52 protein-coding genes and 1 tRNA gene (1 of these 53 running past the window's edge) are annotated in these 57,671 nt (G+C 72.7%); 2 read left to right on the top strand and 51 right to left on the bottom strand.

Annotated features, from left to right (window positions below; all coding sequences use genetic code 11):
• The 51 genes from RB146_02620 to iolM form a co-directional block, all read right to left on the bottom strand.
• Positions 1-945: the 5' portion of a CoA transferase gene (locus RB146_02620; protein ID MDQ7827874.1), read on the bottom strand. 285 nt of this gene lie to the left of the window's left edge; only the first 945 of its 1,230 coding nucleotides appear in the window; it begins with the start codon at positions 943-945; the stop codon falls past the left edge of the window.
• Positions 942-1,385, bottom strand: coding sequence for a heme-binding protein (locus RB146_02615; GenBank protein ID MDQ7827873.1), 444 nt, complete (start codon positions 1,383-1,385; stop codon positions 942-944). Before RB146_02615 ends, RB146_02620 begins: the two co-directional genes overlap by 4 nt.
• Positions 1,382-3,040: a hypothetical protein gene (locus RB146_02610; GenBank protein MDQ7827872.1), complete on the bottom strand. Its 1,659-nt coding sequence runs from the start codon at positions 3,038-3,040 to the stop codon at positions 1,382-1,384. Before RB146_02610 ends, RB146_02615 begins: the two co-directional genes overlap by 4 nt.
• A gap of 1 nt (position 3,041) precedes the next feature.
• A complete protein-coding gene (locus RB146_02605; protein ID MDQ7827871.1) occupies positions 3,042-3,578 on the bottom strand; it encodes a hypothetical protein in 537 nt (178 codons plus the stop codon).
• Complete coding sequence (locus tag RB146_02600; GenBank protein ID MDQ7827870.1) at positions 3,575-5,536, bottom strand: nucleoside-diphosphate sugar epimerase/dehydratase; 1,962 nt, start codon at positions 5,534-5,536, stop codon at positions 3,575-3,577. The genes RB146_02605 and RB146_02600 overlap by 4 nt, the downstream gene beginning before the upstream one ends.
• Positions 5,523-6,713, bottom strand: coding sequence for a DegT/DnrJ/EryC1/StrS family aminotransferase (locus tag RB146_02595; protein ID MDQ7827869.1), 1,191 nt, complete (start codon positions 6,711-6,713; stop codon positions 5,523-5,525). Before RB146_02595 ends, RB146_02600 begins: the two co-directional genes overlap by 14 nt.
• Before the next feature lie 16 nt (positions 6,714-6,729).
• Positions 6,730-7,908, bottom strand: coding sequence for a glycosyltransferase (locus tag RB146_02590; protein ID MDQ7827868.1), 1,179 nt, complete (start codon positions 7,906-7,908; stop codon positions 6,730-6,732).
• Entirely contained in the window at positions 7,905-8,618 is a 714-nt protein-coding gene (locus RB146_02585; GenBank protein MDQ7827867.1) for a sugar transferase, read from the bottom strand. Before RB146_02585 ends, RB146_02590 begins: the two co-directional genes overlap by 4 nt.
• A gap of 43 nt (positions 8,619-8,661) precedes the next feature.
• Positions 8,662-9,882, bottom strand: coding sequence for a hypothetical protein (locus RB146_02580; GenBank protein MDQ7827866.1), 1,221 nt, complete (start codon positions 9,880-9,882; stop codon positions 8,662-8,664).
• A complete protein-coding gene (locus tag RB146_02575; GenBank protein ID MDQ7827865.1) occupies positions 9,879-10,490 on the bottom strand; it encodes a GNAT family N-acetyltransferase in 612 nt (203 codons plus the stop codon). Before RB146_02575 ends, RB146_02580 begins: the two co-directional genes overlap by 4 nt.
• On the bottom strand, positions 10,471-11,691 hold the full coding sequence (locus tag RB146_02570) for a glycosyltransferase family 4 protein (GenBank protein MDQ7827864.1): 1,221 nt from the start codon (positions 11,689-11,691) through the stop codon (positions 10,471-10,473). Before RB146_02570 ends, RB146_02575 begins: the two co-directional genes overlap by 20 nt.
• On the bottom strand, positions 11,688-12,482 hold the full coding sequence (locus tag RB146_02565; GenBank protein ID MDQ7827863.1) for a formyltransferase family protein: 795 nt from the start codon (positions 12,480-12,482) through the stop codon (positions 11,688-11,690). Before RB146_02565 ends, RB146_02570 begins: the two co-directional genes overlap by 4 nt.
• Entirely contained in the window at positions 12,470-13,303 is an 834-nt protein-coding gene (locus tag RB146_02560) for a polysaccharide deacetylase family protein (protein ID MDQ7827862.1), read from the bottom strand. Before RB146_02560 ends, RB146_02565 begins: the two co-directional genes overlap by 13 nt.
• Positions 13,300-14,337, bottom strand: coding sequence for a polysaccharide deacetylase family protein (locus RB146_02555; GenBank protein ID MDQ7827861.1), 1,038 nt, complete (start codon positions 14,335-14,337; stop codon positions 13,300-13,302). The genes RB146_02560 and RB146_02555 overlap by 4 nt, the downstream gene beginning before the upstream one ends.
• 10 nt (positions 14,338-14,347) lie before the next feature.
• Positions 14,348-15,466: a glycosyltransferase family 4 protein gene (locus RB146_02550; protein MDQ7827860.1), complete on the bottom strand. Its 1,119-nt coding sequence runs from the start codon at positions 15,464-15,466 to the stop codon at positions 14,348-14,350.
• Positions 15,441-16,598 carry a glycosyltransferase gene (locus tag RB146_02545; GenBank protein ID MDQ7827859.1) on the bottom strand — a complete coding sequence of 386 codons (1,158 nt, stop codon included), beginning with the start codon at positions 16,596-16,598 and terminating at the stop codon, positions 15,441-15,443. Before RB146_02545 ends, RB146_02550 begins: the two co-directional genes overlap by 26 nt.
• Entirely contained in the window at positions 16,591-17,430 is an 840-nt protein-coding gene (locus RB146_02540) for a polysaccharide deacetylase family protein (protein ID MDQ7827858.1), read from the bottom strand. The genes RB146_02545 and RB146_02540 overlap by 8 nt, the downstream gene beginning before the upstream one ends.
• Positions 17,427-18,908, bottom strand: coding sequence for a lipopolysaccharide biosynthesis protein (locus RB146_02535; protein ID MDQ7827857.1), 1,482 nt, complete (start codon positions 18,906-18,908; stop codon positions 17,427-17,429). Before RB146_02535 ends, RB146_02540 begins: the two co-directional genes overlap by 4 nt.
• A 32-nt stretch (positions 18,909-18,940) precedes the next feature.
• The gene (locus RB146_02530; protein ID MDQ7827856.1) at positions 18,941-20,281 is read right to left on the bottom strand and encodes a hypothetical protein; all 1,341 of its coding nucleotides are present in this window, start codon (positions 20,279-20,281) and stop codon (positions 18,941-18,943) included.
• A 28-nt stretch (positions 20,282-20,309) separates the two neighbouring features.
• On the bottom strand, positions 20,310-21,374 hold the full coding sequence (locus RB146_02525; GenBank protein ID MDQ7827855.1) for a GNAT family N-acetyltransferase: 1,065 nt from the start codon (positions 21,372-21,374) through the stop codon (positions 20,310-20,312).
• Entirely contained in the window at positions 21,371-22,369 is a 999-nt protein-coding gene (locus RB146_02520; protein MDQ7827854.1) for a deacetylase, read from the bottom strand. The genes RB146_02525 and RB146_02520 overlap by 4 nt, the downstream gene beginning before the upstream one ends.
• Positions 22,369-23,496, bottom strand: coding sequence for a glycosyltransferase (locus RB146_02515; protein MDQ7827853.1), 1,128 nt, complete (start codon positions 23,494-23,496; stop codon positions 22,369-22,371). The genes RB146_02520 and RB146_02515 overlap by 1 nt, the downstream gene beginning before the upstream one ends.
• Positions 23,487-24,734 (bottom strand): glycosyltransferase family 4 protein, encoded by a 1,248-nt coding sequence (locus tag RB146_02510; protein ID MDQ7827852.1) that lies wholly within the window; start codon positions 24,732-24,734, stop codon positions 23,487-23,489. The genes RB146_02515 and RB146_02510 overlap by 10 nt, the downstream gene beginning before the upstream one ends.
• Positions 24,685-26,019, bottom strand: a complete 1,335-nt coding sequence (locus RB146_02505) for a nucleotide sugar dehydrogenase (GenBank protein ID MDQ7827851.1) — start codon at positions 26,017-26,019, stop codon at positions 24,685-24,687. Before RB146_02505 ends, RB146_02510 begins: the two co-directional genes overlap by 50 nt.
• Positions 26,020-26,131: 112 nt before the next feature.
• Positions 26,132-26,638 (bottom strand): transcription termination/antitermination NusG family protein, encoded by a 507-nt coding sequence (locus tag RB146_02500; GenBank protein MDQ7827850.1) that lies wholly within the window; start codon positions 26,636-26,638, stop codon positions 26,132-26,134.
• Between the two features lie 28 nt (positions 26,639-26,666).
• Complete coding sequence (locus RB146_02495) at positions 26,667-27,329, bottom strand: CpsD/CapB family tyrosine-protein kinase (GenBank protein ID MDQ7827849.1); 663 nt, start codon at positions 27,327-27,329, stop codon at positions 26,667-26,669.
• A 10-nt stretch (positions 27,330-27,339) separates the two neighbouring features.
• Complete coding sequence (locus RB146_02490) at positions 27,340-28,962, bottom strand: hypothetical protein (GenBank protein MDQ7827848.1); 1,623 nt, start codon at positions 28,960-28,962, stop codon at positions 27,340-27,342.
• A 46-nt stretch (positions 28,963-29,008) separates the two neighbouring features.
• A complete protein-coding gene (locus tag RB146_02485; protein ID MDQ7827847.1) occupies positions 29,009-29,941 on the bottom strand; it encodes a polysaccharide biosynthesis/export family protein in 933 nt (310 codons plus the stop codon).
• Between the two features lie 51 nt (positions 29,942-29,992).
• Positions 29,993-30,226, bottom strand: coding sequence for a hypothetical protein (locus RB146_02480; protein MDQ7827846.1), 234 nt, complete (start codon positions 30,224-30,226; stop codon positions 29,993-29,995).
• A gap of 280 nt (positions 30,227-30,506) precedes the next feature.
• The gene (locus RB146_02475; protein ID MDQ7827845.1) at positions 30,507-31,151 is read right to left on the bottom strand and encodes a response regulator transcription factor; all 645 of its coding nucleotides are present in this window, start codon (positions 31,149-31,151) and stop codon (positions 30,507-30,509) included.
• A 322-nt stretch (positions 31,152-31,473) separates the two neighbouring features.
• Positions 31,474-31,552: transfer RNA gene (locus RB146_02470), tRNA-Asp, on the bottom strand.
• Between the two features lie 218 nt (positions 31,553-31,770).
• Positions 31,771-32,676 (bottom strand): 2-hydroxy-3-oxopropionate reductase, encoded by a 906-nt coding sequence (locus RB146_02465; protein MDQ7827844.1) that lies wholly within the window; start codon positions 32,674-32,676, stop codon positions 31,771-31,773.
• Between the two features lie 127 nt (positions 32,677-32,803).
• Positions 32,804-33,607 (bottom strand): hydroxypyruvate isomerase family protein, encoded by an 804-nt coding sequence (locus RB146_02460; protein MDQ7827843.1) that lies wholly within the window; start codon positions 33,605-33,607, stop codon positions 32,804-32,806.
• The gene (locus RB146_02455; GenBank protein MDQ7827842.1) at positions 33,607-34,596 is read right to left on the bottom strand and encodes a hypothetical protein; all 990 of its coding nucleotides are present in this window, start codon (positions 34,594-34,596) and stop codon (positions 33,607-33,609) included. Before RB146_02455 ends, RB146_02460 begins: the two co-directional genes overlap by 1 nt.
• Positions 34,593-36,056 (bottom strand): FGGY family carbohydrate kinase, encoded by a 1,464-nt coding sequence (locus RB146_02450; GenBank protein MDQ7827841.1) that lies wholly within the window; start codon positions 36,054-36,056, stop codon positions 34,593-34,595. The genes RB146_02455 and RB146_02450 overlap by 4 nt, the downstream gene beginning before the upstream one ends.
• A gap of 6 nt (positions 36,057-36,062) precedes the next feature.
• Positions 36,063-37,166, bottom strand: coding sequence for an ABC transporter ATP-binding protein (locus RB146_02445; protein MDQ7827840.1), 1,104 nt, complete (start codon positions 37,164-37,166; stop codon positions 36,063-36,065).
• Positions 37,163-39,403, bottom strand: coding sequence for an iron ABC transporter permease (locus RB146_02440; GenBank protein ID MDQ7827839.1), 2,241 nt, complete (start codon positions 39,401-39,403; stop codon positions 37,163-37,165). The genes RB146_02445 and RB146_02440 overlap by 4 nt, the downstream gene beginning before the upstream one ends.
• A 3-nt stretch (positions 39,404-39,406) precedes the next feature.
• The gene (locus RB146_02435) at positions 39,407-40,435 is read right to left on the bottom strand and encodes an ABC transporter substrate-binding protein (GenBank protein ID MDQ7827838.1); all 1,029 of its coding nucleotides are present in this window, start codon (positions 40,433-40,435) and stop codon (positions 39,407-39,409) included.
• A 54-nt stretch (positions 40,436-40,489) separates the two neighbouring features.
• On the bottom strand, positions 40,490-41,323 hold the full coding sequence (locus RB146_02430) for a sugar phosphate isomerase/epimerase family protein (protein MDQ7827837.1): 834 nt from the start codon (positions 41,321-41,323) through the stop codon (positions 40,490-40,492).
• Between the two features lie 13 nt (positions 41,324-41,336).
• The gene (iolN, locus tag RB146_02425; GenBank protein ID MDQ7827836.1) at positions 41,337-42,302 is read right to left on the bottom strand and encodes a 3-dehydro-scyllo-inosose hydrolase; all 966 of its coding nucleotides are present in this window, start codon (positions 42,300-42,302) and stop codon (positions 41,337-41,339) included.
• A gap of 128 nt (positions 42,303-42,430) precedes the next feature.
• Positions 42,431-43,624 (bottom strand): ABC transporter ATP-binding protein, encoded by a 1,194-nt coding sequence (locus RB146_02420; protein ID MDQ7827835.1) that lies wholly within the window; start codon positions 43,622-43,624, stop codon positions 42,431-42,433.
• Positions 43,625-43,626: 2 nt separating this feature from the next.
• Positions 43,627-45,264, bottom strand: a complete 1,638-nt coding sequence (locus tag RB146_02415) for an iron ABC transporter permease (protein MDQ7827834.1) — start codon at positions 45,262-45,264, stop codon at positions 43,627-43,629.
• Between the two features lie 10 nt (positions 45,265-45,274).
• Positions 45,275-46,303, bottom strand: a complete 1,029-nt coding sequence (locus RB146_02410; protein MDQ7827833.1) for an ABC transporter substrate-binding protein — start codon at positions 46,301-46,303, stop codon at positions 45,275-45,277.
• A gap of 37 nt (positions 46,304-46,340) precedes the next feature.
• On the bottom strand, positions 46,341-47,165 hold the full coding sequence (locus RB146_02405) for an HAD family hydrolase (GenBank protein MDQ7827832.1): 825 nt from the start codon (positions 47,163-47,165) through the stop codon (positions 46,341-46,343).
• 10 nt (positions 47,166-47,175) lie between these two features.
• Positions 47,176-48,222, bottom strand: coding sequence for a Gfo/Idh/MocA family oxidoreductase (locus tag RB146_02400; protein ID MDQ7827831.1), 1,047 nt, complete (start codon positions 48,220-48,222; stop codon positions 47,176-47,178).
• Positions 48,223-48,250: 28 nt separating this feature from the next.
• The gene (locus RB146_02395; protein ID MDQ7827830.1) at positions 48,251-49,129 is read right to left on the bottom strand and encodes a sugar phosphate isomerase/epimerase; all 879 of its coding nucleotides are present in this window, start codon (positions 49,127-49,129) and stop codon (positions 48,251-48,253) included.
• The gene (locus tag RB146_02390; GenBank protein ID MDQ7827829.1) at positions 49,120-49,932 is read right to left on the bottom strand and encodes a sugar phosphate isomerase/epimerase family protein; all 813 of its coding nucleotides are present in this window, start codon (positions 49,930-49,932) and stop codon (positions 49,120-49,122) included. The genes RB146_02395 and RB146_02390 overlap by 10 nt, the downstream gene beginning before the upstream one ends.
• Entirely contained in the window at positions 49,925-50,704 is a 780-nt protein-coding gene (locus tag RB146_02385; GenBank protein ID MDQ7827828.1) for an ATP-binding cassette domain-containing protein, read from the bottom strand. The genes RB146_02390 and RB146_02385 overlap by 8 nt, the downstream gene beginning before the upstream one ends.
• The gene (locus tag RB146_02380) at positions 50,692-51,687 is read right to left on the bottom strand and encodes an ABC transporter permease (protein ID MDQ7827827.1); all 996 of its coding nucleotides are present in this window, start codon (positions 51,685-51,687) and stop codon (positions 50,692-50,694) included. Before RB146_02380 ends, RB146_02385 begins: the two co-directional genes overlap by 13 nt.
• 83 nt (positions 51,688-51,770) lie before the next feature.
• Positions 51,771-52,715, bottom strand: coding sequence for a substrate-binding domain-containing protein (locus RB146_02375; protein ID MDQ7827826.1), 945 nt, complete (start codon positions 52,713-52,715; stop codon positions 51,771-51,773).
• Positions 52,716-52,821: 106 nt separating this feature from the next.
• Complete coding sequence (iolM, locus tag RB146_02370) at positions 52,822-53,991, bottom strand: scyllo-inosose 3-dehydrogenase (GenBank protein MDQ7827825.1); 1,170 nt, start codon at positions 53,989-53,991, stop codon at positions 52,822-52,824.
• Positions 53,992-54,189: 198 nt separating this feature from the next.
• On the opposite strand from iolM, the gene RB146_02365 reads away from it, so the two are divergent.
• Both RB146_02365 and RB146_02360 read left to right on the top strand, forming a co-directional pair.
• Positions 54,190-55,374, top strand: coding sequence for an acyl-CoA dehydrogenase family protein (locus RB146_02365; GenBank protein MDQ7827824.1), 1,185 nt, complete (start codon positions 54,190-54,192; stop codon positions 55,372-55,374).
• Positions 55,375-55,733: 359 nt separating this feature from the next.
• A complete protein-coding gene (locus tag RB146_02360; protein ID MDQ7827823.1) occupies positions 55,734-57,668 on the top strand; it encodes a phosphodiester glycosidase family protein in 1,935 nt (644 codons plus the stop codon).
• Positions 57,669-57,671: the final 3 nt, after the last annotated feature.

Here is a 57,671-nt window from a genome sequence, read left to right as displayed (position 1 = left end):
GACGACCTCGGCGGCCGGGCGCCGGCGCGTCCAGGTCTCCAGCGCGGCGTCGAGGGCCTGGCGGTGGAGCGTGCGCTGGGTGCGGTCGCGGAAGCGCGGATCGAGCGCCCATTCGGTGCACCCGGTGGCCCGCACCAGCGCCTCCCACTCCGCCTCGGTGCGGACGGTGATGACGCACCACTCGTCCTCGCCGGCGCAGCGGTAGCACCCGCCCGGGGCGTACTCCCGGCGGGTGTTGCCTACCGGTCGGGCCTCGCGGCCCAGCAGCAGCCATTCCAGGTACGCCGGGCCGAGCAGGGCGGCCGTGGCCTCGGCCTGGGAGACGTCGACGTAGAGGCCCTCGCCGGTGCGGGCGCGGTGGTGCAGGCCCGCCATGACCGCCACCGCAGCGTGGACGCCGGCGATGTAGTCGGCGTGGGCGGTCTGGGAGCCGACCACCTCGTCGGCGCCCGGCGCGTTCCACAGGTAGGTGAAGCCGGTGAGCGCCAGGATGGACGGGCCGAAGGTGACGAAGTCGCGGTGCGGGCCCGTGGCTCCGAGCCCCTGCATGCGCACGACGACGAGCCGCGGGTAGCGGCGGTGCAGCGTCGGCCAGTCGAGCCCCCACTGGGGCAGGACGCGGGCGCTGAAGTTCTCCAGGAGCGCGTCGCTGCGGGCCAACAGCCGCCCCAGCAGCTCGCGCCCCCGCGGCTGCTGCAGGTTCAGGGTGAGGGAGCGCTTGTTGCGGTTGAAGTCGCCGAAGGCCCGGGTCAGGTAGTTCGTCGCCGCCTCGCGCCGCCGAAAGCCGTCCATGCGGTGCCGGGACTCCACCTTGATGACCTCGGCGCCGAAGTAGCTCAGCAGCAGGGTGGCGAAGGGCCCGGCGATCATGTGGCCGAGCTCCACGACGCGCACCCCGGCGAGCGGCCCCGCCGCCGGTGGGCGCTCCGGTCGGTCGGTGCTCATCGCCCGTCCCCCCCGGCCGCCGCTCGCCCGTCCCCCCCGGCCACCGCGGCGGCGGCCGCCTGCGCGCAGAGGTCGTCCTGCTCACTGGTGCCCCCGCTCGTCCCCACCGCCCCGACGAGGGTCCCGTCGACGAGGAGCGGCACACCCCCGCCGCTGGCCAGGATGCGCCCCTGCGCCACGGCGGGGGCCTGCATCCAGAAGTCACTGGTGGTCAGGCGCGGCGCGATGGCGCTGGTGGGGCGGCGGAAGGCGGCCGCGGTGAAGGCCTTCTTCAGGGCCAGCTCGGGGGCCAGGAAGATGGCCCCGTCCATGCGGACGACGACGACGGGATGGCCCGCCGCGTCGACCACGGCGATCCCCAGGGCCACCCCGAGCCGCACCGCTTCCGCCCGCGCGGCCTCCACGGCAGCCAAGGCCTGAGCCAGGCTCAGACCGGTCATCGGGTCACCCCTCTTCCCACCGCCGACCGGCTGCCCGCAGCGGGGGCGGAGACGCTGGCTGCAGAGGCGTCCCCGTCGCGACGGATGGTCGAGTAGAACGGCAGCAGTTTCCCCCCCGGCGTCTGGACGGGCTCCCGCCGCAGAACGCGGACCGTCTCCCCCTGGCCGGGGAACCAGACCTCGGAGAGCCCGACGCCGGCGCGCCACAACTCGTCGATGAAGGTGCGTCGCACCGCCTCTTCGTCCAGCGCCCCGACTTCCGGGCTGACCACCAGGAAGAGGCGGGTGAGGTGGTCTTCATCCTCCGTCTCGAGGAGCTGGTAGTCCAGACTGCTCCCCCCGAATGTCCGCGGGAGGACCTCCTCGACGATGCGCACGGCTTCCGTCCCCAGCACCGTCGCCCCCTCGCCGGTGAGCTTGGTGAAGGAGCGCACCTGGGCCAGGTGCCGGTCGAGCCCGAGGCTGTCCAGCGGACACCCGCAGCGGCGCGACGTTACCGTGCCGAAGTCGTCGCTCTCGACGTTCAGCATGACCTTGGGCGCAAACTGCAGCAGCGAGGTGAACATGTACGCATCGCGTTCCCCGATCCCCGGCATGGGCCGGCGGTTGAGGATGAGCGCAAAGCTGTCGGCCATCAGGTGCATGTCGTCGACGCTCCCAGGACGGCCACACCCGACTCCTACCGCGCCCCCCTCGGTGAAGACATAGCGCGGCCAGACCCGGGCGCCGCTGCGGCGAATCTCCTCCGCCTTGCCCTCTGTGAGCGGCTCGGACCCCACGAAGAAGTCCACCCCCTCCAGCCGCTCCCCGCGGCGCCGCGCCAGCGTGGCCACCCGCACCGCTCCGCTGGGCGTGGAGATCACGGCGCATCGGCCGAAACGGTCGCGCGTACGGAGGACCGCCTCCAGGACAGGCTCCGGGGCCGACAGGGGCGCGTGCTCCGGGACGGGCAGTTGCCACCCCCGCCGGCGGGCCACCAGGCGGGCCAGCGTGATCAGCCAGCGGTGGCGCGGCGCGACGGAGGGGCCGCGCGGATCGGTGACGGTGAACCATCGGACCGCCGGTCGGCCGATGTGGGCCAGGGCGAGCCAGAAGAAGACCCCCGATCCGGAGGGGAAGCCCGGCAGCCAGACCACAGGCGGGGCGTCCACCCCGGCGGCCTGGAACATCAGCTGGAAGGCCACGGCCCGGTTCTCGGCGATGGTCCTGAGGGCGACCACCACCGGCGTGCCGCGGCTGCGGGTCCCCCCGCTGCGGACCTCCAGATCCACGTCGCGGAGGGGGTTGTCGAAATCGGCCCGGGTGAACCGGAAGGTCCGCCCGCCGCGCACGACCTCGCGACGCCCGTTGAACTCCTCGTAGGAGAGGTAGACGCCGGCGTCACGCAGCTGGGCCAGCGCTCCCTCGAGACCGTGGGCGCGGACGGCCTGTGCCAGGGCCGGCCGGTCGCACCCGACAGACTGCAGCAGCGCGCGGTACGGACTGTGGGGCACACCGAAGATGACCCGGTCCACGTGGGCCAGGAAGCGCTCCTCGCGCTGCTCCAGGCGCTGACGGACGAGAGCCGCCGCCCGCGCCGGGGTCAGGGGAGTGGCGAAGAACTCGCCCAGGCTGCGCAGCAGCCGCGGGGTGCTCATGAGGTCTGCAATGGTCACGTCAGCTCCTCACCGCCTCTGTCGAGATGGCCTCCCCCCGCGGGCTGATGTCGCGGGGGAGCACGTGGATCTGCTCGACGACCATCTGCGCCAGGTCGCCCTGCCAGAGTTGTTCCGAGAGCACCTCGTCCGGCATGCCGGCGATCTCCTTGGCCAGGTCGACCAGGTCGGCCACCCGCCGGTAGTACTCCGCGGCATGCTCCGGCAGGGCGCTGCGGATCCGCTGCTCCAACGCCACGCGGGCGTGGAGAACGTACTCGTCCACCACCTTGCGGAGCAGCCACCGGCCCCACGCGCTGAGGTGCAGCAGGCGCCGCTCGGTGGCAAAGGCCAGGTCGCGTCGGCCCCGCTCCTCCTCTACGGCCCGGTGGACCTGCTGGATGCGGACGATGATGTCCACCGCCTCCAGGGCGTTCTCGTCCGTCAGGCCGGTCGCGCCCATCACTTCCTGCAGGTCCAGGAACCGGGTCTCCAGCTCCCGCAGCCCCCGGTGCAGCCCCCGGATGTCCGGGTGATGGCCTCGGTGTACGAGCGTCATGATGGCGTCCCCCCCAACGCGCTGACGTCCTGCCCGCCTGTCCACGACCCCTGTGCCAGACCGGCGCCAGCTCCCGCCCATTCGAGGGTCGCTGGGACAGATGTGGCCTCGCAGATACGGCGGAGCAGCGAGCGCACCCCGTCGGCGTCCATGGCCTCCACCCGCGCCTGCAGCTCACGCAGCGCCAGGCGCAGGGTGACCTCGTCTACGGTCCGAGACGACCGCACCTCGCCGATCCCATCGAAGGCGGTGGGGACGAACTCCTCGTCCGTCCCCACGAGCTGCTCCTGGAGTTTCTCGCCGGCACGGATGCCGCTGAAGACGATGGGGATGTCCCGATCGTCCTCCAGCCCCGCCAGCCGGATGAGGTCCCGCACCAGGTCGACGATGCGGATGGGGCTGCCCATCTCGAGCATGAAGACGCTGCCCGGGGCGGTCATCAGCGGCGTCTGCAGGACGAGCAGCACCGCCTCGGAGATCGTCATGAAGTAGCGCGTCATGTCCGGGTGGGTGATGGTCACCGGACCCCCGTTCCGGATCTGCTCCAGCATGAGGGGGATCAGGCTACCCCGGCTGCCCAGCACGTTGCCGAAGCGCACGGCCAGGAAACGGGTGCGCTGCCGGGCGCCAAAGGCCTGGACGATCAGCTCGCCCACCCGCTTCGTCGCTCCCAGGACGTTCCCCGGGTGGACCGCCTTGTCGCTGGAGATGAAGACGAACGTCTCCACGTCGTGGCGCAGAGCGGCCTCGGCCACCGTGAGGGTGCCGAAGACGTTGGTCTTCACCGCCTCCTCCACTTCGCGCTCCATCATCGGGACGTGCTTGTAGGCGGCCGCGTGGACGACGACCTCGGGACGGCCCGTGGCCATGGCCCAGTCGATCTTCCGGGCGTCCCGGATGTCCGCCAGCATGACCTGCACCGGCGCCTCGGGTCGGGCCTGCAACAGCTCCTGCTCGAGCTCAAAGAGCGCGCTCTCGTTGATGTCGGCGGCGATCACCAGAGCCGGCCGGAAGCGGGTGAGCTGGCGCACCACCTCCGCCCCGATCGACCCGGCGGCCCCGGTGACCAGGACGCGCTTGCCCGTGAAGTAGGTCCGCAGCGCGTCGTACTGGATGCGCACCGGGGCGCGTCGCAGCAGGTCGTGCAGGTTGACGTCGCGGATGTCCTTCAGGGTGGCGCGCCCCGCCAGCCACTCGTCGACGCCGGGCAGCACCTTGATGCGCTGGATCCCCGTGGCCCGGGCCTGGGCCACGATCTCCCGGAGCCGCGGCGCGGGGACCGACGGCATGGCGATGAGGACCTCCTCCACCGCCTGCTCGCGGATCAGGCGGGCCAGCGCGTCCGTCCCCCCCAGGACGCGCACGCCCCGGATGAAGGCGCCCCGCTTCCCGGGATCGTCGTCGACGAACCCCACCACCTGGTAGAGCTCCCGGCCGGACTCCTCGATGGTCTGGAGGATCCGGTTGCCGGCCGCCCCCGCTCCGACGATGAGCAGCCGGGTGCCCCCGCGACCCCGCATGCGCAGCGCGTGGCGGTGGAGGGCCCAGCCGCGCCGGCTGATGCGGAAGAGGGCCACGCCCCCGCTGCTGAGCACGTAGTCCAGGATCAGCACCGACCGGGGCAGGTCGCCGTAGGCGTCGACCGTGCGCAGCATCAGGGCTGCGCCCAGGATCATGAGGGAGGCCAGGGTGTTGGCCTTCAGGATGTTGAGGAGGTCGGTCAACCCCACGGTCCGCCAGGTCAGGTGGTAGAGCCGGTAGGCCGCGTGCCAGCCCAGCCGTACCGGCACCACCAGGGCCAGCAGGTAAGGGATGTCCCGGAGGTAGCTCGGCGGGATCTCCCCGTCGAAGCGGATCAGGAAGGCCGCCCAGACCGACAGGCTCCAGATGAGCAGGTCCCCGACCAGGAAGATCAGGGCGCGCCAGGTCGTGGTGGGGTGGAGCCTAGGCAGGGGCACGGATGGCCAGTGCCTCCTTGAGGGTGCGGACAACATCCTCGACCTCCTCCCGCGTCAGGCCCGCGAAGAAGGGCAGGGCCAGCCCGCGCAGGGCGGCCGCCTCCGCCACCGGGAAGTCCCCGGGGGCGTACCCCAGGACCCGCAGGTGACGAAACAGGTGGACGGCAGGGAAGTAGGGGCGCGCGCCGATCCCGCGGGCGAGGAGGTGACGCTGGACGGCATCGCGCACCTCGGGCGAAGGGAGCCGCACGACGTAGACGAACCAACTCACGTCCGCCCAGGGGGCGGCAGTGGGGCGGACGACCTCGGGCACGTCGGCCAGCAGGACGTCGTACCACTCGGCGACCTGGCGCCGTCGGGCCAGGAGGGTGGGCAGCCGTCGCAACTGCGCCAGCCCGAGCGCCGCGGAGAGCTCGTCCAGCCGGTAGTTGAAGCCCAGCGCCTCGTGCGCCAGCCACTCGGCGTCCGGATCGCGCCCCTGGTTCCGGCCGACGCGGCAGGCCCGCGCGATCCCGTCGTCCGAGGTCACGACCATACCGCCCTCGCCGGTGGTGATCTGCTTGTTGGGGTAGAAGGCGTATACGGCGGCATCGGCGAGGGCGGCCTCGCAGACCCACGCCTCGCGGGCGGCGGACCAGTAGCGCGCCCCCAGCGCCTCACACGCGTCGTGCACGACGGGCAGGCCGAAGCGGTCACGCAAACGGACGAAGCCGTCCATGTCCACCGGGTGGCCGAAGACGGCCACGGGCAGGAGCGCGCGCAACGGCGCCCCGGTGACCCGGTGGACCAGCGTCCCGCCCCGGCCCGCGTAAGTACGCTCAATGTGCGCCTCCACGGTGGCGGGGTCGAGGTTGAGCGTCTGCGGGTCCACGTCGACGAAGACCGGCCGGGCCCGCTCCATCAGGACGACATTGGCGGTGGCGACGAAGGTAAAGGGGGTGGTGATGACGTCGTCTCCGCTCCCCACTCCCACTGCGCGCAGGGCCAGGTGGAGCCCTGCGGTCCCACTGCTCACGGCGATGGCGTACCGGCTGCCCACCGCAGCGGCAAACTGCCGCTCGAACGCTCCCACTTTCGGCCCCATGCTCAGCCATGGGGTGTCCAGCACCGCGAGGACCTCTTTGCGCTCCTCGTCTCCGATGTCGGGGCGAGAGAGCGGGATCCTCAAAGGCTCCATCGCCGTCACCTCGATGTCACCTCGATTCCCCGACCGGTGCGCTCCGCCACCGCCGCCAGGTCGGACGTAGGGGCAGCGTCGGATCGGCGGCCACCACCTGCAGTCCCGCCTGGGCCGCCAGCCCCAGCCGCAGCGAGCGCAGGGCCAGATAGGCGACCCCCGTGTGGAAGGCCGCCCGGGCCCGTCGCGGACGGATGGCCGCGGTCGCCGTAATGAGGGGATGGGCGAGGACCAGATCGAGGAGGCGATGGCCTTCCTGCACCAGTCGGGGCAACTCTCGCCCCACGGTCTGCGCACACCGCACGCCCACCGGCAGGAGCCGGTGGAGCAGGCCCAGGTAAGTCTGCGGGCGCTCCGCCGCCTCCGGCCACGACGCCAGCGCCTCCGCCAGGCGGTCGACCGCGGCCTGGTGATGGCCCTGCCGCCAGTGCGTCATGGCCGCCCGGACGACCATGCGGTACTCGGCGACGGGTGCCAGCGCCCGGAGGCGGTGGGGGAGCGGCAGCGTGGCCAGCGCCTTGGCCAGGACGCGCCGCTCCCAGGCCAGGTGGCGTTCCGGGTCGGCGGCCAGGCTCTCCCCATGGACTCGTCGGTATACCAGGATCCGTGGCACGCAAGCGAAACGGATGCCGACCGCCGCTGCCCGGAGCAGGAAGTCCCAGTCCTGCGCCTGGCGCAGCGTCTCGTCGAAGAGCCCCACCCTCCCGAACACCTCGCGGCGCAACGCCACCATGGAGAACTGCAGGGACCCGCCCATCAGGAACACCCGCTCCAGGGTGTCCCCCGCCGGAGTGGGGCCCATGCCTCCGGGGAGGACCCGTCCGTGCGGCTCGATGTACCGGGCCCAGGCGTAAGCTCCGTCGACCCCCCAATCGGCGAGCAACGCTCCGACGACCGCGTCGAGGAAGTCCGGTAGCCAGAGGTCATCGGCATCGAGGAACGCGATGATGGCGCCACGCGCGAGCCGGATACCCGCATTCCGGGCCGCAGGGAGTCCGGCATTGGGCTGGTACAGATAGCGCACCCCGGGGCCGAAGCCCTGCACCACCGCCGCTGTGCCGTCGGTGGACCCGTCGTCCACCACCAGGAGCTCCACGTCGCGGAAGGACTGAGCAAGGACACTCCGGATGGCCTCGCCTACGTAGGCCTCGGCGTTGTAGGCGGGGATGATCACGCTGACCGTCGGCGCGCTCACTTGAACGACACCCGGACCGGCAGTTCCTGCGCGTCGGTCCTGTCGGCGGCACGGCCCTTCGCCGGCCACCAGGCGGCGGCGTCGGGGACCAGCCACGCCACCAGCGCGCGGCGAAGGCGCGGCCACAACGGCGCGAAGGGCGTGAAGGCCAGGATCAGCAGGTCGGTCGCCCACGTCCGGCGCTGTACGTAGGCCAGCTCGACGGCGATCTTCCGGGGCAGGATCTCGTTGAAGTATGTCCGCAATGGGTCGGCGGCCTGCGCCAGCAGGCGCTCTTCGTCATGGAAGGCCAGGCTGGCGATCCCGGTGAGTCCCGGTGGCTGGCGGTAGACCAGGGCGGCCAGCGGGCGTGGAATGGCGGCGATCTCATTGGGCGTCAACGGGCGGGGGCCGACGAAGGTCATCTCCCCGCGCAGGACGTTGATGAGCTGGGGCAGCTCGTCGAGCTTGAGCGTCCGCAGCACCCCGCCGAACCGGGTCACGCGCGCGTCCCGGGCCACCGTGACCGTGGAGCCTTGGTCCGCGCCGTCGACCATCGTCTGGTACTTGAACAGCCGGAACGGCCGCAGGTCCTGGCCCAACCGCTCCTGGACGAAGAAGGCGCGCCCCGACAGGGAGCGGTTGGCCAGCGCGAGCAGGAGCATCACCGGAGCGGCCAGCACCAGGAGGACGGCGGCCAGCATCGTGTCGAGCAGGCGGCGACGGTCCATGTGGGGTCAGAGACGCCTGGGGGTCCGCCGGGGACCCCGGCAGTCACGTGCGCTTGACCGGGACCTCCCGTAGCGGCGCAGGCACGCCGGGGGTGGACCGGCGCCATCCGTGGCGCATCCCCCTCCAGAGCGCGCCGCTCACGCGGGCAAGCAGCGGGAACGGGTCGTCGAGGGCGGCCCAGGCCGCCTCGCGCACCCCCCGCAGCGCCCTCGCCCATCGCCAGACTTCCCCCGGCCGCCGGGCCGCCAGCAGGTATGCCACATCGTCCTCCAGCCACCAGCGGCGCCCGGGGACGGGCCGGAGCTCCGGGACGGACTGGTCCGTGAGGTCCAGGTAGTACGCCCGGGCGAGATCCATACCGTCCGGCCCGGTGAAGAGACGGAAGGTCGCGCCGAGCCGGGGGTTCACGTCGAGCAGCCGGTAAGTGCCGTCGCGCGGGTCGACCGCGTAGTCGACGTCCACCAGCCCGCGGTACCCGCAGCCGCGCAGGAACGTCACCGTCACCTCGGCCAGCCGGTCCTGCGGCCGCACCACGGCCAGGGAGGCCACGCCGGCCGGGTCGGGATGCTGCCGCAGCTTCATCCCCACCGCGACGCGGACCTGCCGGCCGTCGCCTCCCAGGTAGGCATCCACCATCCAGACTCCCTCGCCACCCAGGAACTCCTGGAGGAGCAGGTTGCTCCGCTCGGCGGGTCCGAGGCGCTCGACGTAGTCCAGCAGCGCCCGCGCGCGCCGGAAGACCCGCCGCGTCGTGCCCATCGGTCCGCTCGGGTGGGCAGCCTTGGCGATGACGGGCAATCCGGCCTCGGCGAGGAAGGCAGCCGCCTCCCGGCGAGAGCGGACCGTCGCCGTCCGCGGCACCGCCACCCCCGCAGCCCGGGCTAGCGCGTGGAGGCGGCGCTTGTCGACCAGGGCCCGCACGAGGTCCGCCGGAACGCGGGGAAAGAGGAACTCCGGACCGAGGGTCTCCGCGTACTCGGCGAGGAGCAGCGCCGTCTGGTCCGTGGTGGGCAGGAGCACCACCGGAGCCCCCAGACGCCGCTGCACCGTCTGCAGGAAGAGCACGGCGTCGTCGGCCAGCCCGGGACCGCACCGCCAGCGGAGACACCCACGCCAGTACCGGGAGCGCAGCACCGGGCTCGGTGTCTGGCGAACCGCGTACACGGGGATGCCGAGCCGTCCCAGGCTGCGCGCGGCCCCCAGCCCGCCGTAGCCCGGCTCGAGGATCAGCACCGGGATGTCGCGTGCCCGCGGCGGCCTCATGAGCGCCCGGGGACCCCCGCGGCGACGGCCGGAACGTCCCGAACGTAGACGGCGGCGCGCTCATGCGGGTGGATCTCGAGCTCTCCGTGCAGCCGGAAGCCCGCACCCTCGTACAGGCGGCGCGCCTCCCCGTTGTCCGCGGCCGTAGTCACGCGGACGGTGGTCACGCCGCGCCGGCCGAGCTCAGCCAGCACGGCGGCCACCAGCGCCCGCCCGATTCCCCGGCCGCGGGCGGAGGGCGCTAGGGCGATCGAGGCGAGCTCGGCCCGGGGGAGCTGGCTCGCGGTGACGTACCGCCGGGTCTCGAGCAGGCGGCGCCACCGACGGCCCGACCACGCCCGCACCAGCAGCGGGACCGCCGACCAGGGCGCGGGGCGCACGAAAGCCCGGTAGAACCGCGGCCAGTCGGTCACCGCGCTGGCGAAGCCCACCGGCCCCTCGCCGTCCTCCGCCAGCACGACGAACCCGACGCCAGACGTGATCAGCACCCGGTAGAAGCGCGTCACAGCCGCCTCGCCCAGATCACTGAGCAGCCCCCAAGGGATCTGGCTCCGGTGCAACGCGGCGATGACTCCGATGTCGGCGGCGTCAGCGAGGTGCAACCGCACCGGCGACCCTCCGGACCTCCCACAGGCGCTCGTAGACCCTCAGGGTGGTCGCGACCACCCGGCGCTCGTCGAACTCGGCCAGCGCCTTCGCGCGGCTGCGCGCGCCGAATCGCTCGCGCAGCGCAGGGTCGCCCAGTAGCCGGCGCACCCGCTCAGTCAGGGCGCCGGAGTCACGGGGCGGCACGAGGAAGCCGTTGTGGCCGTCCTCGACGACCTCGCGGCACCCGCGGATGTCGGTCAGGACCATGGCCCGCCCCATGGCCGCCGCTTCCACCGCCGAGCGGGGAAACCCCTCGCGGTAGGAGGGGAGGACGAAGACGTCCATCGCCGCGTAGAGGTCGGGCATGTCCGTCCGCAGACCGAGGAAACGCACCCGGCAGCGGCGGGCGACGTCCTCGAGCACCGGGGACGGGATCCCATCGGGCTTGCCGGCCTCGACCGGGCCCACGACCAGGGGCACGACGCGGGCGTCTTCAGCGGTGAGGGCCGCAGCCATGGCGAAGAACTCCCTGAACCCCTTCTCCCAGACCAGGCGGCCAACCGTGCCCACGACCAGCGCCCCGTCGGCGATCTCCAGGCGGCGGCGCACCGCGCGGCGGTCCACGCGGGCGGGATCGAAGCGCGAGAGGTCCACGCCGTTGCCCAGCCAGGCGGAGCGCTCCGGGGTGGTAATGCGCTCCCGGAGGAGGGTGGCCAGGTCCTCACGGCTCTGGCACAGGTCGAAGTCCCCCAGCCGCGCCCCGGCCCGTTCGAGCACGACGAAGGCGCGACGCCGCAGCCATGAGCCGTCCAGGCCATACAGACCGTGAAAGGTGTTTACCACGACCGGCACACCGACCAGCCGGGCCGCCAGCCGCCCGAGCATGCGGCCCTTGGGGGTATGGGTGTGGACGATGTGCGGACGGTGACGGGCCAACACCCGGACGAGTCCCCACAATGCCCTGAGGTCCCCGAGGGGCGCCCACCGACGCTCCAGGCCCGGGACCGCCGCGTGGGGGATGCCCGCCCGTGCGAGGTCGTCGGACCAGGGTCCCGGGGCGCTGACCGCCAGGACGTCGAAGCCGGCATCCTGAAAGGCCCGTAACTGGTCCAGCAGCAGGAAGCGCAGGCTCAGGTCGGCGGTGGTGATATGGGCGAGCCGCAGGAGGGCCAGCCGCTGCGCCGGAGGCCTGGACACCTCCACCGTGGCGTGGGTGGTCATCGGCCGCCGCCCTCGCCCAAGGCATCGCCGGCGCGCACGGGGCCGGCCATTACACCTCGCCGCGTGCCCAGCCGGAACCGGAGCAGGTCGGCCAGCGAGGGCCAGCCGTAGTAGCCGACCACCCCGTCGCGGCGGGGCGCCGCTGGCGGAAGGGCCCCGGAGACCGCCGCGCGGGCCAGGACCTCTGCGAGGAGCCGACCGCCCACCTGCCGCTTCTCGATGAGGACGTCGAGGAGGCGGCGCCGTCCCAGGGGCACCCGCGCCTCCGCCACGACCGCGCCCGTGTCGATCCCCGCGTCCATCCGGTGGACCGTCGTGTATCCCCACGGCTCGCCGTGCAGCGCCTCCCAAAAGGTGCCGAAGAGCCCCCGATAGGTGGGAAGCCGCCCGTGGTGGACGTTGAGGGCTCCCCACCGCGCCAGCGCGAGTGTGGACGGCTTGAAGATCTCCGGCGATCCCACCGAGACCAGGACGTCCGCCTGCGCGTCGCGGAGGGCCTGGTGGCCTTCTCCCCGGTTGAGGCTGCCCACGTGCTGTCCCCGCGTGGCGTCCGAGAGGGGCAGGAGCGAGTCGGCGGGTCGGCGGAGGCGACGCCTCTGCTGCCACCAGTACACGGCGCCGCTGGGACCGAAGAGCAGCAGCCCCTCCGCAACCCGCCGCACGGCCGACACGCGGCGGCGTGGGCGCAGGAAGAAGACCGCGATCGCCGAGGGCCCCCCGGCTGTCCGGTAGGCCTCCCAGAACACCGGGGCGAGCGGATCGTCCGCGGTAGTGGCGATCACGAGACGCACCGGGCCACCTCAGCGACCGTTGCCGGTCGGTATCCTCTCCGTAGGACCCCATCCGCAAAGGCCGCAACGCCGGGCAGCAGGTGAGGTCCGGTGGCACGCGTGTGCCGCACGGGCGTGCCGGGGGGGAACGTCAGCGCGTCGGAGGCCACGAACTCCCAGGGGTGGCAGTAGAAGTTCAGGACGGGTGACGCCCGCCCGATCAGGTCGGCCACGGCCAGGGTTGCCCGCCATCCCAGGAAACGGACAGTGCTCATGTTGAGCGGCAGCAGCCAGGCCGAGGGAGGAACCTCCAGCACCCTCCCCCTGCCGCGGCGCCCGGGCCGGTGCGGGTCTGGCCGGTACGGCGCCAGCGGGGCGAGGAAGTAGTCGAGGTGGTTGATCATTCCCAGGAGCCCGTCGAACCGGCGCGTCGGGACCGACGAGTCCACCACGTACCCGATCTCCTCCAGCAGGTGCAACGTGGCGCCGTCGATCCACAGGTACGGCGCCCGGAAGGCCCGCGGAAGAGCACCGATGATTCCGGCCACAGCATCCGTGGCCTGCCGGAGCCAAGTCCGGCGGCGGTCCACCGGCGTGAACCGGTAGTTCTCGGCCATGAAGACCGGCATCGGGTGCTCCCAGCCGTGGACGCCGATCTCGTGCCCCTCGGCGTGGGCCCGGCCGATGGCCTCCGGGTGGTGCAGGGCGAACATCCCCGTCGTGAAAATCGTGGCCCGCAGCCCCAGGGCATGACAGAGGTCGAGCAGCGCCAGCAAGCCGGGGCCCGAACCCGGGACCCAGTCCGCGTCCACGGTGAACAGGAAGTGCCGGGCATCGCTCACGGGAGTGTCGGCCGGGTCCGCGGGCGCAGGGTCTGGGTCCGTTCGCGGAGGCCGGCGTAGGCCGCCGTCAGGTTGAGGGGCAGACGCCCCCGCGGGTGGTCGATGCCCACGGCGTGACGGCAGAGACGGTAGGGGTCGCGTCGACCGAGCCGGTTCACGCCGGCCAGGGTCGTGAAGGCGGCCACATAGCCCAGGCGTCGGAGCACCGGTTTGGCACGGTCGTCCACGAACCCGTAGGGGAAGGCGAAGCACGGCACGCGTCCGGAGGGCACGTGTGCGCGCAGGTCGACATCGCCCGTCTCCAGTTCCGCCTCCAGGGTCGCCGGGTCGACGGCGGGCAGCGCCGGGTGGGTCCGGGTGTGGAGCCCGATGGCCACCCCCGCCGTGGCCAGCGCCGCCACCTCGGCCCAGCTGAGGACTGCGCACGCGGCTCGGTCGATCCGCGGGTGCCCGACCTGTTCGAGCAGGGCCTGCCGCCGGTCCTCCAGTGCGGCCGGCGCCAGTGGCCGCCACAGACGGATGAGAGCCCGCGCAGCGCGGTGACGGGCGGCTGGTGTGTCGAGGGCGAAGGCGTGGTTCGTCACACGGACCTGCGGCCGGTCGGTCTGCCGCAACGCCTCGTACACCTCGTCCCACCAGAAGAGCCGATCCGTCCCCGGGAAGGCCGTGGGGACGAAGAGCAACGCCGGGACCCGGTAACGCTGCAGCACCGGCCAGGCGTGGGTCAGGACGTCCCGGTAGGCGTCGTCGAAAGTGACCAGCACCGCGCCGCGCGGAAGGGAGGCCTCCTTCCCCAGGGCGGCCACCACCTGCGCGGCGCTCACCGGGGTGTAGTGGCGACGCATGTAGGCGATCTGGCGGTCGAACTCCGCCACTGTGGCCGAGAGCAGGTGCGGGTCCCCGGCGAAGGGCTGCCCCGGGGCGAGGAGGCGGTGATAGACCACGACGCGCAGCACGCCGTCGCGCCCGTCCGCCACCCGCAGGAGGTACACCGGCATCCGGCCGAGCAGGTTCTCGACGGCACGTCGCAGCATGGGCACCGGATCAGTCGGGCTGGAGGAGGTCGCCGAGGATCTGGTCGGCGACCCGGTCCCAGCGGAAGGTCTGGCGCGCGACCTCGCTCCGGCGGGCGGCCCGGGCGGCAAACGTCGGGTACTCTCGCACCAGCCGGTCGAGGGCGGCAACCAGGCCGGGGACGTCGCCGGGCTCCACCACCAGCCCCGCCTCCTGCACGATCCAGCGCTGGTTGCCCACCGTGGTGACGATGCAGGGCAGGGCCTTCCACATCGCCTCGATCAGGCAGATCGGGACTGCGTCCCGGTGCGTGGGCAGCACCAGGGCATCCGCCTGCGAGTAGAAGTCGTCCATGGCGCGGTGGACCGTCCGACCGCACACCCGCACACCGGGCGGCAGCGGACCGCGTGGCGTCGCTCCCACTACCAGCAGCTCGAGGTGCGGGTGGCAGCGACGGACCTGCGCGAAGGCTTCCAGCAGCTGCGGACCGCCCTTCCGTTCCCACTCCAGACCCACGAAGAGCAGTCGGCGGCAGGTCCGCGAGGCGATGGGGTCGGTCAGGGGGGCGTTGGGCCCCGCTCCCACCACGCGGATGCGATCGCGCGGTATCCCATAGGCGCGCTGCAGCCACTGGGCCGTCGTCGGCCCCATCGTGTAGACGCGCGCGGCGTTACGCAGGAAGCTCTCCTCGCGGGCGAGCCATCCCGCGGAGAAGCGGGAGGCCAGATGACCGCCCATGGCCGCCCCTTCCCGTGCGACCCGGTCGGTGTACACGGCGTACCGGACGCCCTCGGGGAGGATCACCGGGGTCATCGCCTGGACGAAGAGCGCCGGGCGTCCCCGCCCCACGCCGGCCTGGCGCAACCGGCGCTCCACCGCCACCGACCAGGCCCGCGTGCGCACCCAGGACACTCCCCGACCCGACCGCCGCGCCTCGGCCAGGGCACGGAGCCGGGCCGGCAGGAGCGTGACATCGCGTGCCAGCGGGAGCACGTTCAGGACGGCCAGCGGCACCCGGTGCGCCATCGCCCGGCGCAGGGAGACCGCCGAGCCGGAGAACGTCCCAAACTGGACGAAGTCCAGGAGGGGCTCCCCTGGCAGGGCGCTCCGCCTCGCACTCCGGTCAGTCCCTGGCCGCGATGTGAGCAACGAACTCCTCCCAGGCCAGGACGGCGTCGCCGTCCCCCCAGCGACGCACCCAGGCTTGGCCAGCGTCGCAGAGCCGGCGTCGCCGCGCGTCGTCCGCCAGCAGGCCGAGGGCCGCCTCTGCCAGCGCCTCCGGCGCGCGCAGCGGGACCAACGCCGCCACGCGGCCGTCGTCGGTGAGCTCCCGCAGCGACGGGATGTCCGAAGCCACCACCGGCGTCCCTGCCGCCAGCGCCTCCATCAGCGCATTGGCCGCACCCTCGAAGAGCGAGGGGAAGAGGAAGCAGTCGGCGGCGGCCAGCAGGTCGGGCACGTCGTGCCGTTCGCCCAGCAACGTGACATGATCCGCCACTCCCAGCGCCTCGGCCAGCGCGGTCAGGGAGGGCCGCAGCGGCCCCTCGCCCACGATCACCAGGTGGGCTCCCGGGCGGGACGCCAGGATGCCCGGCATGGCGCGCACGGCGTACTGCTGTCCCTTCTGGGGCACCAGGCGGCCGACGTTGAGCAGCAGCGGGTCGGCGTCCGGAAGCCCCAGCGCCGCGCGCACCGCTTGGGCGGAAGGGCGCTGGCCGTTGGGGCTCAGCAGCAGCGGACGGCGAATGACCCGAACCCGCCCGGCTGGAATCCCCAGCTGGCGCACCGCCGAGTCGCGCACCGTCTCGCTCACCGCCACGAACCAGGCGCCGCGCCACCGGGCGGTGGCCGCATCCAGCGTCCGGGCCAGGGAGACCTTGAGGGGCGAGAGCCGGGGGTTGTCCAGCCGCCACTCCGGCTCGTAGGCCGTGTTCACCAGGGTCGTCACCACCGGCAGGCCACTCCAGCGGCCGATCAGGCGGGCCAGGACGCCGGGCCGGTACAGGCAGGCGTGGAGCACGTCGGGGTAGACGCGCTGCACCAGACGGCGAAGCGGCACGAGCGGACGCAGGAAGTCGCGTTCCGCAGGATACCCCAGGGTGTACACCGGGATGCCTGCCGCCTCCAGGGTCTGCGCGAACCGACCCGCCGTGCCCAGCCCGCAGACGTGGTGGCGGAAGCGTCTCCTGTCGGACCGGAGCACCAGGTGGGCCAGGTGCTGCTCCGACCCACCGGTGCCCAGCCCCTCGATGAGATGCAGGACCGTGACGGGCTTAGCCATCGAGGGTCGGGGGGGCCGCGCGGAGGGCCGCCAACCGGGAGCGGAAGACCTCCTCGCCATCCAGGTACGACCGGAGCCGCGCGCGGAAGAACCAGAGCCCGTCACTGCGTTGGACGGGCTGGCGCCAGAGAGCCAGCGGGTCCAGGGCTCCATAGGGGTTCTTGCCACACCCCCCGCGGACGGCGCTCTGGAACCGCTCGCCCACCACCCCCCGGACCTCGGGGCGCCACCGTCCCCAGGGATAGGCGAAATGCCTGACCGGCTGTCCCAGCCGCTCCTCGATCAGCTCCTGGCTGCGCCGCAGTTCCTCGCGGACCGCCGGCAGGGGCACCACCGACAGGTCGGCATGGGTGTGGGTGTGAGAGCCGACGGTGATGAGCCCCGAGGATGTCATCTCACGGAGCTGCGACCAGGTCAGCGGGCGTCCCGGCGCGTCCGCCCAGCGCTGCACGCCGAAGTCGAAGGGTCGTCCCTGCTCGACGTACGCCGTCGCCACGTAGACCGTGGCCGGGAGGCGGTACCGGTGCAGGATCGGGAAGACGTGGTCGTACGTCTCCCGGTAGCCGTCGTCGAAGGTCAGCACGAGGACGTCGCCCGGCGGGGTGGCGCCGTTGCGTCCCAGTGCCAGGGCCTCCTCCAGGCTGACCACACGGCAGCGGGCCGCCAGGTAGGCCACCTGACGCGCAAAGGTCTCGACGGGGAGGTCGATCTCCCGTCGCGTCCCCCCGCCCACCCGGTGGTAGACCAGGATGACGATCCCCGGTCGCCGTTCGCCGAACGCCAGGCCGTAGGGCAACACGGCGAGCTTGACGGCACTGAGGGTCAGGTTCACGATGCGGGCACGATGGAGCCGAGGATCCGGCCGGCCACCGGCGGCAGGGCGTCCCGCAGCACGGCGGCCAGGCTCCGCACGGCATCCCGGTGGAAGACCCACAGCGCGGCGCCGTAGGCCAGGGCGCCGGCCCCGATCAGCACCGCCAGGACCACGACGCCCGGCAGGCCGTGTCCGGCCAGCAGCCAGCGTCCCGCCAGCACGATGACGGCCATGATGAGGGACGCCGCCAGGCCGGGCATGCTGGCATCGAGCAGCTCGCGCGCGGTGGCCCCTGTGGTTTCGTGGACGTAGCGCAGGTCCACGGGGAGGAGGACCAGGCCGGCCGCGAGCGACCCGATCGCCACGCCCAGGATGCCCCAGCGCAACCCCAGGGCGAATGCGGGCAGGTAGAGCAGCACCCCCAGGAAGCTCCGGCGCAGCTGCAGGTCGGCCCGCCCGCCCGCCTGGAGGCCGCTCGGCGCGATGGCCGTCATCATCCCCACGATGCTGGTGAGCGCCAGCACGGTGACCACCGGTGCAGCCGGCGCCCAGCGCCGCCCGAAGACCACCTGGATGGCCACCGGCGCGACGAGGGCCAGTCCGGTCATGACGGGCACCTGCACCATCGTCACGTAGCGGGTCGCCAGCAGGAAGCCGCGCTTGAACCGCTCTCCGTCGGTGTGGAGTCGGGAGAGCGCCGCGAAGAGCACACGGTGCGCGACCGCGCTGAAGTCGTTGAGAGGGATGGCGAACATGGTGTAGGCAAACGCGTACAGCCCCAGCGCGGCCGAGCCCAGGTAGCGGCCGATCAGGATGTTGTCCATGTTGCCGGTGAGGTAGCGAAAGAGGCGCGACAGCAGCAGCGGCCCGCCAAACGACCACAGGTCCAGGAACTTGGCCCACGAGAAGCGCAACCGCGGTGCCCAGCCCGTCGCCCGGTAGAGCAGGAGGGTGCTGGTGACGGTCCGGGCGATCTCCCGCCCGACCAGTGCCCACACGCCTAGGTGGTGCCACGCCAGCAACACACCGGCCAGCCCGGCCACGACCGAGGCGGCGATGGACCGCAGGCTGAGCGCCCGGAAGTCCATGCGGCGGGTGATCATCGCCACCTGCGTCGCGGATCCCGCGGCGATCACGAAGCGGAACGACAGGAAGAGGATGACGAGGCCCACGCGCGGCTCGCGCAGCAGGGCCCCCAGGAGCTCCCCCGAGAGGGCCACGAGGGCGGTGAGGAGCGCCCCGGACGCCAGGTTGGCCCAGAACGCCGTGGAGAGGTACTCGTCGTCCACCTCCCGACGCTGCACGATGGCCGCCCCCAGCCCCAGGTTGGCGAAGATCCGGAAGAAGGCGGTGGAGGTGGCGGCCATGGCCAGCAGCCCGTAGTCGTCCGGGAAGAGGAGGCGGGCCAGGACCACGGACGCCGCCAGGTCGACGACGCGGCTGCCCAGCTGGTCGATGGCCAGCCATCCCGCCCCCCGCACCGCCGCGATATCCACACGGCGCGGTCCCGCTGCAGGTGCAGGAACCCTCATGGCGCAGTCCTGGTCGCGGGCGGCCGGTGCTGGAGGCGGGCTGCCGCCGGGCGACGCGGCGTCGGGGGCAGGTAGGCCAGGAGCATGAAGAAGAACGGGAAGAGCTGCGCCCGTTGCCGGGCGATGATCCCGAAGTTGCCGATGGCCGTGAAGAAGAAGATGAAGAGCAGGGCGTAGACGACAACCATAAGCACGTAGCTGTGGCGGAAGACCGCCCCCAGCGCGGCCCGGACGCTCCGCAGGCGGTAGAGGGTCAGGAGCAGCAGCGCGAAGCCTTCCGCGGCCGCCAGGCGGGCGTTGGCGTTGTGCGCCTCCCAGGGGAAGGGCCGGAAGAGCACTGTGGGGATGGCCAGGGCGACCCCCACCGGCGAGCGGGGGTTCACCTGCTGGAACCCCGACTCGCCGAATCTGGCGGTGAACTCCTGCTGCCGCTCGATGAAGGCGAAGACCTCCTCCGTCCCCAGCTCCTCCAGCCCCACGTACCCGCGGGCCGTGCTCACGATCAACACCGAGACCGCCGCCACCACGCCGATCCCGGCCACCCGGAGGATCGGGGTGAGGAGCCCCGCCCGGATGGGCAGGATGAGGGATGAGGCCGCCAGCGCCACCGCGAAGACAGCCGCGAGGTGCGGGCGGATCGGCAGCATGCCCAACAGGCCCAGCGCCAGCCATCCGACCGCCGGGAGGCCGAGACCGTGGCGCAGGCGGGCGGCACCGTATGCCGCCATGCCGAGGAAGAGGACCATGAGGGCGTCTTTCCCCAGGCTGCTGGTCCAGAGCAGCATCGACGGGAAGAGGAAGATCAGCAGCATGTACAGCCGGTGGTGCCCGAGCGGGAACGCCATGCGGAACGCCAGGTAGAAGAAGAGCAGCCCCACCATGCCGAGCCAGGTCCAGAGGATGGAGATGCCGGAGAAGCTCACGCCGAAGGCGTAGTAGACCAGGCCGGCCAGGAGCCGGATGTAGGCCGTCCCGTACTCGCCCAGCTGCGGCCACTCTCCGCGGGCCAGCTCTTCGGCGATCCGCTGGCCGGCGTTGTTGTAGGCGAAGGCATCGGCCAGCAGGCCGCCCAGGAAGCGGTAGGTCATCGCCCCCAGCTTCAGCGCGAAGCTCAGCCACAGCACGACCAGGAGCGCCCGTCCCAGCGGGTCCCGGGACGCCACACGGGTGAAGAGGACGAGGGAGGTCGCCACCAGCACGGTGAGGATGGTGGCGGCGCGCGTGGCCTCCAGGTCCTTGGACCCCAGCAGCAGCCCTACCCCCAGCGCCGCGGCCGCGAAGAGCGGCAGTGCCAGGACCGTGCGCACCGTGGAGCGGGAGAAGACGACGGAGCTCATGAGCACCCTCCTCGGCCGGCTGTAGGCCTCAAAAGATCTCCAGGTCTCCCAGGGAGAGCTGCCAGGCGCCGGGTCGGTTGAGCCCGGCGGCCCGCGCCGTGGCGCTGAGCGGCCGCACCGTGAGGACGGGACCGACCCACGGCAGCGGCACGAACCCGGCGCGCAGCAGTGCACGGCAGCGCACGGAGCCCCAGGGTGCGTGCGCCACCAGGTAGTCTGGCGCGGCCGCCGCCACCACCCAGCGCACCAGCTTCCCCAGCGCGGAGACCCCGCGCGGCGAGGCCAGGACCTCGCTCAGCATCGCTTCCCGCAGGCCTCCCCGCGCGCCCATCCGCACCACGAGCACCGCAGGTCCCGGATCGGTCGTCCAGACGGCCTGGTAGGGAAGCGTCGGCGCCTCCGCGTAGCGCCAGCGCAGCCAGGCGACGGACCGGTCGGTGCGGATCCCCTCCCCCTCCAGGCGGTCTGCCTCGGCCAGCAGCCTCTCGACGTCGAAGGCCTGCAGCCACTCGCGCACCTGCGGCAGGTCGCCGGGCGCGTCCGGGGTGGCGCCGTTCCGGCCGACGACCTCGTGCCCGGGGGTGTAGGCATGCGGCCGGGCCGGGGTCCGGCGGGCGCGTACTGCGGCGAGCACGCGCAGGGGGCGGACGAGCCGGACGAGCAAGAGGGGACGCCCTACCCGCGTCCAGCCGAGCTTCAGGTACCCGGGGAGGCTAAGGCGGTTGGGAGTGTTGAAGATCAGGTCCACCCCCGCCGCTTCCGCCTGCGCCACGGCGGCGCGCGTCAGGGTGGAGAAGACGCCCCGACGGCGCGCCCGCGGGTGGGTGGCCGTGTCCACGGCGCGCACGGCGCCGAGCGGGCCGTGGGCCGACCGGAAGCGCCACCGCATGAAGGCCCGCACCCCGACGACTTCGTCCTGTGTGGCGAGCATGAGGATGGACCGGCCGAAGACGTTGGCCTCGTGCTTCCAGTGCCAGAAGGCCTCCGTGCGCTCGAATGCCCGGCCGCCCTCGCCCAGGACCTGCCGGAGCAGCGCCAGGACCGCCGCCTCATCCCCGGGCTGGTAGGCACGCAGGGCGAACCCGGTACTCATCCCACTGCGGCCGCGCCGACCGGCGCCATCCGCCCCGCCCAGGCGGCGGAGAATTCCGCCAGCGTGGCCGGCCAGCAAGACCGGGATGCTGCGGCGAAGAGGCGCTCCAGGTCGCGGTAGAGGTCTTCCAGGGCCTTGCGGGTGCGCGACACCCGGCTCTGGCCGACCGCCAGTTCCGAGGAGTGCAGGACCATCGTCAGGTGCGCCACGCCGCGGTCGATGCCCCGCTGGACGATCTCGAGCAGCCGCCCCCCGTTCCGTCCGTTGGGGCGCAGCCACCAGACCGCAGGCAGGTACCGGTCCAGCAGGCGGCGGCCCGTACGGCTGCGGGCGAAAAGCCGCTCCAGGGCCGCCGGGCGCGGGCGTGAGCGCGGGAGCACGGTCACCGGGACTTCGAGGAGCGGCGAGGCCCCGGGCCGGCGGATGTCCTCGAGGTCGACGAAGTACGGCGTCGAGAGGAAGCCCCGGTAATCTGGCCCGCCCCCGTGAGCCCCCCGGTGGTCCTGCCAGGAGACGTGGGGCGTGACCGTGGCGTCGACCCGGTAGCCGAACTCCACCAGGAGACGGGCATAGCGGGCGTCCAGAGCCCAGCGGCCGGCGCGGTGGCTCACGGGGCGGCGGCCGAATGTCTCTTCGAGCAGCCGGGTCAGCGTGCCGATCTTCAGCCGCATGACCTCGGTGTCGTGCTCGATCAAGTACGGCTGCGCGGTCAGGTCGTCGTCCGTCAGCGGGACGATCGGCGGAGTGGTCCAGGCGTGGAGGTGCATGCCGATCTCCCCTGCCCCGCGGCGCAGCAGGTCGAGCCCGAAGTCGCGGAAGACCGGGTCCACAGCCACCTCGTAGGTCGCCAGGTAGGTCGGGCGGATCCCGTAGCGCTCACAGAGCGCCTGGAAGCGCGGCAGCGCCGCCGTGTTGCGCGTCGTGAGGTGCCGCGGCCGGGCCCAGAGGTCGTCGGCCTCGGTGTCGATCGTGACCAGGAAGGCCGGCCGCGGCATTACGCGACCACCTCCCGGTAGAGCTGCTCGATGGCCGTCACCATGGGCCCCATACCGTACCGCTGTCGGGCCGCCGCCTGTGCGGCCTCGCCCAGTTGCCGACGACGCTCGGGGGTCTGCAGCAGTCCCAGCACTTCCCAGGCCAGGCGCTCCGGGTCGTTGGGCTCCACCAGAATCCCGGTGCGGTCCGGGAGGACGACCTCGGGAATCCCGCCGACGCGCGTAGCCACGACCGCCCGCCCCAGGGCCATCGCCTCTAGCAGGCTGACGGGGAGCCCCTCGTCGAGCGATGGCAGGACGTAGACGTCCGACGCCGCGATAATCGAGGTCGCATCGGCGCGGAAGCCCGTGAAGATCACCTGGCCATCCAGCCCGAGGCGCCGGGCCTCCCGCGGCAGGTGCTCAGCCAATGGGCCCACCCCCACGATGAGGAAACGCGCCCGGGGCTCGGCCGCCAGCACCCGCCGCGCCGCCGTCAGCAGCACGGCGTGGCCCTTGACCGGACGGAGATTGCCGACCGTTACGACGAGCGGTGCGTCCGCCGGGATCCCGAATTCCCTGCGTACCGCCTCACGGCTTTCCGGGGTGGTCGTCATCCCGTCGGCGTCGACCGCGTTCACGATCGTCACCAGGCGCGGACGGTCCCCCTTGATGTAGGGACGCACGCCCGCGGCCACCGCCTCGGAGACCGCGATCACGGCGTCAGCCCACCGGTAGGTGAGGACGTTGGCCCACCGGGTGGGCCAGCGATAGTGGGACGGCAGGCCGTGCTCGGTGTAGATCACCCGCGGGACATCTCCCAGGCGCCGGCCCAGCCGTGCCAGCAGCCCGGCCACAGGGAGGTGAGCGTGGACCAGGGCGAACCGCTCACGCCGAACGAGGGCACGGAACCGACGGATCACGCGCAGGTCCAGCGGAGCGCGGTACTCCAGGCAGTGCACCGGGATGCCGGCGGCCCGGAACGGCGGGACGAGGGCATCCTTCCAGGGCAGCAGATAGGCCACCTGGTACTCGAAGGTTTCCCGGTCCAGGTAGGGGATGGCCCGCTCGAGGAGCCGCTCCGCACCTCCCACGCCCAGCCCTTTGATCACCAGCAGCACCCGCAGGCGGTGCGGTGTCACGCCCATCGCCCCGCTCCATCGCCTGTAGATGGGCGCCCGACCCCATGGGGCATCAGGCCCTGGTAGAGCGCCGCATAGGTGCTGGCCACCGCGTCGATCGTAAACCGCCGGCAGCGGGCGACCGCGGCCCGCCCCATGGCCTGACGGCGGGCGTCATCGCGCAGGAGGGCCATGACGGCGGCCGCCAGCCCGGAGAGGTCTCCCGGCGGGACCAGGGTGCCGGTGACGCCGTTCTCGACCACCTCCCCCACCCCGCCCACGCGGTAGGCGACGGCGGGGACGCCGAGGAGGCCGGCCTCGATGAGCAGCGCGGGCATGCCCTCTGTCCGGCTGGGCAGCAGGCAGAGGTCGGCTGCGCGCAGGAACGGCGCCACGCGCGGGTGGGGTGGCAGGAGCGCGACAGCCTGCCGCAGACCGTCGTGGCCCAGCGCCTCTGCCAGGACACCGCGCTCGGGGCCGTCCCCGACGAGGATCGCACGCACCGGGAGGCCGCTGGCACGGCACCGCCGAACCACTTCGAGGACAGCGGGGACCTGTTTTTCGGGCGAAAAGCTCCCTGCGTAGACCAGGACGCGCTCCTCCTCCCCGATGCCCAGGCGGGAGCGGACGGCAGCCCGCTCTAGCGGGTGGCCGGCCAGGCGGGCGGGGTCCACCGCGTTCGGAATCACCACGACCCGCTGCGGCGAAACCCCCGAGGCCGTCAGGTCGTCCCGCACCGCCCCGGAGACCGCGACGATCCGGTGGGGCCGCTGCAGCAACGGACGGTAGAGGCGGCCGCGCCACCCCCGGCGCCAGAACGAGCCTATCCCGATGGCCCGGTAGACGAGCGTCCAGGGCTCGCGGCCCGTCAGCCGGGCCGCAGCCAGGTATTTCAGGGTCGCCGCACCGTTGGCCTGGACCACGCCGAACCGCCCGCGCACGATGTGCCTGCGCACTCCGACCAGCACCCGAGGGTCGAAGCCGGCCGCCCGGCCTCCCGCCGCCACCGTCACGAGCGGCACCTCTGCCGCGGCAGCCGCCTCGGCGAAACTCGCCTCGACCCGGAAGAGACTCAGCAGCACCACCGACCAGCCCGCCCGGCGCAGCGCGGCCGACAGGTCCAGGGCGAAGACCTCAGCCCCGCGCAGCGTCCCCTCCTGGATGACCTGCAGGACGGCCGGCCCGGCCCCGAGCGGCGCCGGGGCCTGGCGGGGGTCAGAGGGTGATGATCTTGTCGCGCTCCCGGCGGACGTGGGCAGTGGCATTCCGGGCGTCAAAGACCCTGCGGGCGTGGCGGACGACCCGAGCGTAGTCGACGGTGGAGTGGTCCGTGAGGATGGCCACGCAGTCCACCGCCCGCAGGAGCTGCGGGGTGAGTGGCCGCCGCCGCAGCGTCCTCCCGTTCAGCGGCAGGACGGCCACATAGGGGTCGTAGTAGTCCACCTGCACGCCCGCTTTCGTGAGCAGCTCGATGACCTTCAGCGCCGGGGAGTCCCGGTAGTCGTCGACGTCCCGCTTGAACGTCACCCCCAGCACCAGCACCCGGCGCCGGCGACCTGGGCGTGCACCATTGAGGGCGAGGATGAGTTTGTTGGCGACGTAATAGGGCATGTCGTCGTTGATGCGGGCCGCCAGCTCGATGAAGTCCATGTGGAAGTCGTACTCCCGGGCCTTCCAGGCCAGGTAGTACGGGTCGACCGGAATGCAGTGCCCCCCCACGCCCGGCCCGGGGCGGAAGGCCAGGAAGCCGTAGGGCTTGGTGGCCGCGGCGTCGACGATCTCCCAGATGTTCAGCCCCATCCGGTCGCAGAGCACGGCCAGCTGGTTCACCAGCGCGATGTTCACATTGCGGAAGACGTTCTCCAGCAGCTTGGCCATCTCGGCCGCCGCCGGCGAGGACATCGAGACGACGCGGTCCGTCACCTGGCTGAGCACCAGCCTGGCCCGCCGGGTGCTCTCGGGGTCGCACCCGCCCACGAGCACGGGCGTGTTGCGGATCCCGTAGTCGCGACGTCCCGGGTCCACTCGTTCGGGGGCGAAGGCCAGGAAGAGGTCGCGACCCACCCGCCACCCCCGCTGCTCCAGTGCCGGCCGCACCAGCTCCTCGGTCGTCCCGGGGTAGCTCGTACTGCGGAGGATGACGAGCTGGTCGGGACGAGCATGCGCAGCGATTCCCTCGGCCGCCTGGCGGATGAAGGTCGTGTCCGGCTCCTTGTTGCGCGTGCAGGGCGTGGGCACGCAGATGAAGATCACGTCCGCCCCGGCCAGGGCTTCAGCGGTGCCGGTGGCTCGCAGGCGACCGTGGGCCACGACCTGAGCCATGGTGGCGTCGGAGACTTCACCGATGGGCGAGCGCCCGGCATTCACCGTGGCCACCTTGTCGGGGTCGATGTCGACGCCTACCACGGGGAAGCCGGCCTCGGCATACGCCACGGCCAGCGGCAGGCCGACATACCCGAGTCCGACCACCGCCACCGTGGCCTGGCGGGCCCGTACCCGCTCGTCGAAGGAGCGGATCGGTCGGTGGGTCGCGCGGGTCAGCGTGGCCATGGCGATGGTGTCAGGGGCATGGCTCCGCCGTTGGGTGGTCGGACTCTCCACCCGACGTGGCGAGGAGGTTGTGGTCTACGCGGTGCCGACCACACTCCCGAGGCGGGAGCGGTCAGGAGACCTCCTCGAGATCCAGGATGTCCACCTCCACCGGCGTCGGCCGGCCCAGGAGGCTCAGCAGCACCCGGACGCGTTCCTGCCTGGTGGTGGGGCGTTCCAGGATGCCCACCAGGCCGGCAAACGGTCCGCGCAGCACGCGCACAGTGGACCCGGCCGGGTACCGCGGCTGCCAGGGGATCACGCCGCCGTCCACCGACCGATCCATCAGGAAATGGATGGCTTCGTCGGGGACAGGCACCGGCACCTCACCGGTGGTGACGATGGCCCGGACCCCCGGCGTCCACTTCACGGCGTACCAGGGTCCCGGATCCAGCGACATCCACACGAACAGGTACGACGGGAAGAGCGTCTCGATGACCGTGACGCGTCGCTGGCGCCGCCACTTGGGCACGGCGAGCTTGGGCAGGAAGACCCGAATGTGGTGACGCTCGCGCAGCCAGCGCGAGACGCGCTCCTCGGCCCGGGGCTTGGTCTGAACGGCATACCAGGCGCAGCTCACGGTCGCGACGCTGGCCTCCAGTCCCGTCTCAGCCCATGACCGCCGCCACCTGAGCCGGTGGCACGCGGTTCAGCACCGCCCCGAGCACCTTGGCTTCAACCCGCTCCAGCCGCCGGCGCATCTCCTGCTGAGTCCGTCCCGAGGCGTCATGCACCGGGACCACCAGGAGAATGCCATCCACCGCCCTCACCAGGTTGAGGGTGTCCGGGTACTTCAACAGTGCCGCGGTATCGAAGACCACGAAGTCGTATCCCTGTCGCAGCTGCTGCACCAGGGTCTCGATCCGCCGGGGGTCGAGCAGTGCGTGCGGAGAGCCCTTGGGCTTGCCGGCCGTCAGCACGGACAGGTTGGCGGTTCCGGTCGGCCGGACGGCCTCCTTCACCGGCTTCGCCCCGGTCAGCACGTCAACCAGGCCCGGACCGTCCTTCAGCTTGAAGACTTTCTCAAAGGCTGGCGTGCGCAGGTTGGCCTCCACCAGGAGTGTGGCACGGCCGATCTGCGCCAGGGTGAGCCCGATGTTCACCGCCGTGGTGGTGGCCCCGTCTCCCTCACGTGCCGCCGTGACGGCCAGGCAGTGAACCGGGGTGCCGTTGTGCCCCAGGATCAGGTTGACCACCAGCAAGCCGTAGGCTTCGACGAACGAGGACCCCTGCTTCATCCCCGTAACGGTGTAGAACCCGTTCCTGCTCATCCGTGCCTCCTCACCGGCCGGTCTCGACGGTCGTGCGGACCGGCTGGACGTCAAACCACCCCGCGGCCTGGGCCACCCGATCGGCCGCCGGACGGACCAGCGGCAGCCGGGCGAGCGCTCCGGCCGGGTGGCCGGGGCCGAGGCGGGCATCGGCATAGGCGCTCAGGCCCAGCCCGCCGCCGAGCAGACCGACGACCAGCAGGACGGCCAGGCCCCAGACTGCCGGACTGAGCCGCGGGGGCGCCGCGTGGGGAATCTCGGCGAGCACCGGCACTCCCAGCGCCCGCTCGGCGTCGTCGCGGGTGCGGATCTTGTCGTCGCCCGTCTCCAGGGTGAGGGCGGCGAGCAACCCGAGCAGGACGCCCGCCAGCGCGCCAGCGGCGGCCGTTCGGGGCAGTGAGGTCGGCTGCGGCCGCCGCGGCGCCACCGCCGGGTCGACCACCTGCAGGCCCGTGGGGAAGTACGCCGCCACGTTCTCGCGCAGCACCGCCTCCTGGAGGCGCTCCGAGAGGAGCCGGTAGTTGTTCTGCAGGATCTCGTGCTCGCGCATGAGCGCCCCCAGCCGGGCCTGGATGCCGGGGAGAGCCTGCACCGCTGCCCGGCGCCGCTGGACGTCCGCCTCGAGGGCCTGGGCGCGCGCCACCGCCCCCGCCCGCTCCACCTGCAGGTTGACCAGATCACCAACCAGCCGCTCGTGGATGGGGTTGGGAGCGAGGACCTGGCGACCGACCAGCGTCTCCGTCTCCGTAGCCAGCCGACGACGCATCTCATCGATCTGGGCCGCCAGCTGCTGCATTCGCGGGTGAGCGTCGGTGTACTGCTGCGACAGCTCGATGCGCTGCATCTCCAACTCGACCAGCCGCGACTGGATCTGACGGAAGACCGGGTTGTCCAGCCGCGCCGTCTCCGAGACTCGGGTCGAGCTCTCCCGACCCAGACGGCGGCTCGCCGCGGCCAGGCGGGCATCCAGCTCCCGAATCGTCCGCCGCGTGTTGTCGAGCTCACCCAGCGCCTCGTAGTAGCGTCCCACAATCGCCCCTGGGGCGCCCTCGATCGTCGCCAGGCCCTGCAGCCGCAACAGGCGCCGCTCCACCGCCTGGAGGCGCTCCAGCACCTCACCCCGCTGGGTCTCGATGAACCGTCGGGCCTCCCGGGCATCATGGGAGTTGGCCTGGCGGAAGTACCCGATCAGTTCACGGGCGGCCGCGTTGGCCAACCCGGCGGCCGCTGCCGGCGTACTGGCCCGTGCCTGAATGCGAATCAGGTTGGTATCCCGCGGGTTCGTCACGGTGAGGCTGCGCTGCACCTCGGCGATGTCCGCCCGACCAGCCCGGCGTCCCACGCGCTCGGCCAGGACGCGGGTACGGAGGAGCTCCCGAACGTCCGCCTCCACCGCGTCGATGCGGGTCGCCCGGAACGCGCCCGCCGCCGCTCCCGCTTCCGCGCCGGGCACCTCCGGCGGCATCAGGGGTGGCGCCGTCACGAGGAGGACCGTGCTGGCCTGATAAACTGGAGGCACCGCCCCCATCCGGTAGTAGACGCCCACGACGGCGACGGCCGCCAGCAACACGGGGATCCACCACCGGCGCTTGATCGCCTTCAGGTACTGTCCCGTTGCGCTCTGCTCACCCATGTCGCCTCTCCCCCACGGCGGATGCGATGCCCTGCTCACCCCGCCCTCAGGGGCCGGGGATCCCGAAGACCGCCTGGATGAGCCGGAGGCCGGTCAGCCAGGAGAGTACGTCGAGCCAGTTCACCCGCGTGTCCGGCGGGATGTAGACGATGTCCCCGTGCTGCAGGAGCGGGTTCTGGGTGGCATCACCCTGGCGCAGGACGCGCTCGAAGTTCACCGTCGTCACGGCCATCTTCCCGTCGGCACCTTGCCGGATGATCCCGATCTGCCGAATGCCGGCCCGGTCGGCCGGCCCGCCGGCCAGCGAGATGGCGTCCACCAGGCGGGCGCCGTCGTCGACGTCATAGGCACCCGGGGAGCGCACCGCGCCCAGGACCAGCACCCGGTTCTGCTGGCTGGGGACGAGGATGATGTCGCCGGGCTCGACCGCCATGTTCGCGCTCTGGTCGCCGCGCAGGACCAGGCGCTCCAGGTCGAGCGGCACGGGGTCGGCCTTCCCTCGCCGGATGAGGACGGCGCGGCGCAGGTTGGCACGGGGGGCCAGCCCCCCGGCGCTGGCGATGGCCTCCATGACCGTCCAGCCGGGCTGGATCTCGTAGGATCCCGGACGGGCCACCCCCGGACCCAGGAGGTAGACGAAGGCGCGATCCTGTCGGATCTGCGTCACCGTAACGGTGACGACCGGGTTCCGGAGGTACTTGCGCAGGAGCGCGGCCAGAGAGTCGGCCACTTCCGCGGCGGTCATCCCCGCCACGGGGACGTCGCCCAGCAGCGGGTAACTGATCTTCCCGTCCGGCCGGATGGTCACCGTGCGGGTGAGGTCCGCCTCGCCCATCACCAGGATCTCGATCACATCACCGGGGCGGAGGCGGTAGTCCGACGGCACGGCCGGTTGCTGGCCCAGCACCGGCAGGGCCTGCGCCAGCGGGAGGGCGATGACGACAGCCATCACGGCCACCTTCCACAGCGGTCCCTTCACGATCCCGTCACCTCCGGCTGCCGTTCTCCATCGCCGTGCCCTCCGGTGGTCTCACCGACCTCCGGGAGGTCCACCCATCGAGACCGGGGCGCGCGTTCCAGCCCCATTGGTCGAGAGCGCCCGCAAGATGTAGAAGAGGTCGCGCTGCCCGTCCTGGGAGCGCGCGAAGTACAGCCCGACGAGGAGGTAGTGCGCCCCTGCGTACCTGATCAGCCGGCGGCCCTGCTCGATCCCGGCAATGGAGCACTGCTCGGCGCGCGCATTGAGGTACACGGGCTCAGGCATACCATCCCTCGGATCAGCGCCTGGCGCGCGTGGAGTCGATCCGCCCGGTTGGTCCCCTGGATCGACCGCAGTCTAGGCCGAGGGCGTGGACGGTGTCGATATCTCAAGAGACCGAAATTGACCGACTGGACGATAGATTCGCCTGAAATCTCCTGGAGGGTGCCGGGGCTCCGAGGAGGCGGTGGACCGAGACGCGCCGGGGGCCGGACGAGCCACCCGGGGCGGGGTTTCGGGGTGACCGCCCTCCCGAGAGAGCGGTCCAGGCTCCCTTGCGGCGGGGCTAGCGGATCAGGCCTTTGCGGAGGACGTAGGCGACGGCCTGGGTGCGGTTGCGGACCCCCAGCTTGTGCAGGATGTGGCGAATGTGGGTCTTCACCGTCCCTTCGGCCACCACCAGCTTGGCGGCAATCTCCCGGTCAGTGCTGCCCTTGGCCAGCTCGATGAGGATGTCCAGTTCCCGGGCGGTGAGCCCCTCTGACTCCCAGCGCATCCGGGAGCGCTGGTCCTTGGCCAGGTGGGCCAGCCGCTGCATCAGCTTGCGGGTGATCTCGGGGTGGAAGAAGGCCCGACCGTTGCACACCGACCGGAGCGCGGCCAGCAGGTTCGTCAGCGGGATGTCTTTGAGGATGTACCCCGTGGCACCGGCTTCGATGGCCTCCAGGGCCTTGGTTTCGTCGAGCCGGTCGGTCATGACGATGATCTCCACACCCGGCAGCCGCTCCTTGAGCGTGCGGGTGACCTCGAGAGGGTTACCGGGCATGTCCTGGTCCATCAGGACGACGTCCGGCGAGGTGGCGAGCGCCAGCTCCAGCGCCTCGGAAGCGTCACCACCCTCGCCGACGATCTCCACGCCCTCGGCGCTGCTGAGCAGCGCACGGATCCCCTGGCGCACCAGGGTGAGGTCGTCCACGATGAGGACACGCACGGGAGAGAGATCCACGTCCGACTCGCTCCTGCTCTTCCCGATTGGGGAGGGGATGTTGCCGCCGCCGGACCGCCGTCACCACGGCCATCCAGGACGGGCCCGCGTCCCAGCACTGCTTTCTCTGTTAGGCGCCTCCGGCACGCCTCCCTGCGCTGGCACGCCGCCTATCCTGTGCCCAAATCGAGCGAGGACTAGGCCCGTTCCTCTGCCGAGCGACGGAGGGATTCTTACTTCGATAGACGGAGGGGAGATTCCTTGATCGACAGAGGGCCGGAGCTCATCCCCGCCTACGCCGATGGCGAGAGCACCGACCTACGCCGATTGGCGGGAGCGACGGGATTTGAACCCGCGATCTCCTCCGTGACAGGGAGGTGTGTTCGTCCAGGCTACACCACGCCCCCGAGCAGCAGGGCTCAGGCTCGGCTGACGCCCTCGGAGCCACTCCCGCCGAGGGCATTATAGGGGCGCCATCGAGCGGGGGTCAAACCGGCATTGCGCCACCCCGAACTTTACTCAAAGTTGCCCACAGACCGTCCGTTGCGCCGACGGCCCTTCGATCCTCCTGGAAGCCTCTTCACCGGGCCACAACACCGGGCCACAACGACGTCAGAGGCCCTGTTCAGTGGACGCCCTGCGGCCCCGCGTCCCCCAGCCCCGCCAGCTCTTCCACGAGCCGGGCGACGGCAGAGTGGTCCAAATCGCCCATGCCGCGGGTCCGGAGCGCGCCGAAGATCTCGTGGACGAGCGCGGTGGCCCACAGCGGCGTCCCTGTGGCCTTCCCCGTCTCCAGGGCGATCCCCAGGTCCTTGTGGTGGAGCCGGGCTCGGAAGCCGGGCTGGAAGTTGCGCTCCAGGATGCGCTGCCCGTGCAGGTCGAGGATGCGGCTCTGGGCGAAGCCCCCCAGCAGCGCCTCGCGCACCCTGCCCGGGTCCACCCCCGCCTTGCGGGCCAGGGTCAGCGCCTCGCTGACCGCCTGGATGGTCACGGCCACGACGATCTGGTTGCAGGCCTTGGCCACCTGGCCGGCCCCCACCTCCCCGATGCGCACAATATTCTTGCCCATGGCCTGGAAGACCGGCAGGACCTCCCTGAAGGCCTCCTCGGGACCTCCGACCATAATGGAAAGCGTCCCCTCGATCGCCCCCTTCTCACCGCCGCTCACGGGGGCGTCCAGCATGACAGCCCCCTGGGCCCGCACCGCTTCGGCCAGCTCCCGGGTGGCCACAGGCGAGATGGTACTCATATCGACGTAGATGGCCCCGCGGCGCAACCCCTCCAGCACCCCGTCGGGCCCCAGGACCACGGCCCGGACGTCAGGGGTGTCCGGCAGCATGGTGATCACGACCTCGGCCGCCTCGGCCACCCCGCAGGCCGACCGGCCGTCCAGCGCTCCCTGGGTCACCAGCTCCTCGACCGGTCCCCGGCTGCGGTTGTGCACCACGAGCCGGAAGCCCGCCCGGAGGAGGTTGCGGGCCATGGGCCTCCCCATGATCCCCAACCCGATGAACCCGACGGTCTGTGGCATTTGTGCCTCCTCCTTGGCCCGGGAAGTGCCTTAGCCCGGGAAGCGCCGGGATGGCCCGGCCGCTGACTCCGGAGCACAGCGAGCCCGGACTACAGGGTTCGCGGTCGAGAGGTTCGCGGCCGCGGCCTCAGCGCCCCGCCGGCTGGGTCAGGCTGTACCCCATGGCCTCGATCCACCCCAGCGAGTCCGCCGTCGTCCCCAGGGGAGCATATTCGAGCCCCACGTAGCCCTCATACCCCATGGCGTCGAGCTGCCTCAGGATGTACTCGAAGCGCAGCTCCCCCGTCCCGGGCTGGTGGCGCTCCGGGGGGTCGGCGATCTGGATGTGCCCGATGCGTGGCAGCAGCGCCCGCAGGGTGGGCACGATGTTCCCCTCCATGCGCTGGAGGTGGTAGATGTCCACCTGGAGGGCGGTGTTGGGAGCGCCCACATCGTCCAGGAGGCGCAGGACCTCTCCCGTGCGCGACAGGAGGAACCCGGGGACGTCGTACGTGTTGACCGCCTCCACCAGAAGGGTGCGTCCCTCCCGGCCCAGCTCCTCCGCCGCCCACCGCAGGTTCTCCACCAGAGTCGCCCATTGCTGCGCCAGAGTGTAACGCTCGTCCCGCAACCCCACGAGGCAGTTCAGGCGAGGGCAGTCCAGGCGCCGCGCCGCCTCCAGGGCCTGGACCACGCCCCGGCGGAACTCCTCCCGGCGGTCGGGGAGGGCGGCAATCCCGCGCTCCCCACGGCTCCAGTCGCCCGCCGGCAGGTTGAAGAGGACCTGCCGGAGCTGGAGCCGCGACAGCTCGGCGGCGATGGCCTCCAGGTTGTGCTCGTAGGGGAACATGTACTCCACCGCCGCAAAGCCGGCCGTGTAGGCCGCCTGGAACCGCTCCATGAACGGCACCTCGGTGAAGAGGAAGCTCAGGCTCGCGGAGAAGCGGGGCATCATCCCACCTCCAGGAGTCGCCGGGCTTCGGTGAAGCCGACCCCCTCGTGGACCAGGGCGGCGACGGCCCGGGCCATCGTTCGCGGGGTGCCCGCCGAGGGAAACAGCACGTTGCGGCCCATCAGCACCCCGCGCACCGTTGGCCCGGCGGCCAGGGCCTCGGCCGTCTCCCGCAGGACCGCTTCCGCCGGCGCCACATCCCCTCCCAGCAACAGGATGGGGCAGGTGGTGGCCCGGGCCACCCGGTCGTAGCCTGGGCAGGCGGGCAGCTTCAGCCAGACATGGCGCGAGGAGCTCCCCAGCCCGGTCGCCACCCCGACCACTGCGGCAAGGGCTTCCGCCTCGACCGTCACCGCGAGCCGTCCCTCCACCTTCCGCACCGGGAGAACTTCGACGAAGGCGGCCAGGCCCAGGTCGGCCAGGGCGTCCACGGCCCGGGCGGCGGCCTCGAGCGTGGCCACGGTGCCGGGGTCGTCGGGGTCGACGCGCACGAGCAGTTTGCCCCCGTCCAGCCCCATCGCCGCGATGCCCCGGGCCGTGTACCCGGTGAAGCGGTCGTCCAGCTCGAAGCGGCTGCCGGCCAGGCCACCGCGGTTCATCGAGCCCACGAGCACGCGCTCCCGCAGCAGCGGCGCTTCCCCCCGCTCCATGCGCACCTCGTCGAGCAACAGGAGGTCATCGAGGAGGTCCGCGGTGCCCATCACGCCGTCCACCCCCGGCTCTTCCAGCACGGCGGCGATGCGGGCGAGCAGGCCCCACCGGTCGGCCAGGGCCAGGGGGTCGCCGCCGGCGGCGGTGACCATGCGGGCGGGGTGGTCGGCCGCCAGCAGGACCAGCCGGCCGTTCGGCCCGGCCAGGCGGCTCCGACGCTGGCGGGTGCGGGCGGCGTCCAGGACCCGCTGGGGTTGGTGGACGCGCAGGTCCACCAGGCGGGCGACGACGTCGGGTGGGAGGCTCAGGGCGTGCTGGGCCATGGGGTCAGGTGTCACGCCCGCACGTCACGCATCCGCTGGTAGAGGGCACGGTGCTCGGCGTAGACGCGGTCGTACTGCGCCGCCAGCGCCGGATCCGGGTCGATCCGCCCCACCGGCGGGTTGAGGGTGGTAGCTTCCTCCAGCGGGCGCAGCCCCAACCCCGCCGCGGCCAGGACCATGGCCCCCAGCGAGGCCGCCTCCGTCACCCGGGGCAGGAGCACCGGGAGGCGCCAGGTGTGCGCCTTGATCGCCGCCCAGACCCGGCTGCGGGCGCCACCCCCCGCCAGCACGACCTCCTCCACCCGCTGGCCGCTCGCGCGCAGCACCTCGAGGCAGCCGCGCACCTCGCAGGCCACCGCCTCCAGCACGCTGCGCACCAGGTCGGGGCGGTCGTGCGCCAGCGTGAAGCCCGACCACACCGCGCGCGCCGCAGGATCCCACCAGGGGGCCCGCGCCCCGTGGAAGTGGGGGAGCAGTCGCAACCCGCGGGCGCCGGCAGGACTGTGCGCTACCACCTCGTCCAGGTCCGCGTCGGTCAGCCCCGTGAGCGCCCGCACCCACGCCAGGACCGCCCCGGAGGCGCTGAGCCCCTGCTCCAGCAGAACCTGCCCCGGCACGACGTGCAGGGAGACGAGGATTCCGTCGGGGACCTCAGGCAGGCCCTCGGCAGGCAGGGAGAGGTTGGTGGTGGTGCCGGTGGACTCCATCGCCCGGCCCGGGCGGGCCCCGGTACCCAGCGCCTCGCAGGCCCGGTCTCCGCCGCCGACGAGGACCGGTGTCCTCTCGGTCAGGCCCAGCGCGCGCGCCGCCTCGGCGGTCAGCCGCCCGGGTGCCCACAGGGAGGGCAGCACGGGAGGGAGCTGGTCTGGTGAGGCTCCCGCCGCGGCCACCAGGTCGGGGGCCCAGGCGCGGGTACGCAGGTCGAAGAGCATCGTGCGCGAGGCCAGCGAGGGGTCGGTCAGGACCACGCCGGTCAGCCGGTAATAGAGGAAGTCCCGCGGCTGGAGGAGCCAGCGGGCGCGGCGGAGCGTCTCGGGCTTGTGGCGGGCCAGCCAGCGCACCTTGGCGGCGGTGAAGGTGGCCTCCGGCCGCATCCCGGTGCGCCGGTGGAGGTCGGGGAACTCGCGCCCGAGCGCTTCCGCCTCGGGCTGGGCGCGCCGGTCCATCCAGGTGATGCACGCTGCCACCGGCTCGCCCCGGTCGTCGACCGGCACCACGCCCTCGCGCTGGGAGGTGAGCCCGACCCCTGCCAGGGCACGGATAGAGGCTTCGGCGTCTCGCACCACCTGGCGGGTGGCGGTCACCGTCGCCTGCCACCACGCCTGCGCGTCCTGCTCCGCCCACCCAGGGCGGGGCCGGCGCGTGGGAAAGGTGGACTGCGCCGCCGCCAGCACGTCGCCATCGAGGTCGAAGAGGGCGGCCTTGAGCGCGGTCGTCCCCAGGTCGAGGGTCAGGATCGTGGGCGATGGGGCCATGATCGGTTAGGAGCGGGCGTCGCCCGGACCCATCCCCGGCAGGAGGAAGAGCCCCGCCTCCCGGAAGCGCAGCGCCACCTCCGCGCCGGGCGGGAAGGCCTCCCGCGCGCCCAGTGGCTCCACCACCGTGACCTCTCCCACCGGCGTTTCCACCAGGTACTCCGTGGTCATCCCCATGAAGAAGGCCGTGCGCACGCGCCCCGGCAGCCCCTCTCCGTCGCGCGCCAGGTGCACCGCCTCGGGACGGGCCATCAGCGTCACCGCCCCTGGGCCCATCCCCGGCTGGGCGAAGGGGAAGGTGTAGCCGCCCACGGTGACGCGCCCGCCGTCGTAGCGGGCAGGGAGGAGGTTGGCCTCGCCGATGAAGTCGGCGACGAAGCGCGTGGCCGGGCGGCGGTAGAGGTCCTCGGGGGTCCCCACCTGCTCCACGCGCCCCTGGTGCATCACCACCACCACGTCGGAGAGCGCCAACGCCTCCGCCTGGTCGTGGGTGACGTAGATGCTGGTGATGCCGAGCCGCTGCTGCAGCTCGCGGATCTCGGCGCGCACGCGGCGGCGCAGCTTGGCGTCCAGGTTGCTGAGCGGCTCGTCGAAGAGGAGCACGCGCGGCTCCATGACCAGCGCCCGGGCCAGGGCCACGCGCTGCTGCTGGCCGCCGGAGAGCTGGGCGGGGTAGCGCCCTTCCACCTCGGGCAGGCCGACCAGCGCCAGGGCCTCGGCCACCCGCCGGCGCACCTCCGCCTCCCGCACCCGGCTGATGCGCAGGCCGTAGGCGACGTTCTCGAAGACGGTCAGGTGCGGGAAGAGGGCGTAGGACTGGAAGACCATCGTCACCTTGCGCAGCGCCGCCGGCAGCCGGGTGACGTCCTCCTCGCCCATGAAGATGCGCCCGGCGGTGGGGGCCTCCAGGCCCGCCACCAGCCGCAGGGTGGTGGTCTTGCCGCACCCCGACGGGCCGAGGAAGGTGACGAGCCGTCCCGCCGGCACCTCCAGGGTGAGGCGGTCCACCGCCACCACCGGGCCGAAGCGCTTCGTCACCTCGACAAGGCGCACCGGCACGCCGCCCCCTCGAACCGCCGGGGCCGCCTCCGGGCCGGGCGTCGTCCTCACGCGCCCACCTCCCGGACCAGGCGCGGGTCGAGGCGGTTCGTCACCAGGTAGAGGGCCAGCACCACCGCGGCCAGCAGCACGATCACCACCGAGGCCAGCGCCGCCCCGCGCCCCAGCGTCCCGTACTGGACGTAGGAGAGGATCTGCGTCGTGGCCAGGTTGTGCTGCGGCGAGATGAGGAAGATCACCTGGCTCACCGCCGTGACGGCGCGCACGAAGGCGAAGACCAGCCCCGAGAGCAGCGCCGGCCGCACGAGCGGCATGACGATGCGCCGCAGCGTGGAGGCGGTCCCCGCGCCCAGCAGCGTGGAGGCCTCCTCGATGGCGCGGTCGAGCTGGTGCAGGGCGGCGACCCCGGCGCGGATCCCCACCGGCATATTGCGGAAGACGAACGCCAGGACGAGGATGACCTCCGTGCCGGTGAGGAGCAGCACCCCCTGGTTGAAGGCCAGGATGTAGCCGATCCCCATCACCGTGCCGGGGACGGCGAAGGAGAGCATGGCGCTGAACTCCAGCGCCGACCGGCCCGGGAAGGCCACGCGCGTCACCAGGTAGGCGATGAGGAAACCGAGCAACGTCGAGGGCACCGCCGCCAGCGCGGAGAGGCGCACGGAATTCCACAGCACCGCCCACCCCTGCGGGGTGAGCCCCTGGAGGTGGGCGAGGGTGACGGTGTCGTCGAACCCCCACAGCCGCGTCACCGCCCCCACGAAGACGGAGCCGTAGAGCAGCACGGTGAGGGCCACCCACCCCAGGAAGAGGGCGGTGCCACCCAGGTCGAGCCAGCGCGGGAGGGGGCGGGCCAGCCCCGCGCCGGGGCGGCCGGTGACGGTGACGTAGCCCCGCCGCCCCAGCCACAGCCGCTGCACCAGGAAGACGGTGAGGGTCATCCCCAGCAGCGTCACCCCGTAGACCGCGGCCTCGTGCGGGTTGAAGCGGCCACTGATGGCGTCGAAGACCTGCGTGGCCAGAAACGGCGCGCCGCCGCCGACGACGAAGGGGTTGCCGAAGTCGGCCAGGCTCTCGATGGCCACCAGCAGGAAGGCGTTGGCCAGCCCCGGCCGCGCCAGCGGCCAGATGACGGTCCGCAGCACCTGCCAGCGTGACGCGCCCAGCGTCTCGGCCGCCTCCTCCATGGCCACGTCGAGGGCACGCACCACACCCACCAGCACCAGGTAGGCGATGGGGGTGAAGGCCAGCACCTGCGCCGCGCCCACCCCGAGCGGCCCGAAGAAGAGGGTGGTCGACTGTCCCAGGAGCTGGTGCGTGATGAACCCGCGCCGGCCGAACATGAAGATCATCGCCAGCCCCAGGACGAAGGGCGGGGTGATGATGGGCAGGATGGAGAGGGGCCCGAGCAGGCGCCGCGTGGGGAGGCGCGACCGCTCCCCCAGCAGGGCGAAGAGGAATCCGACTCCCGTGGAGAGCCCGCCCACGGCCAGCGCCAGCAGCACGCTGTTGCGCACGGCACCGAAGCCGAGCACCAGTGCCGCCAGCCCGCCGGCGCCAAGGCCCGCGGCGAGGGTCCGGACGACCACCGCCCGCAGGGGGTGGCGGGCCAGGAGGCTCCAGGCGGCCCCCACCGCCGCTCCACCCGCGCCCACGGCCAGCACCGCCCGCCCCTCGTCCAGCGGCGTGGCCGGCCGGTCGAGGAGGAAGAAGGCCGGTGAGCGGATCGTCTCCCGCACCGCGTCCAGGGTGAACCGGCCCGAGACCACGACCGCCGCCGCCAGCACCTCCGCCAGCGGCAGGAGGATGAAGAGCAGCACGAAGACGGCCGCCCACAGCACCGCGGCGGCCGTGAAGGGGTCGGTGCGCAGCGCGCCGCTGAGCGCGAGCCCCGTCCCCGCCAGCGTGAGGTGGGCGAGGAAGAGGAGGATGGCGCCCAGGCCCACGGGCCGCCCCAGCACCAGCGCGGTGACCAGGATGGTGACCGCTCCGGCCAGCCCGAGCGGCCACAGCCACTGCCCCCGGCGCACCGGCGGCAGCGGCGCCACGCCGACCAGCACCGCCAGCGCCGCGGCCAGCAGGGCCAGCCCCACCCCGGGCGTGGTGCGGAGCAGCGCCGCACCCGTGGCGTCGGCGGCATACGCCCACACCGCCCGCTCCTCCCGGGTCCAGGGGAGGAGCAACCCCACGACGAGCGCGGCCGCCCCCCACCCCATGGCCGTCCACTGCACGGGGACGGTCCGCAGGGCGAGCGGCGGCGCGCCCGAGGGGAGGAGGGGCCTGGCCAAGCGCTACTTCGGCAGCGGGAAGACCTCCGTCGTCCACCGGCGCACGAGGGCGTCCCGGACGGCGGCGGACCCGTACTTGAGGAAGTCGTACTTGATCACCTTGAAGTCCTGGAAGCGCGGCGCCACCCGGGGGACGGGCGTCTTGCTGTTGGACGGGATCTGGTAGGACTGTCCTTGGGTGGCCGCGATCATCTGCGCCTCCGGCGTCAGGGCCCAGTCGATGAAGGTGATGGCCGCCTCGCGGTTACGCGTCCGTCGCACCAGGCTGAGACCGCCGATCTCGTACCCGGTGCCGTCCGACGGCGCCCCGTAGGTGATGGGGAAGCCCTTGAGGACGTTGTCCACGGCGTCGTGGATGAAGGTGACCCCCACGGCCACCTCACCGCGCCCGGTGAGCACGCCGGGGTCGGCTCCGCCGCGGGTGTACTGGGCGACGTTGCGGTGGATGCGCTTGAGCAGCTCGAAGGCCTCGCGCTCACCGTAGATCTGGACGACGGTGGCCAGCATGGTGTAGCCGGTGCCGCTGGTGTTGGGGTTGGGCATGGCCACGAGCCCGCGCAGGCGCGGGTGCCCGAGGTCCTGCCAGGTGCGCGGCACCGGGATGCCCTTCTCACGCAGCAGGCCGCCGTTGATCGCCCACCCCAGGATGCCGGCGTAGAGGGGGATGTACTTGTTCGCCACGGCCTCGCGCAGCTCGGGCCGCAGATCGGCCCAGGCCTTGGGGCGGTAGAACTCCGTCAACCCCGTCTCGTTGGCCACGATGTGCGGGTCGCCCGTCCCGCCGAACCAGACGTCGAAGGAGGGGTTCTCCCCCTCGGCGCGCAGGCGGGCCAGCGCCTCGCCGGAGCTCAGGCGGACGTAGTTGAGCGCGATCCCCGTGGCCTTGGGGAACTCCACCTTGATGGCGTCGCACCAGGCCGGGTTGGGGCTGCACAGCACGTTCACCTGTCCGCCCGGCGCGGCGCGCACCGCTCCGAGCGGAGCCAGCACCAGCACGGCCAGCAGGACCAGCAGAGCGCTCCGCATTCCCATGGGCATCCTCTCCCTCCCTGACGATGTCGTGCGTCGCCGCCCGCGCCCCGCGCCTCAGGGCCGCCCCAGCACCGCGCGCAGGTGGGTGATGGCCAGCCGCCCGGCTTCATCCGGGTCGGGCCACGGCAGGATCTCCGCCGAGAGGAACCCGTCGTAGCCGGCCTCGCGCAGGACGCCCACCAGCCGCGCGAAGTCGAGGTGCCCCTGCCCCGGCGCGCGGCGGTTGCTGTCGGCCACGTGCACGTGGCGCAGATGGGGCGCGGCGGCGCGCAGGGCCTCGTCCATCGACCGCTCCTCGATGTTCATGTGGAAGGTGTCGGCCAGCACGCCCAGCCGCGGGTGGCCGACGCGCTCCACCAGCGCCGCCACCTCCTCCAGGGTGTGCAGCCAGTCGCTCTCGTAGCGGTTGATCGCCTCGATCACCAGCCCCACCCCGGCCTCGGCCGCCGCGTCCAGGCAGGGCCGGAGCGCCTCGGTGAGGCGCCGCTCGGCCCCTGGCCGGTCCTGGCCCGCCGGGCCTCGGATCAGCCCGACGATCACCTGGACGCCCGCGGCCGGCGTCCCCGGGAGCGCGCTCAGCTGCCGGGCCAGGGCGACGTGGTGCCGCATGCGTTCGATGGCCGCCCGGCGGATGCCTGCCTCCGGGTGGGCCAGCGCCAGGCCGTCGCGCAGGTAGGCCTGCCCGGTGCCGAGTGCGGGGACGGCCAGCCCCAACTGCGCGCAGCGGTCGCGCAGCCACCCGCCGTCGACCGCCTGCGGGTCGCGCACGGCCAGCTCCGCCCCGTCGTAGCCCAGCGCCGCCACCGCCTCCAGGGCCCCCAGCCCCTGGCGCATCGCCACCGCATCGAACGCGGTGGCCTCCAGGGAGACGACCAGGCTCACGCGCACGGCGGCCGGGGCGTCACGGCGGCCAGCCCAGCGCGTAAATGGACTTGCCCCCGCGGGCCGGCCCGCGCAGCACCGCCTCCAGTTCCTCCCGGTCGCGCTCGGTCACCAGGTCGATGGGGGGCAGCTCCCCGGGCGGGAAGCGGGCCAGGATGTCGGTGACGAGGCGTTCCAGGTAGTCGAGCAGCGCCTCCACGCCCGGCAGCGCCTTCTCCGCCGCCGCCAGGGAGGGCTTCCCCACGACGCCCTCGATGTAGGCCTTCACCTCGATGGGGCCCGCCCCCACGTGCCCGTACCAGTTGATCGGCCGGCGCAGGAGGTTCCCGGCCTTGTCCACGTGGCCTTCCGGGAGGAAGCCGAAGGGTTCGTTGTCCACGACCCACTCCTGCTTCATCAGCTCGGGGAAGAGCGCCAGGCACCAGGAGGTCTCCACCTCGTCGGCGTGGATGAAGGGGGTCTCGTAGGGCCCTCCGTCCTGCTTGAGGCGAAAGTGGTCCGGGATGGCATGGTACCAGTTCACGTTCACGATCAGCGCCGGGACCCGGTAGCGCTTGCCAAACTGGTGGATCGCCGTGGGGATGACGTACTCCTGCCCGTGGCCGTTGAGCAGGATCTGCTTGCGGAAGCCCATGTTCCAGAAGCCGGCGATCATCGCCCGCACGAAGGCGGTGAAGACGTCCTCGGGGATGGGCACGGTCCCGGGCATGCCCAGGTGGTGGTAGGGGTGAGAACCGAACCACAGCGGCTCGGAGACGGTGCACCCGGTGCGCTCCGCCACCACCTCGGCCATGCGGCAGACGAGGAAGATGTCCTCGCCGATGGGCGCGTTGGGGCCGTGCGCCTCGGTGGCGCCCAGCGGCACGATGAGGACGTCGTTGGTGGCCAGGCGCTCCTCGATGTCGCGCTGGGTCATGGTCTGCAGGTAGATCCCGGTGCGCTTGTCCATGTGGCCGCCTCGGGGCGGCAGGTCCCACTTGCCCATGTGCCTCCTCCTTCTCGCCCGTCCGATTGCCCGAGTACGCCGTCGCGCGGCTGACGCCGTCTCGCGACCGACGGCGCCTTGCGGCTGACGGCGTCTTGCGGCTGACGGTGTAGACGCCGTCTCGCGGCTTACATTGTGGGGCCTGCACGGTCCCGCGCCGGCCCCTCGCCGCTCCCCGCCGGACCTTCCGCGGCGCTCCCCGCCGGCCCCTCCGGGAGGGCGTGGACGCGCTCCCCCAACCGCAGCGCCACCACCCCATCGACGGGCACCTCCTGGTCCACCGGCACGTCCACCACCCACTCCGCGCCGTGCACGTCCACCCAGCAGCGCACCACTCCGCCGAGGAAGGCCCGGGCCACGACGCGGCCCCGCAGCCCGCCGCCGTCTTCGCCCCCGCTACGAGCGGGCGTCAGCCGGACCGCCTCGGGCCGGACCACCAGGGTCACCCGTCCCGTCGGCGGCAGCGGGCCGGTCACAGGGACGACGACGCCGTGCACGCGCACCCGTCCCGACCCCGCGACCTCGGCCTCCACGAAGGTGGCCAGTCCCACGAAGTCGGCCACGATGCGGTTCTGCGGCCGGAAGTAAATCTCCGTGGGGGTGCCCACCTGCAGGATCCGCCCCGCGTGCATCACGGCGATCTGGTCGGAGATGGCCAGCGCCTCCTCCTGGTCGTGGGTGACGTACAGCGTGGTCTTGCCCAGCCGCTCCTGCAGCTGGCGGATCTCCGTGCGCACCCGCACGCGCAGCTTGGCGTCCAGGTTGCTGAGCGGCTCGTCCAGCAGCAGCACCTCCGGCTCCACGACCAGCGCGCGCGCCAGCGCCACCCGCTGCTGCTGCCCGCCCGAGAGCTGGTGGGGGAAGCGCCGCTCCTGCCCCTCCAGCCCCACCAGGCGCAGCGCCTCCGCCACCCGCCGCGCCGTCTCCCGCGGCGGCACCCGGCGCATACGCAGGCCGTAGGCGACGTTCTCCCCGACCGTCAGGTGGGGGAAGAGGGCGTACTCCTGGAAGACCATCGCCATGTGGCGGCGGTGCGGCGGCACGTCGGTGATGGGGCGCTCACGCAGCAGGATCTCCCCGCTGTCCGGTCGGTAGAACCCCGCCACCAGGCGCAGGACGGTGGTCTTGCCGCAGCCGGACGGGCCCAGGAGCGTGGTGAAGGCGCCCTCGGGCAGCGCCAGGGAGACCCGGTCCACCGCCACGTGCGCCCCGAAGCGCTTCGTCACCTCCACCAGCCGGAGGTGCGGGGGCCCCGCGGTCCGGTCGGTCAACGAGCCCGGGTCGGTCGCCGGCGTGCGCCCGGTCACGGTCGGCTCGGGCACCCTCATCCCACCGGCGCGGTGCGCACGGCCCGCCCCAGCAGGAGCCAACTCGCCCCCACGGCCACGACGGTGAGGAGGAGGAGCATGGTGGTGAGCGCCGCCGCCGCGCCCCAGATGTTGTTCTGGATCATGTTGAGGATGGCGAAGGTGGCCACAACCTGCCCCGGGGCGATGAGGAAGACCACGATGCTCACGTTGGTCACCCCCCGCACGAAGGAGACGGCGAACGCCTCCGCCAGCGCGCGCAGGAGCATGGGCAGGTAGATGTCCCGCAGCACGCGCAGCCCCGTGGCCCCCAGGTTCACCGCCGCCTCCTCGATGGCCCGCTCCACCTGGCGCAGCCGCGCTGCGGCGGCCTGGTAGCCCATGGGCAGGTGCCACATCCCCAGCGCCAGCGCCACCGCCCAGACCGTGCCGCCGAGCGGCGTGGGGTTGAAGGCCAGGACGTAGCCCACGCCGACGAAGACGCCGGGGAGCGCCCCGGGCAGGACCGCCAGGAAGTCGAGGACCCCGCGCAGCGGCAGCGGGCGCGTGGCCAGGAAGGCCACCAGCACCCCGGTCACGGCGGTGACGACGCCGGCGAGCGTCCCCACGCGTACGCTGGCCCACAGCGTCCCCGCCCGGTCGCGGGCCAGGTGCCAGTGCTCCAGGGTGAGGGACCAGTCGCGCCCCCACACCGCCGTGAAGGCGCCGGCCAGCACCCCCAGGTAGACGAGCGCCACGAGCACCGTCACCAGCAGGCAGGCCAGGAGGACCGCCCAGCGGACGGCCGGCGGGGTGGGCGGCCGCTCGATGCGCGAGCCCCGGCCCGTGACCGTCACGTAGACGCGGCGGCTCACCCAGAAGCGCTCCAGGAGGAAGAGGAGGACGGTGGGCACGAGCAGCATCCCCACGACCAGCGCCGCCCCGGTCAGGTCCCCCATCCCCTCCATGCGGAACCACGCCTCGGTGGCCAGCAGGGGGAAGTTGCCGGCGATGATCACCGCGTTGCCGAAGTCGGCCAGCACCGAGATGGCCACCACCAGCATCGCCCCGGCGATCCCCGGGCGGGCCAGGGCCAGGGTGACCGTGCGCAGGACCGCCCCTTCGGGGGCGCCCAGGTTCCGCGCCGCGTGCTCCAGGCTCGGGTTGATGGCCTCGAGCACGCCGGCGATGATGAGCATCGCCAGCGGGAAGAAGGCCACCGTCTGCACCAGCCACAGGCCGTGCCAGCCGAAAATGTTGGCGTCGAGCCCGAGCAGCGTGCGCGTGACCAGCCCCTGCCGGCCGAACATGAGGATGTAGGCGAACGCCACCATGAAGGGCGGCGCGAAGAGCGGCAGCATCGCCGCGGCCCGGAAGAGGCGCCGGCCCGGCAGGTCATGGCGGGTGGTGGCGAAGGCGAAGAGCACCCCCACCAGCGTGGCGCTGGCCGTGGAGAGGACCATCATCACCAGGCTGTTGCGGGCGGCCTGCAGCCAGCGCAGGCTGCGGGGGATGGCCAGGTAGTCCGCCCACGACGGGTAGACCAGCACCCGGTAGGCCGGGTAGAGGACGGCCAGGGCCAGGAGGAGCAGCGCCCCCGTGTAGACGGCCAGCAGGCCGGGGTCGGCGTGCCGGCGGAGCCTCCGCCACTCCAGCGCGACCGCCCCGGCCCTCACCGGTTCCTGCTCAGCGACCGATCTCGCGGGTCCACCGCTCGCGGATGCGCGCCTGGTGCTCCACCGCCCAGTCGCGGTCGTAGCGGACGAACTTCAGCTGCTCGAAGGGCGTGGCGCCCAGCGGCACCGGCACGTCGCCGCGCACGGGGTAGCGGAAGCCGAACTTGGCGTTGATGTCCTGCGGCAGGCGCGTCAGCAGGAAGTCCACGTACGCGCGGGCGCCGGCCGGGTTGGGCCCGCCGCGCAGGATGGAGACGGCACCGATCTCGAAGGCGGTGTCCGGCGGCACCGTCACCTCCAGCGGGGCGCTGCGCAGGATGCGCGCGCCGATCCCCTCGTGCGCCCACATCATCCCCACGACGGCCTCACCGCGCTCCAGCAGGGTGATCGTCCCGGGGGCCGTGGGCGTGTACTGGGCCACGTTGCCGTTGAGGGTGCGCAGGAAGGCCCAGGCCCGCTCCTCCCCCAGGCGGAAGATCTGCGCCGCCACGAAGATGTAGCCGCCCCCGGTGGTGATGGGGCTCGGCATGATGAACTGACCCCGGAACTCCGGCCGGGCCAGGTCGTCCCAGGTGGCCGGCTTGGGGATGCGCCGCGGGGCCATCTCCCGCTCCCAGCGGTCGGTGTTGATGATGATGGCCAGCGCCCCCAGGTACCAGCCGTGCCAGTACCCGTTGGGGTCGCGGTAGGTGGGGCTGATGCGCGCCTCGGTGAAGACCGGCGACCGGTAGGCCAGCAGGAGCCCCTCCCGCGCCAGCGGGGCGTGGAAGTCGGCCGACCCGCCCACGAAGATGTCGGCGCGCGGCCGGTCCTTCTCCGCCCGGATGCGCGCCTGGAGGGTCCCCGCCGCGGCGACGCTGAGCGCCTCCACCTGGATCCCGGTGCGGCGGGTGAACTCCCGGTTGATCAGCGAGGTCTCCAGGTCCGGCAGCGCCGAGTAGACCACGATGCGCCCGCCCTGGGCGCTCGCGCCGGGGAGTCCCGGGAGCGCGAGCGCCGCCAGCATCACGATCAGGCCGATCACAGCCGTCCTGCCCATCCCTCTCCCCTCCCTGGTGTGCACACGTCTGTCCCGCTCAGCGGCCGTCCAGGACGTACCGCTCGATCACCACTGCCAGTCCGTCGGCGTCGCTCGTCGGCGCCACCACGCGGGCAGCCCGGCGCACCGGCTCGGGCGCGTCCGCCATGGCCACGCCCCATCCGGCCGCCTGGAGCATCGTCAGGTCGTTCCATTCGTCCCCCACCGCCATCACCGCCTCCAGGTCCACCCCCAGGTGCTCCGCCACCACCCGCAGCGCCGTCCCCTTGGAGACGCCCGGCGGGAGCACTTCCAGGGACGTGGTCTCGGAGAAGACGTAGTTCACGGGGTCTGTCCGTCCGAGCGCCTCGGCCAGGGCCTCCAGCTCCTCCCGCGGGCCCAGGATGCGGAACTTCATGATCGGCGCGGCGCGGTCGCGGGGGAGGACGGTGCGCAGGTCGCCCACCGCTTCGGGGTCGAGGTGGTCGTGGAGGGCGGTGGCGGCCACGAGCGGCGTCCACCGACGCACGTAGATCCGGTCGCCCACGTAGAGGTGGGCGGCCAGGTCGGGGTGGGCGTCGAGGGCCTCGACCACCACCAGCGCCAGCTCGGGGTCCATCCCCTGCCGGAAGAGCACGCGGTCCCGGCTGAAGTCGTAGACCATCCCGCCGTTGAAGAGGATGGCCGGGGGGTCGGCAGGGAGGGCCTCGATGTAGCGGCGACCGGAGCGCCAGGCCCGGCCGGTGGCCACACAGGTGGGCACGCCGCGCGCCCGTGCCGCCGCCACCGCCTGCCGCACGCGGGGCGTGATCTCCTGCGCCGTCGTCGTGAGCGTCCCGTCGATGTCGGTGACAATGAGGCGGATCGGGCCGGGGGTGGTCATGGGCGCGCGGTCACACCGGTCGGCGGCCCGAGCCCGTCTCGCCGGGTTCTGCCGGTGCAGGGGAGCCACCGGGCTCGGGGAGCGGCAGCGTGACGGGCTGTCCCGTGCGCACCGCCCGGTAGACGGCCTCCACCAGCTCGGTGGCCCGGTAGCCGTCCTCCGCGGTGACGGGCGGCGGAGCCTCGCCCAGCACCGCGTCGATGAAGCAGCGGTCTTCCTCCACGTAGCCCCACTTCTCCTCGAAGGGCATCTGGAAGCAGTCGATGCCCTCGACCTGTTCGCGGACCCCCGGGCTGAACCAGGCGCGCTCCAGCTCCTCCGTGACCGCCGTCTGGTGCGGACCGTACAGCTCCACCCGCTCGTAGGGGAAGAACCAGGAGGTGTGCGCCACCGAGGTCACGCTGGCGGCGGCCCCGTTGCGGAAGCGGAAGAGCAGGACGAAGCCGTCCAGCTCCCGGTAGACGGTCTGGCGGGCCACCCCCTGGACGTCGGCGACGTCGCCCAGGAGGAAGCGGGCCATGTCGAAGAGGTGCACCGGCGTCTCGTACAGGTAGCCGCCGGTCACCGCCGGGTCGCCCGTCCAGGGCGGCTGCTGCAGCTCCCCGCGGTTGTGCTTGAGCTGTCCCAGCACCGGGTGGAGGCGCCCCTCGTCGATGAGGCGGCGCACGAAGCGGTAGACGCGGGCGAAGCGGCGGTTGAAGCCGAGCTGGTAGACCGCCCGGGAGCGGCGCGCCGCCTCGCGGATCGTCCAGGCGTCGGCCAGGGACGTGGCCATGGGCTTCTCGCTGAAGACGTGCACCCCGGCGCGAAGGGCCGTCACCACGGGCTCGACGTGCTGGACGTTGGGCGTGCAGACGTAGACCGCCTCGGCGCCGCGGTCCAGCAGCTCGGCCAGCGAGGCGCAGGCGGCGGTCTCCACCTCCGCGGCCAGCCGGGTGGCGGCCTGCGGGACGACGTCCGCCACCCCCACCAGCGTGACGCGCGGATCGCGCCTGAGGTCGAGGGCGTGGATGCGCCCGATGAACCCCGCACCCAGGATGCCCACCCGCACGCTCACGTCGACGCCCCACCTCCCTGCCGTCGGTTCACGGCGACGGCGCACCTCTCTGCGGATGCCCCGCCACGCCGGGCTCCCGTCCGGCGAAGAGCGCCTCCAGCGAGGCGCGCGCCGCGCGCGCCAGGCGCAGCGGGTCCCAGGTCCAGTATGCCGGCCGGAAGAGTTCGACCGAGTAGGCGCCGCGGTAGCCCAGCGCCTCCAGGCGCGCCACCAGCGGCCGCAGGGGGATCACCCCCTCTCCCGGCAGGAGCCGGTGCGCGTCCTCCAGCCGCTCGCGCGGCCGATCCTCGGCGTCGTCCAGGTGGACGATGGCCAGGCGCCCCGGGTCGAGGCCGTCCAGCATCTCCAGGGTGGAGCCGCCGACGTGGAAGTGGAAGGCGTCCAGCACCAGCCCCACCGGCGGGTCGCCCACCGCCTCCACCACCGTCCGCGCCTCCGCCAGCGTGCGCACCGAGCTCGTGGCCGGGCCGAGGAACTCGAAGGCCAGCTGCACGCCGTGCTCGGCGGCCACGGCCGCGAGCGCCCGCAGCATCTCCACGGTCAGCGGGGCCACCTCGCCCACCCCGGCCGCCTCGGCCCGCGGGCCGGGCACGGCCACGACGTAGGGCGCTCCCAGCGCGGCGGCCCAGGCGCACAGCGTGGCGCACCGCCCCAGCACGGCGCGACGGGCCGCCCCGGTGACGAGGGTGGCCCGCTCGAGCGCGTTCACGCTGAGCGGCCGCACGCCGGCCGCGCGGAAGGCCTCCGCCAGGGCGTCCAGGGTGCCGCCTCCGGCCAGGTAGGCCTCGAGCTTGGTGTCGCGCAGCTCCAGCGCACCAAAGCCGGCCGCGGCCGCCACGCGCAGGTCGGTGAGGAGGTCGGCGGGCCCGGTGGTGGCGCTGTTCAGGGCGAAGCGGTTCACCGCCACGCCCCCATGGCCCGGCCGTCGCGCGGTTCGAGCACCTGACGGGCCCGGCGCAGCGCCGCGACCAGCGAGCCCGTGGGCCAGCACTCCAGGCCCAGGGCCCCGCGGTAGCCGCCGTCCTCCAGACGCCGGAGCATCTCGCGCCAGGGGATCACCCCGCTGCCCGGCTCGCCCCGCCCGGGCACATCGGCGACGTGCACGTGTGCCGTCCGACGAACTACCCCCTCCAGCCGGTGCAGCAGGTCGTCGTGCATGATCCACATGTGGTAGACATCGAGCAGCAGCCCGACCGCCGGGTGGTCGACGGCCTCCAGCATCGCCAGGGCATCGGGGAGCGTGTCCAGGAAGTAGGCCGGATGGTCCACGAGGGAGTTCAGCGGCTCCACGAGGAGCGTGACCCCGGCCGCCCGGGCCAGCTCGGCGGCCCGCCGCAAGCCCGTCACCGCCGCCTCCCACTGGGAGGCGCGAGACCGGTGGGACTGAGCGTACCCCACGTGCACCACCAGCAGCCGCGTCCCCAGGCGCTCCGCCACCTCCAGCGACCGGCGCAGGTGGGCCAGGGCCGCCTCGTGGCCGGCGGGGTCGAGCAGGGGCTCCTCGAAGGTCGTGCCGCTGATGGCCACCACCTCCAGCCCGAGCGCACCGGCCTGGCGGGCCAGCCGGTCGATGTCCCGCCCGCGCCAGTCCCAGAACTCCACGGCGCGGAACCCCTCCTCCGCCAGAAAGGCCAGCGCCGACTCGGCGGGCAGGCCGGCACACAGGGCGTCCAGGCACGGGCAGAGCGCCCCCGCGGGGCGGTCACGCACGGGCGGACGCCGCGCCTGGGAGGGTAATCAACGCGACCAGGTCCTCGATGGAGACCTCCTGGCGTCGGAAATCTCCCACCTTGCGCCCGTGGTCCAGCACCACGATCCGGTCGGACACCGGATAGACGTGGTAGAGGTTGTGGGTGATGAAGATCACCGAGAGGCCGCGCCGCCGGGCCTCCTCGATGTAGTCCAGCACCTTCTGGGTCTCCTTCACGGACAGCGCGGAGGTGGGCTCGTCCAGGATGATGAGCCTGGCCCCAAAGTGCATCGTTCGGCCGATGGCGATGGCCTGGCGTTCACCGCCCGAGAGCACGCCCACGTCCTGCGCGGACGACCGCAGGGTGGTGATGCCGATCTCCCGCAACACCCGCTCGGTCACCCGGTGCATCGTGCCGGTGTCCAGCACGGTGAGGGGCCCGATCCGGTGCACGGGCTCACGGCCGAGGAAGAAGTTGCGGGCGATGCTCATCTGCTCCACCAGGGCGAGGTCCTGGTAGACGGTCTCGATCCCCAGTGCCCGGGCGTCCTGGGGGGACGCCAGCGTGATCGGCCGCCCCTCGAAGAACAGCTGCCCCGCATCCGGCGGGTACACGCCGGTGAGGATCTTGATCAGCGTCGACTTCCCCGCGCCGTTGTCGCCGACCAATCCCACGACCTCCCGGTAGCCCACGTGGAAGTCGACCCCCGCCAGGGCCTGGATGTGGCCAAAGGCCTTGGCAATCCCGCGGGCTTCCAGCAGGGGATGCGGGGGAGAGGTTACCGCCGCCATCTGACCAGCTCCTCGAACGTGACGTTCAGGATGACGGCGAGCACGACGACGACGCCCAGGAAGGCGGTATACCAGTACGACGGAGCACCCACCATGACGAGCCCTACCCGGATGGCCGCCATCGTGACGGCGCCGAGGACGGTCCCCAGGATCGTCCCGGATCCGCCCATCAGGGACGTCCCCCCGATGACCGCGGCCGCAATCGCCTCCAGCGCCAGCGCATCTCCCCACACGGGGGACATCGACCGCATCCGGCCGAACTGCAGGAATCCTGCCGCGCCTGCCAGCACCCCGGCCAGCGTGAAGTTGATCAGCTTCACCCGGCGAACCGGCACGCCCAGGGCCCGGGCGGCTTCCCGCTTCCCGCCGGTGGCAAAGACCCAGTTGCCGTAGCGGGTCTTGCCCAGGAGGAACCAAAACGCCACCGTGACCACGAGCAGCCACACCGCAGAGATACGCAGGGTGCTCCAGATGACCTTACCGCCCAGGACCTCCAGGAGCGTCGAGGCGGTGAGGATGCTGATAGGCCATCCCCCCGTGATGGCCAGCGCCAGGCCGCGCCACAGCATCATCGTCCCGAGCGTGGTGATGAACGACGGGATCCGCGTCGCCAGGGTCACCACTCCGTTGAGGAGCCCGATGGTGGCCGCCACCAGGAGGGCCAGCAGGACCGCGAAGGCCGCGGGCAGGGCCGCTCGCGTCACCAGGAGCGCCAGCACCACCCCGGTGAAGGCGAAGTTCGACCCCACGGAGAGGTCGAACTCCCCGGCAATCATCAGGAAGGTCACGCCGACGGCGGCCACGCCCAGTTCCGCCGCCTGGGTGAGGATGTCCCCGAAGGTGTCGAGGGTGAGGAACGCCGGCTGGAGCAGGCTGAAGACCGCCACGAGCGCCAGGAGGGCGACCAGCACGCCCAGCTCGCGCATGGCGAACAGCCGCCGCCACTCGACGCGCGGCACGGGCATCGCCCGGACCGCCGGCACCTCGGACCCTCCCGACGTCGCCCGCCTCTCCATCACCCCGGCCGACCCCGCCCGGGGTGGGACGGGCCCACCCCGGGCATCGCTCACCTGTACCCTTGCTTGACCAGCGACTCCACCGCAGCCGCCGTCGCCTTCGTCACGAGGCCGCGCCCCGTGTTGTAGTCCGCCGGCTGCAGGCCGTACTTGCTGTAGAGGTAGAGCTGGACCACCGAGATGAACCCCTGCAGGTACTGCTGCTGGTCGACGGTGGCTTCGACCAGACCCTCCTTGATGGCCTGGATGGTAGTGGCATCCAGGTCAAACGAGGCCATGACGATCTTCCCGCCCAGGCGGTCCTCCCGGATCATCCGGATCGCCGGAATGGCGCCCAGGGGGCCGAGCGTGAACAGGGCTTTGGTGTTCGGGTTGGCCTTGAGGAACGCGCGCATGGTCGCCAGTGCCTTGGTCGGGTCCTGGGTGGTGTCCAGGACCTCCACCTTGGCCTGGCGCTCCGCCGTGAGGACCTCGCGGATGCCGCGGGCCCGCGCCTCCAGACCGACGTGCCCCGGTTCGTGCATGGCGATCAGCACGGTCGCGCCCTGGGGGATCTTGGGCAGCACGAACCGGGCGACGTTCTTGCCCGCCTCGTACTCGTCCATGCCGATGTAGGCCATGTAGGGAATCGGCTCGCCCTTGTAGTCGGCCGGCTCCTTCACGTTGATGGCGACCACCGGGATCCCCCGCCGGCGCGCGTCGCGGATGACCTGGCCGATCGCGGGAGGGTCGCTCACGGAGATGGCGATCCCGGAGGCCCTGGCACTGATCGCCGCCCGGGCCATGTTCACCTGGGCCGGGATGTCCCGCTGGGGTGGTCCCTGGAAGATAGCGCGCACGCCCAGCATCCTCCCGGCATCCTGCACGCCGCGCTGGACGACCGCCCAGAAGGGGTCGCCCGGCCCCGTGTGGGCGATGACGTAGAATGTCAGCTGTTGCGGCGCGGCGGCCAGGCGAATCCCGTAGGCGCTGCCCGCCACGACCACCGCGACCACGATCGCGACTATCCCCCAACGCCTCATCGAGCTCGCCTCCCTCCTGGGGGAATCGCTGCCTCAGGTCTCGATGACGCTCTCACCTCCCTCCTCGTCGCTGAGGCCTTCAGGCGCGGATCATCACCTTGCCGTCCTCGCGCCGCATCGCCCGGGCCAGCGCCGCCTCCGCCTGCGCCAGGGGGAAGCGGCTCGTGATGATGGGCGTGAGGTCGATGCGGCGCGCCGCCATCAGCCGGATGACGTAGGGGAAGTTCCCGTACCCCGAGTGCCCCTGCGCCCCGAAGACCTGGGCGGCGCGCGTCTGGAAGTGTTCCAGGTAAATCGGCGCCCGCTCCGCCGCCCGGCCGATGATCACCACCTTGCCGCCGATGGCCAGCGACGCCTCCATCTCCGGGACGGTGCGGGCCATGGCGCCGGCGGCCTCCACCAGCATGTCGGCTCCCTCCCCGCGCGTGGCCTCGCGGAGGACGTCGCGCGGCCGCAGACCCGCCCGCTCCAGCGCCACCGGGTCGTAGACCTCGTCCGCGCCCACCCGCCGCGCCAGCTCCTGGCGCAGCGGCGAGACCTCGAAGGCCACGATGCGCCCCGCCCCCGCCGCGCGGGCCAGGGCGATGGCGGCGAAGCCGATGGGGCCGGTGCCGAAGACGGCCACGTACCCGCCCGGCCGGAAGCCCCCCGCGCGGGTGAACATGGCGTTGTAGGCCACGCTGGCGGGCTCGCACAGCGCCCCGGCCTCGAAGGCCCGCTCCCGGTCGCCGTAGGCCTCGGCCAGCGCGTTGATCTTCCAGCAGTACTTGGCCCCCACGGTCACGTACTCGGCCTGCGCGCCGGGGATGGTGAAGCCGATCTCCTCCAGCCGCTCGCACTGGTTGGGGGAGGAGTTGCGGCAGGAGGTGCACTCCCCGCACCAGATCATCTCCTCGCAGGTCACCAGGTCGCCGGGGGCGAGGTCGCGCACCTCGCTGCCCACCTCGACGACCTCCCCGGAGAACTCGTGGCCGATGACCACGGGGAAGCGGGTCAGCCCGGGGTAGAGCATGTAACCCTGAGCGTCCGTCTCGATGAAGTGCACGTCGGAGCCGCAGACGCCGCAGGCCCGCGGGCGGATGACCACGTCCTTCGGTCCGGGGACGGGATCGTGCACCTCCCGCAGCACCGCCCGCGGGTGGCGCCAGACGCTGCTGCCGGTGATGGCCGTGCGCGTCTCCACCTCCCAGGCGCTGGGGACGTAGCCCTCGCGGGGCTCCCAGCGCGCTTCCACGACCAGGCCCTTCATCCGCGCCCCCCTGCCATCCCCGCACACCGACCCTCGGCGGCCGCTCGCCTGCCGGTCCCGGCCGGGCTCCTCAAGGACGTCGCACCTGACGGGGTCCTGGAGCAGGAGTTCGCCGTGCCCGGGAAGCGTCCCTTGAACAGCGCTCCGGCCGCCGGCCCGGGCCGGTCCGCCCGTCCCGGATGGTACAATCGGGACGCCATGCAGCCGACCGCGCAGCTGACCGTCCGCGTCGACAACTTCCTGCTCCTGGACGAGCTCCTGACCGACGAGCAACGCCTGACCCGCGACACCGTCCGCCGCTTCGTCGACCGGGAGGTCCTCCCCCACGTGGGGCAGTGGTGGCTGCGGGGCGAGTTCCCCCGCCACCTTATCCCGCGCCTCGCCGAGCTCGGGCTGCTGGGGGCGAACCTCCCGGCGGAGTACGGCGCCGCCGGTGTGGACAGCATCACCTACGGCCTGATCCTCCAGGAGCTGGAGCGGGGCGATTCGGGGATCCGCTCCTTTGCCTCGGTGCAGGGGGCCCTGGTGATGTACCCCATCTACACCTTCGGCACGGAGGCCCAGCGCCGCCGCTGGCTGCCCCCACTGGCGCGCGGCGAGCTGATCGGCTGCTTCGGCCTCACCGAGCCCACCGCAGGCTCCGACCCCGGCGCGCTGCAGACCCGCGCCCGGCGCACCGAGGACGGGTGGGAGCTCAGCGGGACGAAGATGTGGATCACCAACGGCTCCATGGCCCACCTGGCCGTCATCTGGGCGCGGGACGAGGCGGACGAGATCCGCGGCTTCGTCGTCGAGACCGACCGCCCGGGCTTCTCCGCCCACGAGATCACCACCAAAGCCTCCATGCGCGTCTCCGACACCTCGGAGCTGGTGCTGGACGGCGTGCGCGTTCCGGAGGACGCCCTCCTGCCCGAGGCGGTGGGGCTGCGCGCCGCGCTGATGTGCCTGACCCAGGCGCGCTACGGCATCGCCTGGGGCGCGCTCGGCGCCGCCATGGCCTGCCTGGAGGAGGCGCTGGCCTACGCGCGCTCGCGGGTGGCCTTCGGCCGGCCCATCGCCGACCGGCAGCTCATCCAGGCGCGGTTGGTGGACATGCTGGAGGGGCTGGCCACCGGGCAGCTGCTGGCCTACCGCCTGGGCCAGCTCAAGGACCAGGGGAAGCTCCGCTACCCCCACGTCTCCCTGGCCAAGCGCTACAACGTGCGCACGGCGCTCCAGATCGCCCGCGCCGCGCGGTCGATCCTGGGGGCCTACGGCATCACCCTCGAGTACCACGCCATGCGCCACGCCGCCAACCTGGAGACCGTGGACACCTACGAGGGGACCTACGACATCCACACCCTGATCCTGGGGCGGGAGCTCACGGGGTTCAGCGCCTTCTGACGGCGCGGACGACGGGGCGGACGAGGGAGCCCGCGGCGGGCGCCACCGCCGCGGGGCGCGATCCGATCAGGGAAAACGAAAAGGCGCCCGACCGGGCGCCTTTCCTCGCTGCAGCAAGGATCCGGGCGCTTACCGGCCCTTCTTCTTGCCGCCGGCCTTCTTCTTCGTCGCCTTCTTGGCCACCGCCGCACCCTCCTTCTTCAGAGAATGGACGGACCTCTCGTCCCGGCGTACGCCGGATGGGTCCGCCGTCCGAGAGTTTTGCCGTCGCACGTTAGTTCGCTACCATATCTGAAACTCCTGCTGTGCCTCCGGCCCAAGGGTTAGAATTTTCCTCCAAGGAGTCCGGACGCGCCCCCGTGAAGGTCGTAGACGTGATCGGTGTCGGTATCGCCTCCTCTCGCGCCGCCCGGGTCGGCCTGGCGGTCGCATCACTGCTCGTCATCATCATGCCCGCACGGGTGTTCGCTCAGTCCCCTCCGGACGTGGTCGGGCACTGGGCGGAGGGCCGCATCCGCGAGCTGCTGGCCCGCCGCATCGTCGAGACCTTCCCCGACGGCTCCTTCCGCCCCCACGAGCCGCTGAGCCGTGCCCGCTTCATCGCCTGGATCGTCGCGGCCAAGGGGCTGCCGCTCCTGCGGCCCGCCACGCCCGGCTTCGCCGACGTCCCGCCGGAGCACCCGCTGGCGCCGCACCTGGAGGCGGCGCTGGCCTACGGGGTCGTGCCGGCCACACCGCGCCTGCGGCCGGAGGAGCCGGTGACGCGCGGTGAGGCGGTCGACCTCATCGTGCGCGCGCTGGGCTACACCTTCGAGAGCGCCTACATGGCAGGCGTCCCCGTCCCCTACGCCGATGTGAACGGGCTGCCGCCGGCGCTGCGCGGGGCCGTGGCGGTGGCCGCGCTGGCCTCCCCGCCGCTGCTGCGCGAACCGCCCTCCCCCCGCCTGCGACCCGCGGAGCCGCTCACCCGCGGCGAGGGCGCCGCCCTCGTGGGCGCCTACCTGGAGGCGGTGGAGCGCGGCATCACCCTGCGGGCCACCTTCCCGTTGGGGACGGGGACGACCCTCGTCCTGGAGAAGCGCGGGGCGCTGCGCACGCTGCCGGTGTGGCGGGTCCAGGTGGGCGCCTTCACCGAACCCGACCGGGCCGCCCGCCTGGCCGAGCAGATGCGCGCGCGGGGACTCCCCGCCTTCGTCGACGTCCTCGACGAGTTCCACAAGGTGCGCGTGGGGAACTTCGCCACCCGCGCCGAGGCGCAGGCCCTGGCCGACCGGCTGCGCGCCGAGGGCTTCCCCACCTGGGTGATCCTGACGCTGCGCGACTTCGAGACCCAGCCCGGCCCCTTCTGGGCGGCCTACCTGGTGCTCGAGCCGGCCGCGGGGGTGCGGCTGCGGCCCGCCCTGGGCGGGGTCCAGAGCCTGGGCCGCGGGCGCCCCAGCGAGGTGGCGCGCCGGTACGGGGCGCTTGCGGCCGTGAACGGCGGCTTCTACGCTCCCGGCGGCGACCCGCTCGGCTGCCTCGTCATCGACGGCGTGCTGATCAGCGAGCCGGTCCCCGGCCGGACCTGCGCCGCCCTCCTGCCCGACGGGCAGGTGCTCTTCGACCAGGTGAGCTTCGCCGGCGCGGTGGCCACCGAGGTGGCCGCCGCCCCCGTGCACGGCGTGAACCGCGAGCGCGGCCCCAACGAGCTCATCGTCTACCGCGCCGCCTTCGGCCCGTCCACGCGCACGAACGTCCACGGTGCGGAGGCGGTGGTCGTCGGGGACGTGGTCCAGCAGGTGGTCGAGGGACGGGGCAACGCCGCCATCCCTCCGGACGGCTACGTCCTCTCGGGGCACGGCACAGCGGGGGCCTGGCTGCGCCAGGCGCTGCGCCCGGGCGACCGGGTGACGCTGCGGCTCGACCTCGTCCCCGCCTCGGGCGACCCGCGCTGGGCGCAGGCGCCCCACGTCGTCGGCGGGGGGCCGCGCCTGCTGGCCGGGGGCCGCTACGTCGGCGGGGAGGGCTTCACCGACGGCTTCCTCCACCGCCGCCACCCCCGCACGGCGCTGGCTCGCCTGGCCGACGGCCGCCTCCTCCTCGTCGTCGTGGACGGCCGCCAGCCCTACCACAGCCTGGGGATGACGCTGCCGGAGCTGGCCGCCACGCTCGCCGCCCTCGGCGCCACCGACGCCCTCAACCTGGACGGCGGCGGGTCCACCACGCTCGTCGTGCGCGGTACGGTGGTGAACCTCCCCTCCGACGAGAGCGGCGAGCGGGCGGTGAGTGACGTGCTGCTGGTGCAGCGTCCCTAGCCC

It is taken from the genome of Armatimonadota bacterium (assembly GCA_031081585.1).
Lineage (GTDB): Bacteria > Sysuimicrobiota > Sysuimicrobiia > Sysuimicrobiales > Humicultoraceae > Geohabitans > Geohabitans tengchongensis.
The sequence above is the reverse complement of the archived record's forward strand: the minus strand, read 5'-3'. Positions and strand labels throughout refer to the sequence as shown.

Bases quoted from the DNA above. Each gene is read 5' to 3' on its own strand.
- iolN (MDQ7827836.1), bottom strand. From the start codon at position 42,302: ATGGGCAAGTGGGACCTGCCGCCCCGAGGCGGCCACATGGACAAGCGC.
- RB146_02450 (MDQ7827841.1), bottom strand. From the start codon at position 36,056: ATGGCCCCATCGCCCACGATCCTGACCCTCGACCTGGGGACGACCGCG.
- RB146_02530 (MDQ7827856.1), bottom strand. From the start codon at position 20,281: ATGAGCTCCGTCGTCTTCTCCCGCTCCACGGTGCGCACGGTCCTGGCA.
- RB146_02405 (MDQ7827832.1), bottom strand. From the start codon at position 47,165: ATGACCACCCCCGGCCCGATCCGCCTCATTGTCACCGACATCGACGGG.
- RB146_02490 (MDQ7827848.1), bottom strand. From the start codon at position 28,962: ATGGGTGAGCAGAGCGCAACGGGACAGTACCTGAAGGCGATCAAGCGC.
- RB146_02460 (MDQ7827843.1), bottom strand. From the start codon at position 33,607: ATGCCCCGCTTCTCCGCGAGCCTGAGCTTCCTCTTCACCGAGGTGCCG.
- RB146_02505 (MDQ7827851.1), bottom strand. From the start codon at position 26,019: ATGGCCACGCTGACCCGCGCGACCCACCGACCGATCCGCTCCTTCGAC.
- RB146_02545 (MDQ7827859.1), bottom strand. From the start codon at position 16,598: ATGGCTAAGCCCGTCACGGTCCTGCATCTCATCGAGGGGCTGGGCACC.
- RB146_02495 (MDQ7827849.1), bottom strand. From the start codon at position 27,329: ATGAGCAGGAACGGGTTCTACACCGTTACGGGGATGAAGCAGGGGTCC.
- RB146_02570 (MDQ7827864.1), bottom strand. From the start codon at position 11,691: ATGACCACCCACGCCACGGTGGAGGTGTCCAGGCCTCCGGCGCAGCGG.
- RB146_02435 (MDQ7827838.1), bottom strand. From the start codon at position 40,435: ATGGGAATGCGGAGCGCTCTGCTGGTCCTGCTGGCCGTGCTGGTGCTG.
- RB146_02585 (MDQ7827867.1), bottom strand. From the start codon at position 8,618: ATGGACCGTCGCCGCCTGCTCGACACGATGCTGGCCGCCGTCCTCCTG.
- RB146_02520 (MDQ7827854.1), bottom strand. From the start codon at position 22,369: ATGCCGCGGCCGGCCTTCCTGGTCACGATCGACACCGAGGCCGACGAC.
- RB146_02365 (MDQ7827824.1), top strand. From the start codon at position 54,190: ATGCAGCCGACCGCGCAGCTGACCGTCCGCGTCGACAACTTCCTGCTC.
- RB146_02615 (MDQ7827873.1), bottom strand. From the start codon at position 1,385: ATGACCGGTCTGAGCCTGGCTCAGGCCTTGGCTGCCGTGGAGGCCGCG.
- RB146_02510 (MDQ7827852.1), bottom strand. From the start codon at position 24,734: ATGCCACTGCCCACGTCCGCCGGGAGCGCGACAAGATCATCACCCTCT.
- RB146_02605 (MDQ7827871.1), bottom strand. From the start codon at position 3,578: ATGACGCTCGTACACCGAGGCCATCACCCGGACATCCGGGGGCTGCAC.
- RB146_02595 (MDQ7827869.1), bottom strand. From the start codon at position 6,713: ATGGAGCCTTTGAGGATCCCGCTCTCTCGCCCCGACATCGGAGACGAG.
- RB146_02480 (MDQ7827846.1), bottom strand. From the start codon at position 30,226: ATGCCTGAGCCCGTGTACCTCAATGCGCGCGCCGAGCAGTGCTCCATT.
- RB146_02410 (MDQ7827833.1), bottom strand. From the start codon at position 46,303: ATGGGCAGGACGGCTGTGATCGGCCTGATCGTGATGCTGGCGGCGCTC.
- RB146_02555 (MDQ7827861.1), bottom strand. From the start codon at position 14,337: ATGCTGCGACGTGCCGTCGAGAACCTGCTCGGCCGGATGCCGGTGTAC.
- RB146_02465 (MDQ7827844.1), bottom strand. From the start codon at position 32,676: ATGCCACAGACCGTCGGGTTCATCGGGTTGGGGATCATGGGGAGGCCC.
- iolM (MDQ7827825.1), bottom strand. From the start codon at position 53,991: ATGAAGGGCCTGGTCGTGGAAGCGCGCTGGGAGCCCCGCGAGGGCTAC.
- RB146_02385 (MDQ7827828.1), bottom strand. From the start codon at position 50,704: ATGGCGGCGGTAACCTCTCCCCCGCATCCCCTGCTGGAAGCCCGCGGG.
- RB146_02580 (MDQ7827866.1), bottom strand. From the start codon at position 9,882: ATGAGGCCGCCGCGGGCACGCGACATCCCGGTGCTGATCCTCGAGCCG.
- RB146_02525 (MDQ7827855.1), bottom strand. From the start codon at position 21,374: ATGAGTACCGGGTTCGCCCTGCGTGCCTACCAGCCCGGGGATGAGGCG.
- RB146_02515 (MDQ7827853.1), bottom strand. From the start codon at position 23,496: ATGGGCGTGACACCGCACCGCCTGCGGGTGCTGCTGGTGATCAAAGGG.